General features: G+C 57.3%; 53 protein-coding genes and 1 pseudogene (2 of these 54 cut by a window edge). 24 read left to right on the top strand and 30 right to left on the bottom strand.

From position 1 onward, the window contains the following. Positions 1–96, bottom strand: the beginning of a protein-coding gene (locus GRI35_RS12445; protein ID WP_235900220.1) for a vWA domain-containing protein. Its footprint begins 1,533 nt before the window's first position; only the first 96 of its 1,629 coding nucleotides appear in the window; its start codon is at positions 94–96; its stop codon lies beyond the left edge, outside the window. On the opposite strand from GRI35_RS12445, the gene GRI35_RS13870 reads away from it, so the two are divergent. Beyond that, positions 87–239: a hypothetical protein gene (locus GRI35_RS13870; protein ID WP_235900219.1), complete on the top strand. Its 153-nt coding sequence runs from the start codon at positions 87–89 to the stop codon at positions 237–239. The genes GRI35_RS12445 and GRI35_RS13870 overlap by 10 nt on opposite strands. A gap of 151 nt (positions 240–390) precedes the next feature. On the opposite strand, the gene GRI35_RS12440 is transcribed toward GRI35_RS13870, so the two are convergent. The 3 genes from GRI35_RS12440 to tsaD all read right to left on the bottom strand — a co-directional run bounded on the left by GRI35_RS12440 (position 391) and on the right by tsaD (position 3,910). Then, complete coding sequence (locus tag GRI35_RS12440) at positions 391–1,815, bottom strand: lipopolysaccharide biosynthesis protein (RefSeq protein WP_160614908.1); 1,425 nt, start codon at positions 1,813–1,815, stop codon at positions 391–393. A 71-nt stretch (positions 1,816–1,886) separates the two neighbouring features. Further along, positions 1,887–2,879 carry an NAD(P)H-dependent glycerol-3-phosphate dehydrogenase gene (locus tag GRI35_RS12435; RefSeq protein ID WP_160614451.1) on the bottom strand — a complete coding sequence of 331 codons (993 nt, stop codon included), beginning with the start codon at positions 2,877–2,879 and terminating at the stop codon, positions 1,887–1,889. Continuing rightward, positions 2,876–3,910 (bottom strand): tRNA (adenosine(37)-N6)-threonylcarbamoyltransferase complex transferase subunit TsaD, encoded by a 1,035-nt coding sequence (gene tsaD / locus GRI35_RS12430; protein ID WP_160614450.1) that lies wholly within the window; start codon positions 3,908–3,910, stop codon positions 2,876–2,878. The genes GRI35_RS12435 and tsaD overlap by 4 nt, the downstream gene beginning before the upstream one ends. A 43-nt stretch (positions 3,911–3,953) precedes the next feature. Here tsaD and hemC point away from each other — a divergent pair, with 43 nt between their 5' ends. From hemC to GRI35_RS12415, 3 genes are read left to right on the top strand one after another with little or no spacing between them, the layout of a single operon-like run. Then, complete coding sequence (gene hemC, locus GRI35_RS12425; protein WP_160614449.1) at positions 3,954–4,880, top strand: hydroxymethylbilane synthase; 927 nt, start codon at positions 3,954–3,956, stop codon at positions 4,878–4,880. Continuing rightward, positions 4,880–5,560: a uroporphyrinogen-III synthase gene (locus GRI35_RS12420; RefSeq protein ID WP_160614448.1), complete on the top strand. Its 681-nt coding sequence runs from the start codon at positions 4,880–4,882 to the stop codon at positions 5,558–5,560. Before hemC ends, GRI35_RS12420 begins: the two co-directional genes overlap by 1 nt. 50 nt (positions 5,561–5,610) lie before the next feature. Beyond that, on the top strand, positions 5,611–6,519 hold the full coding sequence (locus GRI35_RS12415) for an MICOS complex subunit MIC60 (RefSeq protein ID WP_160614447.1): 909 nt from the start codon (positions 5,611–5,613) through the stop codon (positions 6,517–6,519). Here the strand turns inward: GRI35_RS12415 and GRI35_RS12410 are convergent. Continuing rightward, a complete protein-coding gene (locus GRI35_RS12410; RefSeq protein ID WP_160614446.1) occupies positions 6,516–7,730 on the bottom strand; it encodes an FAD-dependent monooxygenase in 1,215 nt (404 codons plus the stop codon). The two genes, GRI35_RS12415 and GRI35_RS12410, sit on opposite strands and share 4 nt — an antisense overlap. Before the next feature lie 167 nt (positions 7,731–7,897). On the opposite strand from GRI35_RS12410, the gene GRI35_RS12405 reads away from it, so the two are divergent. After that, positions 7,898–11,113 (top strand): FG-GAP-like repeat-containing protein, encoded by a 3,216-nt coding sequence (locus tag GRI35_RS12405; RefSeq protein ID WP_160614445.1) that lies wholly within the window; start codon positions 7,898–7,900, stop codon positions 11,111–11,113. Between the two features lie 10 nt (positions 11,114–11,123). On the opposite strand, the gene GRI35_RS12400 is transcribed toward GRI35_RS12405, so the two are convergent. The 10 genes and pseudogenes from GRI35_RS12400 to GRI35_RS12365 all read right to left on the bottom strand — a co-directional run bounded on the left by GRI35_RS12400 (position 11,124) and on the right by GRI35_RS12365 (position 19,342). Further along, on the bottom strand, positions 11,124–11,999 hold the full coding sequence (locus GRI35_RS12400) for a glycosyltransferase family 8 protein (protein WP_160614444.1): 876 nt from the start codon (positions 11,997–11,999) through the stop codon (positions 11,124–11,126). Between the two features lies 1 nt (position 12,000). Next, positions 12,001–13,137: an asparagine synthase-related protein gene (locus GRI35_RS12395; protein WP_235900218.1), complete on the bottom strand. Its 1,137-nt coding sequence runs from the start codon at positions 13,135–13,137 to the stop codon at positions 12,001–12,003. A 252-nt stretch (positions 13,138–13,389) separates the two neighbouring features. After that, a pseudogene (locus GRI35_RS14025) lies at positions 13,390–13,656 on the bottom strand (hypothetical protein); the annotation flags it as partial. A 122-nt stretch (positions 13,657–13,778) separates the two neighbouring features. Continuing rightward, entirely contained in the window at positions 13,779–13,910 is a 132-nt protein-coding gene (locus GRI35_RS13955) for a hypothetical protein (RefSeq protein ID WP_268894027.1), read from the bottom strand. A 130-nt stretch (positions 13,911–14,040) separates the two neighbouring features. Next, entirely contained in the window at positions 14,041–14,337 is a 297-nt protein-coding gene (locus GRI35_RS12390) for a PqqD family protein (RefSeq protein WP_160614442.1), read from the bottom strand. Between the two features lie 24 nt (positions 14,338–14,361). Continuing rightward, a complete protein-coding gene (locus tag GRI35_RS12385) occupies positions 14,362–15,237 on the bottom strand; it encodes a sulfotransferase domain-containing protein (RefSeq protein ID WP_160614441.1) in 876 nt (291 codons plus the stop codon). Further along, positions 15,234–16,139, bottom strand: coding sequence for a phosphoenolpyruvate carboxykinase (ATP) (locus tag GRI35_RS12380; protein ID WP_160614440.1), 906 nt, complete (start codon positions 16,137–16,139; stop codon positions 15,234–15,236). The genes GRI35_RS12385 and GRI35_RS12380 overlap by 4 nt, the downstream gene beginning before the upstream one ends. After that, entirely contained in the window at positions 16,132–16,638 is a 507-nt protein-coding gene (locus GRI35_RS13860) for an aspartyl/asparaginyl beta-hydroxylase domain-containing protein (protein WP_160614439.1), read from the bottom strand. The genes GRI35_RS12380 and GRI35_RS13860 overlap by 8 nt, the downstream gene beginning before the upstream one ends. A 143-nt stretch (positions 16,639–16,781) precedes the next feature. Next, entirely contained in the window at positions 16,782–17,594 is an 813-nt protein-coding gene (locus GRI35_RS12370) for a sulfotransferase (protein ID WP_160614438.1), read from the bottom strand. Next, positions 17,591–19,342, bottom strand: coding sequence for an ABC transporter ATP-binding protein (locus GRI35_RS12365; RefSeq protein WP_160614437.1), 1,752 nt, complete (start codon positions 19,340–19,342; stop codon positions 17,591–17,593). The genes GRI35_RS12370 and GRI35_RS12365 overlap by 4 nt, the downstream gene beginning before the upstream one ends. A 41-nt stretch (positions 19,343–19,383) precedes the next feature. Between GRI35_RS12365 and GRI35_RS12360 the strand changes: the two genes are divergently transcribed. Further along, positions 19,384–20,568, top strand: a complete 1,185-nt coding sequence (locus GRI35_RS12360) for a nucleotidyltransferase domain-containing protein (RefSeq protein ID WP_160614436.1) — start codon at positions 19,384–19,386, stop codon at positions 20,566–20,568. On the opposite strand, the gene GRI35_RS12355 is transcribed toward GRI35_RS12360, so the two are convergent. Beyond that, positions 20,565–21,020, bottom strand: a complete 456-nt coding sequence (locus GRI35_RS12355) for a lasso peptide biosynthesis B2 protein (RefSeq protein ID WP_160614435.1) — start codon at positions 21,018–21,020, stop codon at positions 20,565–20,567. The genes GRI35_RS12360 and GRI35_RS12355 overlap by 4 nt on opposite strands. 94 nt (positions 21,021–21,114) lie before the next feature. Between GRI35_RS12355 and GRI35_RS12350 the strand changes: the two genes are divergently transcribed. Beyond that, a complete protein-coding gene (locus GRI35_RS12350; RefSeq protein ID WP_160614434.1) occupies positions 21,115–23,229 on the top strand; it encodes a protein-disulfide reductase DsbD family protein in 2,115 nt (704 codons plus the stop codon). Here the strand turns inward: GRI35_RS12350 and GRI35_RS12345 are convergent. Genes GRI35_RS12345 through uvrB form a run of 3 tightly spaced genes read right to left on the bottom strand, consistent with a single transcriptional unit; the run spans position 23,153 to position 27,453 of the window. Further along, positions 23,153–23,734: a hypothetical protein gene (locus tag GRI35_RS12345; RefSeq protein WP_160614433.1), complete on the bottom strand. Its 582-nt coding sequence runs from the start codon at positions 23,732–23,734 to the stop codon at positions 23,153–23,155. The two genes, GRI35_RS12350 and GRI35_RS12345, sit on opposite strands and share 77 nt — an antisense overlap. Further along, positions 23,703–25,214, bottom strand: a complete 1,512-nt coding sequence (locus GRI35_RS12340) for a S10 family peptidase (RefSeq protein WP_160614432.1) — start codon at positions 25,212–25,214, stop codon at positions 23,703–23,705. Before GRI35_RS12340 ends, GRI35_RS12345 begins: the two co-directional genes overlap by 32 nt. Before the next feature lie 52 nt (positions 25,215–25,266). Continuing rightward, on the bottom strand, positions 25,267–27,453 hold the full coding sequence (uvrB, locus tag GRI35_RS12335) for an excinuclease ABC subunit UvrB (RefSeq protein ID WP_160614431.1): 2,187 nt from the start codon (positions 27,451–27,453) through the stop codon (positions 25,267–25,269). A gap of 109 nt (positions 27,454–27,562) precedes the next feature. On the opposite strand from uvrB, the gene GRI35_RS12330 reads away from it, so the two are divergent. The 7 genes from GRI35_RS12330 to GRI35_RS12300 all read left to right on the top strand — a co-directional run bounded on the left by GRI35_RS12330 (position 27,563) and on the right by GRI35_RS12300 (position 33,785). Next, entirely contained in the window at positions 27,563–28,093 is a 531-nt protein-coding gene (locus tag GRI35_RS12330) for a DUF3617 domain-containing protein (RefSeq protein WP_160614430.1), read from the top strand. Between the two features lie 14 nt (positions 28,094–28,107). Further along, a complete protein-coding gene (locus tag GRI35_RS12325; RefSeq protein ID WP_235900216.1) occupies positions 28,108–28,881 on the top strand; it encodes an esterase/lipase family protein in 774 nt (257 codons plus the stop codon). An 84-nt stretch (positions 28,882–28,965) separates the two neighbouring features. Further along, positions 28,966–30,393 (top strand): circularly permuted type 2 ATP-grasp protein, encoded by a 1,428-nt coding sequence (locus GRI35_RS12320; RefSeq protein WP_160614429.1) that lies wholly within the window; start codon positions 28,966–28,968, stop codon positions 30,391–30,393. A 31-nt stretch (positions 30,394–30,424) separates the two neighbouring features. Continuing rightward, positions 30,425–31,372 carry an alpha-E domain-containing protein gene (locus GRI35_RS12315; RefSeq protein WP_160614428.1) on the top strand — a complete coding sequence of 316 codons (948 nt, stop codon included), beginning with the start codon at positions 30,425–30,427 and terminating at the stop codon, positions 31,370–31,372. After that, positions 31,369–32,184 carry a transglutaminase family protein gene (locus GRI35_RS12310; RefSeq protein WP_160614427.1) on the top strand — a complete coding sequence of 272 codons (816 nt, stop codon included), beginning with the start codon at positions 31,369–31,371 and terminating at the stop codon, positions 32,182–32,184. The genes GRI35_RS12315 and GRI35_RS12310 overlap by 4 nt, the downstream gene beginning before the upstream one ends. Positions 32,185–32,271: 87 nt before the next feature. Then, complete coding sequence (locus GRI35_RS12305; RefSeq protein ID WP_160614426.1) at positions 32,272–33,015, top strand: proteasome-type protease; 744 nt, start codon at positions 32,272–32,274, stop codon at positions 33,013–33,015. Between the two features lie 146 nt (positions 33,016–33,161). Then, positions 33,162–33,785 (top strand): response regulator transcription factor, encoded by a 624-nt coding sequence (locus GRI35_RS12300; protein WP_160614425.1) that lies wholly within the window; start codon positions 33,162–33,164, stop codon positions 33,783–33,785. A gap of 3 nt (positions 33,786–33,788) precedes the next feature. Here the strand turns inward: GRI35_RS12300 and GRI35_RS12295 are convergent, their stop codons facing one another. Then, a complete protein-coding gene (locus GRI35_RS12295) occupies positions 33,789–34,454 on the bottom strand; it encodes an extensin family protein (RefSeq protein ID WP_235900215.1) in 666 nt (221 codons plus the stop codon). A 71-nt stretch (positions 34,455–34,525) separates the two neighbouring features. Continuing rightward, positions 34,526–34,897 carry a VOC family protein gene (locus GRI35_RS12290; protein ID WP_160614423.1) on the bottom strand — a complete coding sequence of 124 codons (372 nt, stop codon included), beginning with the start codon at positions 34,895–34,897 and terminating at the stop codon, positions 34,526–34,528. A 259-nt stretch (positions 34,898–35,156) separates the two neighbouring features. On the opposite strand from GRI35_RS12290, the gene GRI35_RS12285 reads away from it, so the two are divergent. Then, a complete protein-coding gene (locus GRI35_RS12285; RefSeq protein ID WP_160614422.1) occupies positions 35,157–35,513 on the top strand; it encodes a MerC domain-containing protein in 357 nt (118 codons plus the stop codon). A gap of 112 nt (positions 35,514–35,625) precedes the next feature. Continuing rightward, positions 35,626–39,117, top strand: coding sequence for a type ISP restriction/modification enzyme (locus GRI35_RS12280; RefSeq protein WP_160614421.1), 3,492 nt, complete (start codon positions 35,626–35,628; stop codon positions 39,115–39,117). Positions 39,118–39,256: 139 nt separating this feature from the next. Here the strand turns inward: GRI35_RS12280 and putP are convergent, their stop codons facing one another. Continuing rightward, a complete protein-coding gene (gene putP / locus GRI35_RS12275) occupies positions 39,257–40,732 on the bottom strand; it encodes a sodium/proline symporter PutP (RefSeq protein ID WP_160614420.1) in 1,476 nt (491 codons plus the stop codon). Between the two features lie 104 nt (positions 40,733–40,836). Here putP and GRI35_RS12270 point away from each other — a divergent pair, with 104 nt between their 5' ends. Continuing rightward, a complete protein-coding gene (locus tag GRI35_RS12270; protein ID WP_160614419.1) occupies positions 40,837–41,616 on the top strand; it encodes an SDR family NAD(P)-dependent oxidoreductase in 780 nt (259 codons plus the stop codon). Between the two features lie 236 nt (positions 41,617–41,852). Here GRI35_RS12270 and GRI35_RS12265 read toward each other — a convergent pair whose 3' ends face one another. After that, a complete protein-coding gene (locus GRI35_RS12265; RefSeq protein WP_160614418.1) occupies positions 41,853–42,818 on the bottom strand; it encodes a hypothetical protein in 966 nt (321 codons plus the stop codon). 62 nt (positions 42,819–42,880) lie between these two features. After that, positions 42,881–44,716 (bottom strand): translational GTPase TypA, encoded by a 1,836-nt coding sequence (typA, locus tag GRI35_RS12260; protein WP_160614417.1) that lies wholly within the window; start codon positions 44,714–44,716, stop codon positions 42,881–42,883. Between the two features lie 291 nt (positions 44,717–45,007). Here typA and GRI35_RS12255 point away from each other — a divergent pair, with 291 nt between their 5' ends. Next, positions 45,008–47,581: a TonB-dependent receptor gene (locus tag GRI35_RS12255; RefSeq protein WP_160614416.1), complete on the top strand. Its 2,574-nt coding sequence runs from the start codon at positions 45,008–45,010 to the stop codon at positions 47,579–47,581. Between the two features lie 132 nt (positions 47,582–47,713). After that, positions 47,714–48,166: a DUF805 domain-containing protein gene (locus GRI35_RS12250; protein ID WP_235900214.1), complete on the top strand. Its 453-nt coding sequence runs from the start codon at positions 47,714–47,716 to the stop codon at positions 48,164–48,166. 18 nt (positions 48,167–48,184) lie between these two features. Here GRI35_RS12250 and GRI35_RS12245 read toward each other — a convergent pair whose 3' ends face one another. Then, positions 48,185–50,704, bottom strand: a complete 2,520-nt coding sequence (locus GRI35_RS12245) for an ABC transporter permease (RefSeq protein WP_160614414.1) — start codon at positions 50,702–50,704, stop codon at positions 48,185–48,187. Next, the gene (locus tag GRI35_RS12240; protein WP_290258201.1) at positions 50,701–51,414 is read right to left on the bottom strand and encodes an ABC transporter ATP-binding protein; all 714 of its coding nucleotides are present in this window, start codon (positions 51,412–51,414) and stop codon (positions 50,701–50,703) included. Before GRI35_RS12240 ends, GRI35_RS12245 begins: the two co-directional genes overlap by 4 nt. A 47-nt stretch (positions 51,415–51,461) precedes the next feature. Here GRI35_RS12240 and GRI35_RS12235 point away from each other — a divergent pair, with 47 nt between their 5' ends. Continuing rightward, positions 51,462–52,160 (top strand): arylesterase, encoded by a 699-nt coding sequence (locus tag GRI35_RS12235; protein WP_202390559.1) that lies wholly within the window; start codon positions 51,462–51,464, stop codon positions 52,158–52,160. A gap of 231 nt (positions 52,161–52,391) precedes the next feature. Further along, positions 52,392–53,315, top strand: coding sequence for an OmpA family protein (locus GRI35_RS12230; protein ID WP_160614412.1), 924 nt, complete (start codon positions 52,392–52,394; stop codon positions 53,313–53,315). Between the two features lie 64 nt (positions 53,316–53,379). On the opposite strand, the gene recF is transcribed toward GRI35_RS12230, so the two are convergent. Beyond that, complete coding sequence (gene recF / locus GRI35_RS12225) at positions 53,380–54,465, bottom strand: DNA replication/repair protein RecF (protein WP_160614905.1); 1,086 nt, start codon at positions 54,463–54,465, stop codon at positions 53,380–53,382. 221 nt (positions 54,466–54,686) lie between these two features. Here recF and GRI35_RS13745 point away from each other — a divergent pair, with 221 nt between their 5' ends. From GRI35_RS13745 to GRI35_RS12220, 3 genes are read left to right on the top strand one after another with little or no spacing between them, the layout of a single operon-like run. Next, on the top strand, positions 54,687–54,809 hold the full coding sequence (locus GRI35_RS13745; protein ID WP_235900213.1) for a recombination protein F: 123 nt from the start codon (positions 54,687–54,689) through the stop codon (positions 54,807–54,809). Positions 54,810–54,847: 38 nt separating this feature from the next. After that, entirely contained in the window at positions 54,848–54,979 is a 132-nt protein-coding gene (locus GRI35_RS13950) for a hypothetical protein (RefSeq protein WP_268894026.1), read from the top strand. Further along, positions 54,976–55,203 (top strand): PspC domain-containing protein, encoded by a 228-nt coding sequence (locus tag GRI35_RS12220; RefSeq protein ID WP_160614411.1) that lies wholly within the window; start codon positions 54,976–54,978, stop codon positions 55,201–55,203. Before GRI35_RS13950 ends, GRI35_RS12220 begins: the two co-directional genes overlap by 4 nt. A gap of 110 nt (positions 55,204–55,313) precedes the next feature. Here GRI35_RS12220 and GRI35_RS12215 read toward each other — a convergent pair whose 3' ends face one another. The 3 genes in view from GRI35_RS12215 to GRI35_RS12205 are tightly spaced (at most 9 nt apart) and all read right to left on the bottom strand, a layout consistent with a single transcriptional unit that may run on beyond the window. Further along, complete coding sequence (locus tag GRI35_RS12215; protein WP_160614410.1) at positions 55,314–56,096, bottom strand: SDR family oxidoreductase; 783 nt, start codon at positions 56,094–56,096, stop codon at positions 55,314–55,316. A gap of 3 nt (positions 56,097–56,099) precedes the next feature. Further along, positions 56,100–56,648: an NUDIX hydrolase gene (locus tag GRI35_RS12210; protein ID WP_160614409.1), complete on the bottom strand. Its 549-nt coding sequence runs from the start codon at positions 56,646–56,648 to the stop codon at positions 56,100–56,102. A 9-nt stretch (positions 56,649–56,657) separates the two neighbouring features. Beyond that, a protein-coding gene (locus GRI35_RS12205; RefSeq protein WP_160614408.1) for a TPM domain-containing protein crosses the window boundary here: on the bottom strand, positions 56,658–57,181 show its 3' portion. 160 nt of this gene lie beyond the right edge of the window; only the last 524 of its 684 coding nucleotides appear in the window; its start codon lies beyond the right edge, outside the window — the gene reads right to left on this strand; its stop codon occupies positions 56,658–56,660.

Genomic DNA, 57,181 nt, shown 5'->3' with positions numbered 1-57,181 from the left:
TACTTCCTGTACCAGGCCCTGCACTCTGCTGCCCGTCACCACGATGGAATCGCCACTAGCCGCGCCGGTTCTGGCAGGCGGCGGGGGTGCGGGCATTGGTGGAGGCGGTGGTGGCGGCGGTGGTGGCGGCGCAACGACTGGAGGTGGAGGAGCGGCTGCATCATTGCCCGCTGATTGATAGCCGTCGTTTGGCGCTGTCGCGCAGCCAGCCAAAAGTGCAACAGATGTTGTGGTTATGATGGTTTTCGAAAAACGCATAAGTCCCCTCCGCTTCAGTCCCTAGTGACCATGCAACATCGCCTCGGGCCGTGAACCGCCTCTGAATGGCGCTGCAAGGAAACTGTCATGTTAGATGGTAAAGCCCACGAAACAACGCTTTGCGCGGCGACGCTACTCTTCCGACTTGGTCATGTTCTTGCGGAACAATACGCGGTCGTCTTCGCCAAAGCCTTTGTGCCAGATGATCCAGCCATAGGTTAGCAGGATCGCCGGAATACCGAAGATCAGCTCTGCCCATTCGGGAAGCAGCGTGGCGAGGAACCCGACCACTACAGCAGGGCCTGTGGCCCACACCAGAGCCCAGCGCCAATTGTTGATTGGATGGCCCAGAATGCGCGAGAGGAACCACGCTTTCACCAGCGATGCGGTGCCCAGTGCGATCATCAGGGCTGCTGCGGCTGCTGCGGCTTTGAACGGCTCGCCATAGCCGAAATGCACCACCAATTGGATCAGCGCCACTGTCAGCACTGCCTGCAACGCGATGGTCCCGATTGAGAGCCACAGATTGCGGACCCTCGCGACATATACCAACACGGCCTCCGCGACGACCGCAGTCGCCGCGACGACCTCGGCCGCGAGCAAGAACGCCAGAGCGCCGGTACCGCCGACGAAGTCTGGTCCCGTCAGGCCCATCACGGCCTCACCCGGCACGCCCAGCGCCAGCGCGATGCCCGCTTGTGCCGCGAGTATCCAGAAACCAACTTGGCAGACCTGACGCGCTATTGCTCCGTAATTCTTGGTTTTGAGATTTTTGGTGATGACCGGACCCAAAACCGGCTCGAAACTGGTTTTCAGCTTTTGCGGCAGGCTCGCAATCTGCTGGGCCATCCAATAAATTCCGACAGCCGCAGGCCCTGCAAACCAGCCGAGGATAAAGATGTCGAGCCGCCTTGTTCCCCATTCAACGGCATCAGCAGTGACGAGAGGCAATGCGCGCCAAACAAGCTTGGCGTGGCGTATCGGCGTCGGGCGCCAGCCTCGGGGTAGGCCGTAAGTGCGCAGGAACGCCCATATGCCGACCGCAAGGCCGGTATAGATCGACACCAGATAGGCCATGGTCAGGCCGCTTTCGGGAATGATGTAGAACAATACGCCCGCCATGATCGAGATTGTCCATGGCTCGACTACGGCGCGGGCGCGGACTGTGGTGGCGATGTCATATCGATAGGCTTGCGCTGCCAGGACAATCTCGGTCAGCGCGTATCCGGGGATGGCCCAGACAATCAGCTTGTCCATGTCGGTAAACTGGCCGCTGGGGAACATCGTGATCGGGACGAACCAGAACAACAATGCGGGAATGGCGGACAGTATCACCGCAACCAGCATCGCGTCGAATACCAGATTGGATGGATGTTCTTCACTTTCGGTCAGGCGCTGCGCCAGTCCGCGCTTTTCACCGAGCGAGCACACCAGAGCGGCGAGCTCGATGACGACAAGCGCAAATGCAAACACCCCCAGGGCCTCGGTCCCGTAAAGCCGTCCGGCAATGAACAAGAAGGGTATCCGCGCGGCCAGCCTTAGCAGGAAGCCGAACATATTGGTGCGCCCACCTTTGGCGAGCGCGGCAATATCTCCCGGATCATCCTCTGGCGGCGTAGCGACTGTGGTCACGCAGCGGGTCCGTGTTCGGCGCGTAGGGGACGGGCGAGAAGTCTGGAGACGACCTCTTTCGCAGGTGCGCCGCCGAGCAATGTGTTGACCGCCTCGACGATCGGCATCGCGATATCGCGGTCATGCGCGAGTTGACTCAGCACAGGCGCGGTATGTGCGCCCTCGGCGACCGTATGCCGGTCCGCCATCAGCTCTGCGGGTGATTGTCCTTCGCCTAGCGCTTTGCCGAGCGAAAAATTGCGGCTTGAGGTGGAGGAGCAGGTCAGCACCAGATCGCCGAGGCCGCACAGCCCGGCAAGTGTCTCGCCGCGCGCGCCTAGTTCCTCACCAAACCGCAGCATCTCTGCGTAACCGCGCGCGATCAGGGCAGCGCGGGCATTTTGGCCAAGGCCTAACCCGTCGACCACGCCGCACGCTATCGCGAGAACATTCTTCACGGCGCCGCCAATTTCCGCTCCGACCACATCGTCGGAGTAATAGGGACGGAATTGTGGACGTGCGATGACCGGCTTGATCCGCTGCCATTGTTCCTCGCCTCCACCGCAAGCCAGTGTGACTGCCGTTGGCAGACCATCGGCGACTTCATGTGCGAATGTCGGACCTGAGAGGATAGCGATATCGCTCTCGGGTGCGGCGTCCTGTGCGACATCATTCATCAGGCGGCCGGTAGTGGCCTCAATGCCTTTACTACACAGGATCAAATCGCGCGGTTTCGTCGGCAGGGCGTCCAACACCGAGCCAAGATGCTGGGCAGGTGTAACGGCCAACACAGCTTCACATTCGGCCAAATCGGCAAGTTCGCTCGTCGCGCGGATCGTCGGAGCAAGGCTTGCCGATGGCAAGAACAGGCTGTTGGTATGCTTGGTATTGATCTCTTCGACGAGCTCGGTTTCACGCGCCCATAAGAGGACATTGCGGCGATCCGAAGCGAGCATCTGTGCCAGGGCTGTTCCCCAAGCACCTCCGCCCAAAACACCAACTGCACTCATGCTTTTGCTCCTGCACCGCGAACCGGCTCTGCATCGGGATCGAGCGGCCAACGCGGTTTTGCGACGAAATCGAGCGGATCGGATTGCCCTGACGCCAGTCGCTCTGCACCTGCCCAAGCGATCATCGCTGCATTATCTGTGCAAAGCGCCAGCGGCGGTGCAACGAATCGCATTGAGCGGTCATCAGCAAAGCCTTCCAATGCTGAGCGTATTGCCTGGTTGGCGGCAACACCGCCCGCAACGACCAACGCGGGGACTTTCTCGATATCATCCAACGACACGCGCAGCCTGTCGAGCAAGCAATCGACCGCCGCCTGCTGAAAGCTGGCCGCGATATCGGCGTCCTCATGCTGGCTTGTGTCTTTGGCGCGCAAAACCGCGCTCTTGAGGCCAGCGAAGGAGAAATGCGGCTCGCCGCTACCGACCAAGGGGCGGGGCAGCGGAACGGCCTTTGGATCGCCCTGTTTGGCCAGTTTCTCCACCGCAGGCCCGCCGGGATATCCGAGGCCCAAAATCTTCGCAGTCTTGTCGAATGCTTCGCCCAGCGCATCATCGATTGTAGTTGCCAGACGGCGATACTCTCCAACGCCTTCGACCATCAGGATCTGGCAATGTCCTCCCGATACGAGGAGCAAAGCATATGGAAACTCGAGGCTCTCATCGGCCAGTCGGGGCGACAGCGCGTGCCCTTCCAGATGATTGATGGCGATCAGCGGAACGCCGCTCGCCATGGCCAATGCCTTGGCGCTTACCAGGCCGACCATCACGCCGCCGATCAGGCCCGGCCCTGCCGTCGCGGCAATTGCGTCGAGATCGTCGAGCTCTAACGCGGCCTCGGCCATCACCTCGGCGATCATTGGGGCCAACTTTTCGGCATGGGCGCGGGCGGCAATTTCCGGCACCACGCCGCCATAGGGCGCATGGTCCTCAATCTGCGAGGCGATCCGCTGGGCAATAATGCGCCGGTCCGTCGTGACCAACGCCGCCGCAGTCTCGTCGCAACTGGATTCGATGCCGAGGATGATGCCCATAGGACTTCCCCTGAACCAGATGAATGGCTAGGGCAAGCGACCTATGACTGACCATGCACGACTAAGGCTGGGCACGCGGCAATCCCCTCTGGCGGTTGCGCAGGCCGAGGAAACCCGGCGGCGACTTTGCGAAGCGCATGGCTGGCGCGAAGACCAGGTCGAGTTGGTTAAAGTCCGCGCGAGTGGTGACAAGATTCAGGATCGCCCGCTCGCCGATATTGGCGGCAAGGCGCTGTGGACGCGAGAGCTCGATATCTGGCTGGCCGAAGGTAAGATAGATGCGGCGGTGCATTCAATGAAGGATGTCGAAACGCTAAGGCCCGACAGTCTGACAATTGCCGCGATTCTCCCGCGTGTCGACGTGCGCGATGTTTTGATTGGCGCCTCCTCGATTACGCTTATCCCTCGCGACGCGATCGTCGGCACCAGCGCTCCGCGCCGCGCTGCGCAAATGCTGTACCACCGCCCCGATTGCACAATTGTTTCGTTTCGCGGAAATGTGGCGACGCGCTTGGCAAAGCTGGCTGCCGGTGAAGCAGATGTGACCTTCCTTGCGGCTGCCGGATTGCAAAGGCTGGACCAGACCGGCACCGGCACACCGCTTGACGCCGATGATTGGCTTCCAGCGCCAGCACAGGGGGCAATCGGCATCGAATGTAATACTGGCGATACCAAAACCCTCGAACTGCTCAACGCGATTGACCACCGCGAAAGCCATCTGACAGTCATGGCGGAACGCGCGCTGCTGGAGGCGCTCGGCGGCACTTGCCACAGCCCGATTGCGGTTTTGAGCGCTATCGATGGTGACACGATCACGATGAAAGCGTCACTGTTCAGTTCCGACGGCGCTGAGCGCGTCGATGGATCGCTTGAATGCAGCGCCGATGCTCTGGATGAGGTGCGCGCATTGGGCCGCGATCTGCTCGCGCGCGGAACGCCGGGCATAACCGCTTTGTTCGAGGGCGGGTGATGCATCCGCCGATTGTGGCGATCCGGCCAGAGCCGGGCCTGTCCCAAACTACCGAACGTGCGAGCGAATGCGGCCTGACTGTTTCCGGATATCCGCTGTTTGAAGTGCGGCCGGTGGCGTGGTCGGTTCCCGATGATCGGGCGTTCGACGCGCTGCTGCTCGGCAGTGCCAATGCCATCCGGCACGGAGGGCCGCAGCTCGCTATGTTGCTTGATAATCCCGTCTATGCCGTTGGTGAAACGACCGCGCGGACGGCCCGTAATGCAGGCTTTAAGATCGGCGGGGTGGGTGCTGGCGGGCTCCAAACCTTGTTGGACTCGCTTGCACACAAGGAAATTGGATTCCTGAGGCTTTCCGGGCGCGATCATGTCGATTTGACGCTACCTCGCTCGCATTCCATCGTGGACAGAATTGTCTATGAGGCTCGGCCGGTGTCGATCCCGAAGCCGATGGCCACGATTTTGCGTGATCGGGCAATTGTCTTGCTGCACTCGGCAGTTGCAGCGGAACATTTCGCCATTGAATGCAGCCGTCTGGCGGTACAGAAGTCTAATATTCGCATCGCTGCGCTTGGCCCGCGCATCGCAGAGGCCGCCGGTGAAGGATGGGAGCAAGTGGCGGTCGCGGGCCGACCTAGCGACGCTGCCTTGCTGGCATTGGCCGAGAACTTGTGTAAATGATGCAGCATGATTTGTCCGCCTGACCTAGTGCGGACGACGAACGGAAATCGATGAACAGCACACTCACAAACTCCCGCAAAAGCGGCTCTTGGAGCGCCATTCTCGGCGTTGCGCTGAGCGCATTCTTGCTCGGGGCCATTTTCGTTGGCTACATCTTCTGGGACGGCGATTACGCTTTCATGAGTGATGAAGTGGAGGAGCCGGCGGCGGTCGATGTAGAGCCCCAGGCATTGGCTTCGCCTGGCGCTTCGCCGGTGCCGACGGCAACGGAAACCGAAGCAGTTGAAGAAGCGACCGAAGCAGTTGAGCGCGTGGAAGAGCAGGCTGGCGGTCTGGATCAGCGCCTTGCTGCGGCCGAGCAACGTCTGGACCGGTTGGTACTTCAAGCCGAAGCTGCGTCCGGGAATGCGGGGAGGGCCGAGGGTTTACTGATTGCCTTTGCCGCACGGCGCACTTTGGAAAAGGGCGAGCGGCTTGGCTATTTGAAAGACCAATTGCGACTGCGCTTCGGTGCGGCACAGCCTGAAGCTGTCGCTACAATCATCGAAGTATCGGAAAATCCGATCCGCGTGGATGAGCTAATCGCGCGATTGGAAGGGCTTGGTCCTGACCTAATGAAATCCGAGGAGGGACCATCGCTCGCGAAGTTCCAGCGGGAGCTGAGCCAGCTGTTTGTGATCCGCAGCGAGGATACCGCTTCGCCGCGTCCTGACCGTGCGTTGGAGCGCGCACGCCTCGCGCTCGGGGTTGGCCGCGTAAGAAATGCGATCAAAGAAGTCGAGACGCTGCCCGGGGCCGACAAGGCCGAGAAGTGGATTGCGGATGCGCGCCGCTACGCCGCGGTTCAGAATGCGCTGGACATCCTTGAGACGTCCGCAGTGAAAGAGCGCAGCCAACTGCGCGACCGCGAAGGCCAGACGATCGAGCAAGCCAGTCCTGCGGAAGATAGTGGCACTTAGGCTTTGAGCAGATCGGGCATATCGCCCGTCACACCGCGCGCTTCGTCCATAAAGAAGGTCTTCAGGATCGGGGTGCGCTGAATTCCGGCCATACCCAAACGCCTGACCGCCGAAGCGGTTTTGCCCGGAATGCCGAAAATGCGGGTGAGCCCGTCCGTTGCCAAGGCAACCGAAAACGCATCAAGCCCGCGCCATCTCTCGTATTTGTCGAGCAATTGCGCATCGCCGGGTTCGAGACCCAGCCGCATACCGTCAGCAAGCACATCTACCAGCGCGCCAACGTCACGCAGCCCAAGGTTGAGGCCTTGTCCCGCGATTGGATGAATGCCGTGCGCTGCATCGCCTATCAAAGCGAGCCTATGATCGACGATCTTTGCCGTATGGTGGAAGCCGAGCGGGTAGGAGGAGCGCGGCCCGACCGATGTAACCTCGCCAAATATATTGCCTATGCGCTTCGTGACTTCCGCAAGAAAAGCCCGGTTCGATAATTTGAGCGTCCCCGACGCATCATCCTCTCCAACGGTCCAGACGAGTGCGCTACGATGCGATCCATCGGGAAGGTCGAGCATCGGCAGCAGCGCGAACGGGCCGGCTTCGTAAAAAATCTCCCATGCGACATTGTTATGCGGCTTTTCATGGACCAGTCCGGCAATAATTGCGCGGTGGCTGTAGATCCATTTGGCGATTACAATGCCCGCCTCGTCACGGGTCGGGGAGCCTCGCCCTTCGGCAGCTATCATCAGATTGCCGTGCAGCTTACGCCCGTCACCAAGGGTAGCCGATACGCCATGTTCATCGCGCCGACGCTCGGTGATTTCGCTTTTTGAATGCCAAGCGATGAGCGGCTCTTCGCTCGCGGCTTCGAACAGTGCGAGACGCAAGTCCCGATTGGCGAACATCCGCCCAAGTGTTCCTTCATGTGGTTCTGGAGTAAAATCGAGGAAGCCCGGCTTCATTTGATCGGTCACGGCGATAGAGGCGATGTCACAGCCAAGCGGCTCCAGCCGGTCGGCCAGCCCGATATTCGTGAACAGGTTCCAGCTCGCCGTCGAGATCGCCGATGCGCGCCCGTCAAAGCCTTCAGCGGTCAGGTCTGCCGGATCGGCGCGATCGACAATATGGCTGGAGACACCTCTGCGCGCGGCAGTGAGGGCCAAGGTCATGCCAACCAGACCGCCGCCCAAAATCAGCAGATCGCGCTTATCGTCCATATCCATGCTTTCAATACAATCGGCGGAGCAATTTGTGCCGCGCTGTCTGATTTGTCCTAGAAGCACACAATCGCGATAGGCAAGGCTTTCGGGACTTGCCGGAACGAATTTAACGGCTAGGGATCAAGCGTGGGGATGTGGCAATATGATTGATATGATGGGGCACAATGAACACGCTTGAGGTGCCGTCCGAGCAGAACATTGTCGTGCGGCTGTTAAGCGATCGAAGACTGGTGCTGGCCGCGCTACTTACAGCCTTTATCGCGCTCTATTTCTGGACCCAATCGCGTTATCCCGCTCTCGATGAAAAGGCGATGATGGGCGGCGACGCCGATATGAGCGGGATCGCATTCGACCAAGTTCTGGAAATGCTACCTAACAGCGGTCTGTTATGGGAGATTTTCGTCAACTCGATCAATTGGATGTATACCAATTGGAAGGGCATGACCTTCGGTGTGCTGTTTGCCGCCTGCGCACTAACCCTGTTCGGATTGATTGAACGGCGCGGGTTTGAAAACCCCTTCGCCAATGCTGCATTGGGCGCTGCTATCGGAACACCGTTGGGCGTGTGCGTAAACTGTGCCGCTCCCATTGCGCGCGGTTTGCACAGCGCGGGCATGCGGTTGGAAACAACGCTCAGCGCATTGGTCGCATCTCCTACGCTCAACGTGATTGTCGTCAGCATGTCGTTTGCCTTGCTGCCGACGCATATGGCGGCGATCAAACTGCTTGGGGCACTGGCGTTTGTAATCGTCGGAGTTCCGATCCTGACGCGTATTCTGGGAAGTTCCGGTTTCCGGGAGGAAGCGCTTGATCGGGCGCACAATGAACTCGACGATAAGCGCGGCTGGATCGCGCGAAAGTTGGAGGCTCTACGCCCGTTGCCTGTTCCCGCATCGGACGTCGACAGCTGGCCCAAAGCAGCAGCGTGGCTCGCAAAAACATTCGGCCGCAATCTGATGTTTATCATTGCGGTCACGGTGCCCCTGATGATCCTGGCTGGCGTGTTGGGTGCGATTATGGTGACGGTGTTCGACTGGAATGATTTCCGGCGTGCAATCGGAGCACCACGGTCCGAAATCATGGTTCTGATTACCATGATCGGCATAGCGATTTTGGGAATCGTTCTGCCGGTTCCAATCGCATTTGATGTTATTCTGGCAGTCATTCTGATCAACGCCGGTTGGCCGGTCAAATATGCGATGACGTTGATGTTCGCGCTCGGCTGCTTCAGTATCTATTCCTACATGATCGTGGGGAGGGCCGTGTCGTGGAAGATTGCCAGTGGCATGATGGGGTCATTGGCGGGCTTGGCGGTCGTGTGCGGCGTGGCTGCGAGCTATGCCGACAAATATGTCGTGCTGGAAACCCACCGCGCGAATATCGGCTATCTCGACGGTTTCGAGCTGGAGCGACCAGACGCACCGCTGATGGCTGCCGATGCCGTGGTCGATGCGCCAGCTGCCGCACCAGTCGCTTACAGTTCGGCCAATCCCGAAATCGAGCATTCCGGTTCGGGCACAGTTTCCGCGTTGGTATCTCCCGTCATGGAGCAAACTGACGCGCCCGCAGTCGAAGCTGGTTTTAATCGCTTGCTCGGCCCCGAAGTGGGTATCGATGTCGAACCACACGCTATCGGGATGGACGTGCTTGAACCTTACCTGATGTATTGGGCAATGGCAGGCGGCGATATCGAGCAGGATGGCTGGGTCGATGTTGCGATAGCGCGCAATCCGTCTGTCGGTGGTTTGCAATTGTTCTCCAATCGCGGTGGCCGCTTCGTCGAAGTTCCTATCGATCTTGGTCCCACTGCCGATCAGTTCGTTGGTACGATGGCATTCACGGATTTGAATGGCGACAGTCTGCCTGATCTGCTGATGTCCAATTTCATGCATGACACGAACATCTTATGGAATGTGGATGGCAAGTTTTCTTACGCGAACCGCACACTTTTGCCCAACGGCAATGCCGGCATGATGGGCGCGCCTGCGTTCGCCGATCTCGACGATGATGGCGATCTGGATATTGTCGCTGCAAACTGGTCGCTTGGGACGGTGGGCAACAATAACGATCCCTATCTGATGGCTTCTCAAGACCGGATTTTCTGGAACGAAGGCGATGGCAAGTTCGAAGCTCAAGAGCTCGAAGGAATACCGGGCGAGTCGCTGACCTCTTTAGTGGCCGATATCGATCTGGATGGCCGACCCGATATCGCGATCGGTGATGATGTTTCGACGGCTGACAAGATTTACCTCAATCGCGGCGAGCGGACATTTGAACTCGCCAAAAAATCATCCGGTCTGATCCCGTATCTTACCCGCACCACAATGAGTTTCGATATGGGTGATATCGATAATGATCTAAGCCAAGAGCTTTACTCAGCACAAATCGCCATGCCGACGGCCCGCATTCAGGACACCCCGTCGTTCAAATATTGTGAGGATGAGCAGCTTAACACCGGATCGGTTGGCGAGTGCTTCTTGGCCACGCGATACCGATCAGAGCCGATGGAATTCGCCCATTCGCTCTATTCCAAATGTGACCGCATCGGCGACCCGACTTACCGTGCAATGTGCGCCGGGATCAGCGCGATCCAGCGGGCTGGCTACGTTCTTGATACCAACGACTGCGACAATGTTGCGGGTCTAGGTGAGGTATTCGTTCGGCATTGCATCCGCGCCGCGTCGGAGCGCTTCCCCAACGCCAGAAAGGCGATCGAGGAAATGGATTATGTCGGCGGGATCGGCCGGCGCAATGTATTCCTGCAGCTGGATACCGAGGGCAAATACCAGGATCGAACCGAAGATATGGGTCTGGATCGTCCGGGTTGGAGCTGGAACTCTCGGTTCGTCGATCTGGATCAGGATGGCTGGCAGGATGTGTTCGTCGGATCGGGCATGACCTATCATCGGACGACAGTGCCCAACGCGTTTTACCGAAATCTGCAAGGTAAGAAATTTGTACGCGACGAAGCGCGGTTTGGCCTAGCCGACGGAATGGCGACCAGTAGCTACGTCTTGGCCGATTATGACCGCGACGGCGATATGGATATCATTCGCGCATCAGTGCTCACTCAGCCGATAGTCCATCGCAATGACGCGCCATCAGGTGGCGCTTTCTGGGTGCGCCTGGAGGATAGTGTCGGCAACCGTGCGGGTGTCGGAGCGCAGATTGTGATTGATACAGAGTCGGGCGGGAAACAGCTGCGCGAAATCCGTCAGAGCGGGGGCTTTGCCACAGGCATCTATCCGCAGGCGCATTTCGGACTGGGCGATGAGGTCAAGATACAGTCGGTGCAAGTCACATGGCGCGATGGCACTACAACTACTTTGCGCGGACCATTTGATGCTAATACGGAGCTGGTAATCCGCCGTGCCCGCTGATTTATGCGTGCTAACTCAACGTGAAATGGTAGGCTGATAGATATTCGGCGTAGGCATCGAACCACTGCTGGACCGCTTTCACAAAACTGGCATCATACGCCGTCGCGGCGAGATGCGCGCCGAAATTCCACGGTTTAGAAGGCCCATTGAAATGCAGCACTTTTGCGTTGCCCATCGGGCTATCGATGGCTGAACGTAGTTTCCCCGCGTGACCTACGAGATAGTTGTAAGACGGGTCGGCCATCGTAACCTGATCGCCGAACTGACGATTGAAGACAGCCTGATCGGTGTGGTCCGATGTGATTGATTTCCAAACCTGCGGATTGAGCTGCCCGAGCAATTGGTCCCAAATGGCCTGCGTTCTGAGTGATCCATCAATCACCATCAGCCCTGCATTGAAACTGGTAAATTTCGCTGCTGCGCTGGTCGAGTCCCCTTCCGCCATCGATGCCGGATCGCGGCCCGTGCCCACTAACTGCGCGCGATCTCCGCAGGCGATAAGCGGCATGTCACTGTCAAACATAGCCGATATATCGCTGCGGAACAGCAGATCGCTGTCACAAAAGAGCGCGCTGCCGCCGCGGTCAGGGTGAAACGCCTCAAGCGAGAGGAAGCGCCGCAGGCGGTTCTTAAGTTCGGGATAGTCTGCTGCCAAGGTGCCGATCGCTGCCGTTAGCGCCGCAGAAGGACCGGTAAAAATCGCTGATGGGAAGCTGGCAGCGAGCGCTGCGATATCGCCCGACAAAAGGTCGTCATGCAAGATCGTGATCTGACCATCGAACCACGCATTGTTGCGCAGGAAAGAATGCAGCATGACCTGCGTGCCGGGAAGATAATCGCGCGATGTGACCGTCACCAACTCTGAAATTTTGTGAGGGGTTGGCATGTCAAAATCTCAGAAATTGCAGCGCGCGGCGTTTGTACGAGAAATTGTCCAATAGGGTGTCCTCCGGACCGCGCAAATCAGCGATGAGCCGGCTCACATCAACAAACTGATCTGTACCGGCAAAATCGCTGCAATCCTCAAGCAGATCGGCGCATTGCCGAAAGGCTTCTGCCATCAGGATTCCAAGCTGCGCGACACGCGCGCGTTCCAATTTGCTGCTGTTCCAGCGGATTAAATCGGGCAGTTTGGGATCCAGCACTTTGCGCATGATCCACCGGCGCGCCTCGGGCCGGTAAAACAAGTGTCCTGGCAGGGACAACGCAAATTCCATGACCCGCCGGTCCAACAGCGGATAGGAATAGGTTATACCGTAGCGGCGGCCCGCAATCGCCCAATCTTCCAATCTTGCAGTTTGTGCGCCGGTTGCGAGTAAGCTCGTCATCGCTTGCCTAGTGTTGCGCAACGATATCGGAGGGGGCGTGATGAGCTCCACATCCTTTACAATGTCGCGCCTCAGATAGCTTTTGGCTAACTTTTGTTTTGTTTGTGGGCCGCTGTTTGATTGCCTAAGTTCCGTAAAGCCTTGCTTTACGCCCCTTGCCAATGCCATCGGGAATGACCCGTCGCATACTGCCGCGAGCTGGCGCCAATGGAGGCTGGTAAGCAACTGCGCGCGGTGGCCACGGCCATTGAAGGAAAGCCCTTCGTCTCCGCCCCAGCCAGACAGGATGCCATCTACGCCCTGACCCCGGGCATGGCCAAGTATTGCATCTTCGCCGAGAAGATTGGAAGCATCCGGCCCTTGCGACCAGTCCGATCGCAACAATGCAGTGATATTTTCAGCAGACGTTGCCGGCGCATGCATAGTCAGATCGAGCGCTGAACGTGCGGCTTCGGCCCAGCGTGTTTCGTCATCAGATGGATTGTCCGGATCACCCAAATACCATGCATAAGAGGGCGGATCGGGGAGATTGGCGCCACGCTGCCGGTTCGTAACGAGCGCTGCCACTGCCGATGAATCCAAACCGCCGCTGAGGTGCACCGCCGGCCGCTTGATGTCACGCAATCGGTCGGACACCGCTTGTTTCAGTAACTCTCTGCCCGCTTCGATGTAATTTTCATCGCTTGCCAGATTCAATTGCGGAGAAGCCTGCGGCCGCCAAAATCGCTCCAAACTATGGCTTTCGCGGCGAACCGTAAGTGTGTGCCCTGGCGGCAGCCTTTTCACGTTCCGAAGAAGCGTACGCTCGGCTGGGCAAAAGGTATTAAATGTAAGGACCGATGCGACGACTGCCTGATCAAATTTGTTGGCAGTATTTCCGGCCACACTTTCGATATCGCCAGCGACGCGCAGTTGACTGCTATCAAGCGTGTAAAAGAGCGGCCGCGCCCCGATGTGATCTCTTGCGCAGAAAATCTGATCGCGCTGGGGATCGACAATCAAAAATGCGAAGTCGCCGATCAGATGGTCGATGCATTTTTCGCCCCACCGGGCATAGGCTTCGAGAACGAGCTCGTGGTCTTCGACAGGCCGGGTAATGCCCAATTTTGAGAGAAGAGCTGCGCGGTCATCAATGCGTATATCGGCCAGGATCGTGGCTCCATCACGCGAACTTGGCGCCGATAGAGATTGCCTGTCAAATTCCGCGAACAGCATGCTTACCCGTCTTCACTTTGCTGTCGCAAAAGGCCACCAAAAACAGCAAAACGGGCGCGAACCTTGCGGCTGCGCCCGTTTTCATTTCTGCGTCGCCGACAGGCGAGCACAGATCGTTTTGACTACGACGTTGCGTAGAAAGCGTTTTCTACCGGACGAATGTTACCGGGCCCGCCGCGCGTCCGGCGAACAGGCGTAATCGCTGTAACCTGTGGCTTCTTCCACGCCGTACGGCTGTCTTTTGCGTTATTCATAATCGAACTCCCCGTAAAATTTGTACACATCACCCATCCACGAGCCTTAAAGATGAGAATCGGCACGCTGACAAGGATTTTATGGTTCTTGTCTATAGTTTACAGCGATATCGGAATTGTACGAACCCGACTATCCGCCGGTTTTGACAAGATCCATATTCGCAAGCTCCTGCAGGAATTCAAGCGTATCAGTGCGGCAGGTTTCGGTGTCGACCTCGAACTGTTTTTCTAGCTTCTCGCACAATTCGCTGACGGGCATCGCACCGTCCATCTGCTTCCAGATGCGTGCGCCGGTCTCGTCAAAATGGAAATACTTGCCGCTTTCGATATCCATGAGCGACATGCCGTCGGCTACTTCGCTAAAAAGCACATCCTCATTGTGCGCGACTACGCTGTCCATCGATAATGTTGCATTAGACTGAGTCATACATCTCTCAAAATAATTGGTTTTCTACAAAATGGATGAATTGGCCGGATATCCGACCATTTCCATTACCCGGCCATGATCGTTCAATATCATGCTGATCTGATCTTTCGAGAGGTTTTTGGCACCATCGCCAATTTTGCCGGAGCGGAAGAACGACCGCTGTGTCGATGGTCGCTCGTTAAACCCTTTCTTCGCCTCATCTATCCTTAACCGGTCGATGCTGCACCGGCTAACGGCTTTGGTTACCAAGCCCGGCTCGATTTCAATTGCACAAAAGCGCAGCGCCTTGGTCAAACTCGCTTCTGTATCACGATGCATATCTTCGTAACGCAGCAACAGAATCGGGACTTCGGACTGGCTCAGCCAGCTTTCGACATTGATCGACCAACTCGACATTGTTTGCGGTAACATTGTCGTACTCCGGTGCCGCCAACTGTCCGTCCCAGCGTGTTCGTTACCCAAATGCGCGATGACCCAGGCATTGTCCTTGCCTTCGTGATGCGCATAGGATGGTACGATGTCGAGCGGGTTGCGGACGATCACAATTACACCTGCACTGGCATCGGCCGGAAACAGCGGTTCGCGGTTATCTGCTTTGACGTAAGCACTATGGGTTTTGATCAGGCGCCAATTCTCGCTTTCCTGAGCCATGTCGCGATGCAACTGAGCCTGGTAAGGGATCAATTCATGCGGCAGAAAATCTGCCGAGCTGATGCCAGCGTGGTCATCCAGTTGCTGGCGGTCGAAGGGATCCTGCTCGCCCAGCATGGCATTTAAATCGAACTCATCGTGGGGGAGCAGATAAGCGGTCAATAAGCTGCGTAGCCAAGTATTGCCCGATTTCGGGTAAGACGCCAGCCAGATCAATTTCCGATCATTATCGAATTGCGCTGAGGTCATAGCACGCTAACCGCCTCGGCTGTCGCGATATGATCGAGCATTTGCTGCGCGAGCCGTTTGGGCTCGACTGCTACCGCTGGCCGTGTGACCCGCAAAAGCGGCACCTGATTGACGGTTTTTGCGACCTGTTCGAATGCAAAGCGGCGCATACCCATACCGTCGATGAATTTCTTACGGAAGATAAAGCGCGATAGGCATTCGACCCTCTCGGCGTCGCCCAACGGTTCGATCCGGACATTGGTCTCGTTACTGACCGTCAGATGGACGATCGCCCGGATTCGAGCCCGCGTTGTATGGAAGTTTTCGACCGGTACATAATATTTGCGAATGTCACTGCGAACCTGCGGAAGACCATCCGTGCTGTGTCCGAGTTTGGTCAGCGAGTCCTCCCACAGGCGCATTGCCGGGAAGCCGGGTATAGCAACTGGCTGCCCATTGTTGTCAAAGTCCAGGCCGGTCACATCATCTGCAAGCATCGGCAGATCAAGTGCCAGAAGCCCGCCCAGCATCGTCGACTTCCCAGCGCCAGAACGCCCCATCACCAGGACCGCTCCTTGGTCGGTCATCACGCTGCAGGAATGGATTGGCAAAATCCTGCGTTGCATCATCGCGGCAGCAAGCGCGGTCCCCAAGATAATCGAAATGATTTGCGTGTCGTCAGCACCTGCATCGCGGTCGTAATGAATGGTGTCGCCACCGGTTATCAGGAACCGTCCAATACCGAAGAAACTACTGAGAAATCGCTCGGGCTCGGCCTCCCAGTTGCGGAACTTGGTTTTGCCGCCGGCATCGGCCGGGATGGTGGCGGCAGCAATTGTTATATCAGGCTCAGTGGGTTCGATATGAGCGAGGGCGGGCAGCTCGATATCTGACTTTATGGCCAATCCATAAGCACTATACATCGGCGGTCGCGCTTTCCCGGATCGCGCTTTCGTAGTCGCTTTCGAACACCTCGAAAATAAAATGTATGCGGTCTTCTGATCCGCTATTTGCCGCTCCATGGGACACTATGTTGTTCACTTCATACGCATTGCCCGCTTCCAAGTGGAAGCTCTCACCATCGACCAGAAAGATCGCATCCGGATTTGTCACTAAGGGGACATGGATCTTATGGACCCGCTGGTTAGAACCTGCCCCGTCATAATGCGGGTCGATAGCGTGTCCAGCAGACAGTTTCGCCAGCATGGCTTTGGGGAATCTCGGCTTGCGAAACGCGTAGGGTAAAATCGCCGCCTGCATAACGGGCATCAAGACCGGCTCCCAGATATCCCACGCGGGATTGGCATAGCTGTCTTCCGGATCACGATTGCCCCGAATGAAACGAAAAACCACATGTTGGGTGTGGTCAAATACTTCAAAATCATTCTCTTTGCGCGCATCTTCCTCGCCCCATGTTGTCACTGAGACGCGCTGCGCAAGTGCCGTGAGTTGCTGGGCGTCAACTTGACCCAAAAGCCTGACATTGGACGGTTTTTGAACTTTAGGCGGCACTCTGGTTGTTCCTTATCGTTTCAGTCCGAAGTCCAAACATCGTCGCGCTATGCCTATGTTTCGATCAACGGATAGTCAAAATGCGACAGCAGGTCCGCATTGGGGCGAAAAACTTCGTTCGCCATTGCGATTTGCGCATCTGTGAGCCGCGCGATCTGATCGTCGTTCATATTGCGCAAGGGCTCATCATACGTGCCTTTCACTGCAAGTTTTTGCGATAAGTCAAGGTCATCCAATTCCGGAACAAGTGTGCTGATGCCAGTAGCGATTGCGGCAGGGTCCTCGCATAATTCTTCGTAGGAAAAGCTAAAGGATCGGTCGGCATAGCGTTCGATATTTTCACGCTGATATCTGAAACATGTCACCAGATGCTGCGCGGCGATTTTGGGCATTTCTAGCGCCCGCGCTTCGCCGTCAACCGGCTTTCGCCGTCGCAGTATTCCTTCCAGCACCGCATAAGGATTGCGGACCATAAACAAGAACGATGCATTCTCGAAATTGGTAGCCAACTGGTCGGCGATCAGCAGGAATGGCGGTGACTTGGTATGAAAAACCGGTGCGTTATTGTGCACTGCATCAGCATGAAAATACCAAGCTTTCTTCGTCCGTTCCCAATCATAATCTGGGGAATCGCGGAAATAAGCCAGTGTGCGTGTTTCTCCTCCCCAAATTAGCGGCCAAGGAGTTTCGATACTGGACGGTCCTGCAAATCCAAGTATGTGTTGGCCTTCGCGCTTGAGGCTCCAGACCGATTGCGATTTGGCCAACGCACGCGATAAATAGGTTGAACCGCTATTGTTGGGGCAAAGCAGAAACAAGTGCTTCTTGATGGCGGCGCGGCGTTGCTCGATCAGTTCGCGGCTCATGTGCTGGCGATCTTGCCGCCCGACAGCGTCACCAAGCGGTCTGCTAGTTGCTGCGTGTCGCGGCGGTGCGTGACCAAAATGATCGAGAACTGATCGCGCATGGCGATGAGCCTTTCCAATATATCTTTTTCCAGTTGCGCATCGAGAGCATTGGTTGCTTCGTCCAAAATCAGCAAGCGCGGTTTTCTCAGCAGCGCGCGGGCGATGCAGATCCGTTGACGCTGGCCGCCGGACATGTTTTGCCCGCGTTCTCCCGCGCGGCTATCCAGCCCGTCAGACATTTTCCGAACGAACCCGTCTGCTCCGGCGATTTCCAGAGCAGTCCATAGAGCTTCATCGGCAACTGCTTCTGCGGACCAAGTCAGGTTTTCACGCAAGCTGCTGTCGAACAAAAAAGGGTCTTGCGGGAGATAAGCCAGTTGGGACCGCCAATTGCGGAATGCCGAAGGAGTATCGAGGTGTTCGCCATCCACCGTGATTGCCCCGTCCACTGCGTGATGGAGCCCGGCAATAATGTCGAGCAAGGTAGTTTTCCCGTCTCCGGATACACCAGACAGGGCGACAATTTCACCGGCGGCGATAGTCAAATCGACGTCCGTCAATACTGGCGGACTGCTCTCGGAATATGCGAATGAGATATCTGACAACACCAGTGATGCCGGGCCCATTTTATGGTCAGTCCGATCGAGTTCGGTTAAAGGCTCTGCAGCGTCTTGGAGTTCGGCTAATGTGGCTTCGAGCGAGGTGTAGGCCGGCAGCGTATTGGCAATCGCTTGCCCTGTTTGCGCGACCATCTGGACCGGGCCGACCAGTCGCGCGAGAACCAAAAGCGTGACAGCCAGCACCGATAAAGGTGTCAGTAAGACGAAAAACCCGACTAGCAGAGCCGCTACGACCACGCAGCCCGCGGCAAACTGGAAACAAATGCGCGCTGCAGTCTGCGATTTGAAAAAGTCCAACTGATGAGAGCGAACATCGCGCACCGAGCTATCGAAACGGTCAAGAAATTGGTTTTGGGCATTGTTGAGCCGCGCCAGCTTTTGACTGATCAGAAAATCGCCCAGCACGCTGTGTATTTGGCGCCCCGAATTGGTTAGACGTTGGCCGAGCCGATTGGCCTTGCGCAGCAATGGGCCCGTCACCGCTGCGGCGACCAGGACCAGACTCAAAACCATCAGCAACAATGTCGGTGCGAGCAAGGCAATAATTGCCAACTGAACCAAGGCGAGCGCAATCGCAGCGCCACCTTTCAGCATCCGGTCCGTGCCGGAGGACAGCCGCATCACATCATTGGTAATCGAGTGTTCGATATCGGTGCGGCGTAGATTGCTCACGACGCTCCACTGCGCATCGGCAATGGCGCGGAACAGTTTGCTGCGCCAGCGGTCAACATACCCAAGGCCCATGTAGAACAGTTTTGTATCGCGCTTCCACACGACGAGACCGCGTAGCGCGAGCAGGAGCAGGAACCCGCATGACAGTACCAGCGCACGGCCGACTTCGGTAGAGATGCCAAGACTGCCCATAAATTCGAGGATGGAACGCGCTGTCTGCGTGTCTGCATTTCCGGTAATCAGCGCGGCAAACGGCAGAATGGCAACGATGCCGATGCCCTCCAGAAGCGCACCTGCGCCTACTAGCAGTGCAGCAAGCGGAAGATCACGGCCTGCATCGCGCCTGACATCGGCAAAATATGATCGGAAGGCCCCCATTGCGAAACGGGTCTTGCCAGATGGTGTCAAAGGCAACAAGCACACATGACACGAGGGGGGCAAAGTTGCACAAGCGGATGAATATCGAGCAGAAGCTGCTGGCGCTGCTGATTGCGGAATCGCCCGACGCTTCGCCGTTTCTGCCTGAAATAATGAGTTCGACGGAAGACTTCGACTGGGAACGGTTTGAAGCACTCGTCGATCGGCACCGTGTCGGCGCTTTGGTGCACGCCGGATTTCAACAGTTTCCCGCAATCACCCCGCCGGTTGCACTGCTGAAGAGCTTGACCCGGAAAACCAATGAGAACGCCGAATATTATATGCGAGCCGTGAGGCTAACGGGCGAATTGGCGGACGCGTTCGCCGCGCGAGGCATTGCCTGCGCGTGTTTAAAAGGCATCGGAGTAGCAAACCAATATTACTCGGCGCCTTCGCAGCGCGAAATGATCGATGTCGATTTGATTGTTACGCCCGAGCGGTATGCCGATGCCGAGGAAATCGTCAGTGCGCATGGTTTCGAGCTGTTCTACCCTGATTTCGATCTAAACGAGCGGAGCCGCGAGGCATTTATGGCGTTGCACAATGCCTTTACTTACATTCGCAAGAGCGATGGAATGCAGCTTGATCTTCACTGGCGGATGATACCGAACCCGGCGATGCAGCCAGCGATCGATCAGTCTTGGACCCAAGCAATCCCACGGACGAAAATCGGCGCAAAAAACATCCCGATGCTCAGTCCCAGTATGCATTTCGTCTATATCTGCACACATGGCGCAAAATCGGGCTGGGTGCGGTTGAAATGGCTAGCCGATGTTGATCGGGCAGTGCGGGGCCTGTCGCACGACGAGGCTGCTGCGGCAGCCAAGATATTTGTGGCCGACGATCTCCAGCGGATTGGAGCGGTTAGTCTGGCGTTATCGCAGCGTATCCTAGGTACAGCTATCCCGACTGCGTTTGCGGGCTTGTTGAAGCAGGATGTCAGACGCCTCATTGATCTCGAACTCGGAATGATGTTCGCAGATATGCCGTCGCGGCCGCATAGATTGCAAGATTGGGCACATTATCGCGACCGGTTCCATCATTCGGTTTTGCTCAAAAGTGGCGGTGGCTATCGCCGCCATGCTTTGCTGCGCGAACTCGCCCGCCCGCGCGATCTTGCGACAGTTCCGGTTAAATCCGGCGAACTGTGGTCGCTCGGGGCCTTGTCTCCCATGCTTGGTATCGGCCGTGCTCTGAAGCGCTTGCTTGGATCGAAGAGCTAGGCGCGCCGCTGGGATCCGAACACGGCATATGCCTCTTCGTCACAGTGACCGGTAATCATGATGTCGCCCGCTTTGAGCCAAGCGTGAAATTCGCGATCTTCTTCTGCAGCCAGTTGGGTGCCGAGAAATAGCTCTGTCGGAATTCCTCGCCGTGTTAGCATCCATCGGGCCGCGAAAGCTTGTGGGAGGCATACGAACTTCACCGGCAAATTACGCCCAGCGCGGTTGATGGTCCGCATGACCATCCGCGACTTTTGGCGCTGCTCTTTGGTGAGCAGGGCCATGTCGGCGGTGTCGTGCTTCGATACTTGGACCTGCTTTCTCCAATAGGACAGTGGCACCAGATTGACGATAATCCTTGCATAGGTCAGCAGCACGGTCGCTTCGAAAAACGCCCAGACCTCATCGCCGGGCAGGCCGCTAAAAGTGCGGATTTTTCGCAGGATCGGCATGGTCGTGTTATTGGGCCTTTGATGGGGCGCATTGCGGGAAGTGCAAAATCTCCCTAAATGTGCAGGTGGGGAGTACGCAAGGAGTTTGCCCGCAATGCCTGCCATCTGCCAATGGCCGCACCGGTTTGCGGTTTGCTGGGCATTGCTCGTCGCTTTTGCGATCAGCGGCCCCAGCTTTGCCCAGAATATTTCCGGTATTGAACCGAATATCAAAGCGACGTTAGTGGCGGATGGACCGGCCGTTCCCGGCGAAAACGTGACACTCGCTATCCATTTCGAACCGGTATCTGACGAATGGCACGGCTATTGGGCAAACCCCGGTGATGCTGGCTACGGCATGCAGCTCGAATGGGATTTACCCGCGGGTTGGACGGCGGGCGAGCCGCAATATCCTGTACCGCAGAAGCTACTCATCAGCAATCTGATGAACCATATCTACGAAGGTTCCTATGCGGTGCTGGTCTCCGTTTCGGTGCCATCAGAGGCGCAAGCGATGGGCGCAGCGCGAATTGGGCTTAAAGCGCAGTGGCTCGCTTGCACCGACAAAATTTGTGTACCGGAAGAAGGGGAGATGGAGCTCACCCTGCCGTTGGGCGATCGCGCATTCGGGGACGGTCGCTTTGCCGAGTGGCAGGCTGCGATCCCGCCCATGATCGATAGCGCAGCCACGTTCGAAATGAGCGGCAATACACTGCGCATTGCGATCCCATTGCCATCTGTCGTGAACCTTGCCGACCCACATATTTACATCGCGAACACCGACCTGGTCCAATATGCTGCGTTGCAAACCTATATGCGCAGCGATGATTTGCTGGTCGCCGAAATCGCTCTTTCCGATCCCGATACAAAACCTGAGCAGATCACTGGGATTCTGGCGTTTGACGGAAAAAATGGCGTGCGTTTCGCTGCGAAAGCAGGAGATATCGCGCCGATAGATGGTGCTTTCACCAGGCTGTCCTCTGACACTCCTGCTGTTGGTTTATTGCTGCTCGCGGCGCTGGCCGGTGGATTGATCCTCAACATCATGCCCTGCGTGTTTCCCATCCTCAGCCTGAAAGCTCTTAGCCTCGCCCGCGCAGGTGGCAGCGAGAGCAAAGCGCGCAAAGAGGGTATTGCCTATACTGTCGGCGTCATCCTCGCATGTGTGGCGCTGGGCGCGATCATGCTGGCCCTGCGTGCTGCGGGCGAGCAAATCGGCTGGGCGTTCCAACTTCAGGAACCGGGCGTGGTTGTGGCTCTGCTGGTGCTGGCGGTGGCGATTACAGCCAATCTGGCCGGTGTATTCGAACTACCTTCGGTGTCACTCACTCGCAGCGGCGAACCAGCCAGCGCCTTTGCAACAGGCCTACTGGCTGCTGTCGCTGCCACGCCGTGTACCGGGCCATTTATGGCAGCGGCGATGGGTGCAGCGCTATTGCTGCCTGCCTATCAGGCGCTGTTATTGTTCGCGGTTCTGGGCCTTGGTTTGGCGCTGCCGTTTCTGTTGATCGGCCTTGTTCCGGCTCTGCGCAATAGGCTGCCCAAACCCGGCACCTGGATGGAACGTTTTCGCAGGTTGATGGCGATTCCGATGGGTCTGACTGCGCTGGCGCTGGTGTGGCTGGTATCGCGTCTTGGTGGGCAGGGATTTGCGTTGATGGCGATGGTGCTCATTATCGGCCTGTTTATCGCGCTGGCGGTTGTCGGACGTCTGCAAAGCGCGGGCAAAATGGCATGGCCTGCCTTTGGTTTGATTATTGCGCCTTTCGCGATTTTCGCCGCCTTCGCGCTTCCGGCAAGTTACTCAGAGAGCGTGACGAACCGTTCGGATTCGTTGCTCAATCCGGTGGAGTACAGTGCAGTTGCGATGGTAGAAGCGCGTGCGTCCGGACGTCCCGTTTTCGCGTGGTTCACAGCCGATTGGTGCGTCACATGCAAAGTCAACGAAAGCGTCGCGATCGAGCGCGAGGCGACCCGGGCTGCGTTCGCGAAAGCGGGCGTAGTGGCCATTCGCGGCGATTGGACGCGGCGCGATGCGGCGATCACAGAATATCTGACCGAGCACGGCGCAGCGGGTGTTCCGCTCTATGTCTGGTATCCTGCGGGCGGCGAAGCGCAAATCCTGCCGCAAGTGCTAACGCCCGATAGTCTGGTCACGCTGGCGAAGGGGTCTCTGGAACCTGACGCCGACAGGCCTCTACCAACTGCGCAGGGCGCGGGCTCGGATTGAGAATAACGCTGCCCGCGCCGGGAACGGTCGCTTCGATCCGGCGCGGACCTGTGAATACATTCAGATCAAGGCTGCTGGCAGGATAGTTGCCTTCCCACAGCCACACCCGTCCATTCCATGCTGCATCTATTGGCAGGCGCGCCGTGTGACCATTGCCGATCAGTGCAATCAACGCCTGCGCGTCAGGATCGGCTTTGGCAAAGCGCGTGATGTGGACAAAGCGCTTTCCGGCTTCTTCTGTGCAAGCGAGAGCCATCAGCGGCGTCCCGCCCGGTTCTCCATACAATATTCGACCGGCACGATCGCTCTCGACCCAAACGGCGTCTTCGGTATCAGGCGAATCGATGGGCATGCTTGCCAGACCGTCCGCCTCGCTTAACGTTACCCGTTCGACATAGTCGTCGGTGGCCGGCGGCTTGCAGGCCGTTATCGCGAGGAGGAGCCCAGTTACGAAAACACATTTCACTGCGCGATCACCGAGCGCGAATGAAGGCGCGGACATCATCGGATAGCTTTCGGCGGTCTTCGTCGCGAATATACATCATGTGCCCGGCATCGTAATAAGCCAGCGTCACCCGGTCCTGCGGAATGCCCACGCGGTTCAGCGAGTATTCTGCACCGAAAAACGGCGTGGCGAAATCATACCAGCCTTGGGCATTGAAAAGCCGCAGCTGTGAGTTCTGGCGCATCGCTTGACCAATGAATGGTGCAACGTTGAGATAGGCATTGCGGTTCCATCCGCTGCCAAGCGACCAATTCCAATATTGTCCGACGCTGCCAATAGATTGATATTCGCGCTTCGTTTCAAAGCCGAGGCTCTCGCGTGACCATGCATTTATAGCCGCGGTGTAACCCGCATCGATCCCGTAAAAGCTAGGGTCTGCATCGGGTGTTTCGCCGGCATTGTCATAATCCTTTCCGGTATAGCGAGCGTCTAACCTGCCAATGGTCAGTCCGCGATCACGCAGCAGTTCCTTATAGAAACGCTGCGAAGTGACGCGCAGTTCTGCTTGGTCGAGATAGCGCTCAGACAGGCCAGTAAGCCGTGCCAATTCTCTGCGTACTGTGGCGCGTTCCTCGGCAGGCAGGTCCTGACCTTTCAGCAGGGCGCTGGCATAGGGTCCAATAGCAAACTGCCGCGCTTCTTCGGCTATTGCTTCGACCGAAGGCGCCTCAACCTTACCGTGATAATACGCCGCCGCCGCCATGTTCGGCAGCGTCATAATATAAGCCATCTCATTGCCTGGTGTAGGTTCGCGCGCGGCGAAGTCGAGAATTGTGGAGACCAGAATCAATCCATTGAGCGCAACGTCGTTGTAGGTCCCGCCTTCCAGCTCGCGCACGACCATAGCGGTTCGCGTTGTGCCGTAACTTTCCCCGCCGAGATATTTGGGGCTGTTCCAGCGGCCATTGTCATTGATCCAGCGCCGTATGACTTGCGCAACGGCGCGTGCATCTTCCTGTAGGCCGAAATATTTTTTCTTGTCGGTGCCTTCGGTCAGATAGCTGAAGCCGGTACCGGGCGGGTCAATGAAGATCAGATCAGCAACGTCTAGCAAACTCTCAGGATTGTCGAGGATCGGATAGGGCGGCGCACCATCGTCGCGCGCGTCAGAGGGGATCGCGACGCGTTTCGGACCCCATGCCCCCATCTGCAACCAGACCGAGCCTGACCCTGGTCCTCCATTATAAATAAAGAATACGGGCCGCGAGGTATCACGCGGGTTCTTCACATAGCTGGTGGTGACAATGACGGCTTCGGGCTTGCCATCGTCCGAAGTGAGCACAGTTTCGCCGATGGTGGCGGTGTAGGGCACGCGAACACCGCCGAATGTCCCCGTGAAGTCGCGGGTGCGAACCTGCGGCTCGACAGAGGGCATCTCTGCCTTCTTCTCGGCTTTGTCTTGAGCAAAGACGGGGGCGATAGCAGCTGGTGAAAGCAATGTGGCTGCGGCGATTGCTGCGAAAGCGTATTTTTTGATCATGTCCGAATATCTAGCTTGTGCTCAGCTATTCGCAAGTTTGCTCCGCCTTCAGTTACTTTCCAAACTTCCGCTGCGTTTTTCCATAGCGCATCTTCCGCGTGCCCGGTTTGCCTTCTTGCGCGCGGCCTACAATCGGCGCTTTCTTGTCTTTGTCGGGAATACCCAATTCGTCGGCTTCGAGTTTGCGGATTTCGTCGCGCAGTCTGCCGGCTTCTTCGAACTCCAGATCGGCGGCGGCGTCGCGCATGCGTTTCTCCAAGTCTTCAATATAGGCGCGGAGATTGTGGCCAACGAGGTTGTTGACCGCATCATCGCCTGTACCGACGACCACGCCGTCCTTGCTGGCGGTGTGCGCCACAATGTCGGCGATATCGCGTTTGATGGTGGTGGGGGTGATGCCGTGTTCATCATTATAGGCGCGCTGTTTCTCGCGGCGGCGGTCGGTTTCGGCCATCGCGCGTTCCATGCTACCTGTGATCCGGTCGGCATAGAGGATGACTTTGCCATCGACGTTGCGCGCCGCGCGGCCGATGGTTTGGACGAGTGAGGTTTCGCTACGCAAAAAACCTTCTTTGTCGGCGTCAAGAATACACACCAACCCGCATTCGGGGATGTCGAGCCCTTCTCGCAGCAGGTTGATGCCGACCAGCACGTCATACACGCCCAAACGCAAATCGCGGATGAGTTCGATCCGTTCGAGTGTCTCGACATCACTGTGCATATAGCGAACGCGCAAGCCCGCCTCGTGCATGAATTCGGTGAGGTCTTCCGCCATTCGCTTGGTTAGCGTGGTGACGAGCGTGCGATAGCCTTTCTCGGCAGTCTGGCGGCACTGGTCGATGCAGTCCTGAACCTGATCTTCGACCGGGCGGATTTCTACCGGTGGGTCGATCAGGCCAGTGGGGCGAATGACTTGCTCGGCAAAGACGCCGCCGGTTTGCTCCATTTCCCACGAACCGGGTGTGGCGGAGACGGCAACAGTCTGCGGGCGCATCGCGTCCCACTCGTTGAAACGCAGCGGGCGGTTGTCGATACAGCTCGGCAAGCGGAACCCATATTGCGCAAGTGTGAGTTTCCGGCGGTGGTCACCTTTCGACATTGCGCCGATTTGCGGCACCGTCTGGTGGCTCTCATCGACAAAGAGCAAAGCGTTTTCGGGTAGATATTCGAACAGGGTCGGCGGCGGCTCGCCGGGCAGGCGGCCGGTCAGAAAGCGGGAGTAGTTCTCGATCCCCGCGCATGATCCTGTGGCTGCAATCATCTCAAGGTCGAAATTGGTGCGCTGCTCCAGCCGCTGCGCCTCCAGCAGTAAGCCTTCCTCGTTCAGTTCTTTAAGGCGTTCCTGCAGTTCGAATTTGATCGCATCGGCGGCCTGTTTCATCGTTGGGCCAGGGGTCACGTAGTGAGAGTTTGCATAAACGCGCACAGTGTCCAGGCTCGCGCCTTTGGTGCCAGTCAGCGGATCGAATTCGTTGATCTCTTCAATATCGTCGCCAAAGAAACTGATCCGCCACGCCATGTCTTCATAGTGGCTTGGATACAGTTCCAGATTGTCGCCCCGCACACGGAAGGTGCCGCGGGTGAAGGCCGCATCATTTCGTTTGTATTGCAACGCGACGAGCTTTCGGATCAGCTCGCGCTGATCGACGCTTTCGCCTCTCTTGATGTCGAAAATCATCGCCGAGTAAGTCTCGACCGAACCGATACCGTAGAGGCAGGACACCGAGGCGACGATGATGACATCGTCCCGCTCAAGCAAAGACCGCGTGGCTGAGTGGCGCATCCGGTCGATAGCCTCGTTTACCGAGCTCTCTTTCTCGATATAGGTATCGCTCCGCGCAACGTAGGCTTCGGGCTGGTAATAGTCGTAATAGGATACGAAATACTCGACCGCATTGTTCGGGAAAAAGCTCTTGAACTCCCCGTAAAGCTGTGCGGCGAGGATCTTGTTGGGCGCCAGGATCAGGGCAGGGCGCTGCGTTTTCTCGATCACTTTGGCCATGGTGAAGGTCTTGCCCGAGCCGGTTACGCCGAGCAGTGTCTGCGTTGCTTCACCATCACCGATGCCGCCAACCAGCTCTTTGATCGCGGTAGGTTGGTCACCCGCAGGCGCATAATCCGAAACCAGCTCGAACTTTTTGCCCGGCATGGATTTTTCGGGCCGGTTGGGCTTATGCGGGATGAACTCTTCGGAGGTGTCGGGTTCTTCAAGACCGCGGCGGATAACGAGCTGGGACATGGCGGAACATATGGGGGGTAAACCCGCTTCGGGCAAGGTATCAATGCGGCGCTTGGCAGGTGGCTGTACGACTGATAGCGTACTGCTTCAGTCTTAGGAGGATTTATCGATGCCTATCCGTTTTTGTTTGCCGCTTCTCGCGCTTGGCCTCACCGCTTGTGGAACCGAGGCGGAAGAACCCAAATCGGCAGAACAAGTCGCAGCGGCAATCGGCGAACTGCAAAAGCCTGAGCCCGGCTTATACCGCACTGTGACCGAGGTGGTCGATGTGAGTATCTCCGGCATACCGGAAGCGCAGCAGGCGTTGGCCGAACAGCAAGCCAAGCGGACCGACACGTCGGAGCGCTGTCTGACGCAGGAAGAGGCGGATAGCGGTTTTCAGGACATGGTGCGTGGCTTGGGGCAAGCGGATGAATCGTCGCAATGCGAGTTTAGCAAGTTCGACGTGTCTGGTTCTGATCTCGACGCCAATATGAAATGCAGCGGGCCACTTGGCTCGGGTGCGGAAGTGGCGATGAACGGAACCGTGCAATCGGACAAGACCGATATCGCAATGGATATGAAGATCAGCGGCGGACCGATGGGGGAGATGAGCATGAAAATGAACATCAAGTCCGAGCGGGTCGGTGATTGCCCGTAAAGAGATGAACTGAGTTGGCCGCCAAACAGCCTCCATCACCGCTCGGCGGATTGCAACTTGGCAAAGGCGAATTGTCGCGCAGGGTGGCTTTGGCGCGAGAAGCCAATCCCGAGCCAGCGCCGCGCCCAAAAATACGGCACACTCTCGCCGAGGCGCGAGCGGTCGTGGAGCCAGCGCTACGTCTGTTCCGCACAATGGAGATTGCTGAAACGCAGTCACCTCAGACGGTGATGCTTTTGCCAGGCTTTGGCACCCATCCGGTGCGCATGAAATATATGGCGCAGCAGATCGAGAGGGCAGGGCATACGGTCAAGCGCTGGGGTATGGGTTTTAACTTTGGCCCGACGCCGGAGAATGTTGCCTTTCTGGAAGAGCGACTGGTCGATATTCATGAGCGTTATGGTCGGGACGTGGTTTTAGTCGGCTGGAGCCTTGGGGGGCTGTTCGCGCGCGAACTGGCGAAACGGCATCCGGGCAAGGTGGCGAAAGTCATTACGATGGGCTCGCCCTTCAGCGGCAATCCGCGTGCCAACAATGCGTGGCGTATTTATCAGTTCATCGCAGGCCACAAAGTCGACCAGCCGCCCATTGAAGGTGATGTCAGCGAGAAACCGCCGGTAGAAACGATCGCCTTCTGGAGCGCCCGCGATGGCATTGTCAGTCCGCGATGCACTTGCGGTAAAGAGGGCGAGCGTGATCGCGCGGTCGCTTTGCGGTGCAATCACATCGGCTTTTCCTACTCACCCGAATGTATTCGCGCGATTTTGCGGGAACTAGGAGACAACTGAGGCTTTGGTTCTATAAGGTTGCAACTGGGTAGCCGGTTGGGCGCGCTATTATCGTGTCTACGACACAAGCATTTTCGGGGATCCATGAGCGAGGCGCCAGCCAATTTTGATGAGATGTATGCGGAGGGCGGATCAGTTCGCCCTGCCTATGGCGGCTATTGCGAATGGTACGACCAGCAGGATCCTTCTTGGCTGAAGCGCAAGCACCGCGAAGCCGAAAGCAATTTCCGCAAAACCGGCATTACATTCAATGTCTACGGCGAGGATGAAGCCGAAGAGCGCCTGATCCCGTTTGATATGGTGCCGCGTGTTATTGGCGCAGGCGAGTGGCGGCGACTGGTTCGCGGTATCGAGCAGCGCGTCAGTGCGCTGAATGCCTTTATGTACGATCTGTACCACAGGCAGGAAATTATCCGCGCCGGACGCGTTCCGCAGCGGCTGTTCCAAAACAATGCCGCATGGCTCCAGCAGATGGTTGGCTTCACACCGCCGGGCGGTGTCTATTCGCATATCGTCGGAATCGATCTGGTGCGGACCGGACCGGATGAGTGGTATGTGCTGGAAGATAATGCGCGAACGCCATCGGGTGTGAGTTACATGCTCGAGAACCGGGAAACGATGATGGCGATGTTCCCAGAGCTTTTCTCGCAAGTCGATGTTGAACCCGTTGCGACCTATCCGCGCCAGCTGGCGAATAGCCTTGCGGCTTGCGCGCCGCCAGCGACCAAGGGCAAACCCACAGTTGCCGTGCTGACGCCAGGCATATTCAACAGTGCCTATTTTGAACACGCTTTCCTTGCCGATCAAATGGGCGCGGAGCTGGTAGAAGGCAGCGATCTGCGGGTTATGGATGGCCGTGTGCAAATGCGTACCACGCGCGGTTTCCAGCCACTCGATGTGATTTATCGCCGGATCGATGATGAATATCTTGACCCGTTGACTTTCAATCCGGATTCGATGCTCGGTGTACCCGGTATCATGGATGTGTATCGTGCAGGCGGCGTGACGATCGCGAATGCGCCTGGCACAGGTGTCTGTGACGATAAGGCAGTTTACAGCTTTATGCCGGAAATCGTCGAATTCTATACCGGCGAGAAGCCGCTGCTACCCAATGTACAGACATGGCGCTGCGCGGATGAAGACAGCCTAGCTTATGTGCTCGACAATCTGGAAGAGCTAGTCATCAAAGAAGTTCACGGTTCGGGCGGCTATGGAATGCTCATTGGACCGACGGCTTCGAAAAAAGAGATCGCGACTTTCCGCAAGAAACTGCAAGCGACACCGGAAAACTACATCGCACAGCCCACACTTGCGCTGTCGACCACGCCGATCTTTACCAATAGCGGGCTCGCCCCGCGCCACGTTGATTTGCGGCCCTATGTTCTGGTCTCGCCCAAGGGCGTTGACATAACGCCGGGTGGTCTGACGCGGGTGGCTCTCAAAAAGGGATCGTTGGTGGTGAATTCCAGTCAAGGTGGCGGTACCAAAGATACGTGGGTGCTCAAAGACTGATGGCTGTTCCGGATATTCTTGCGAGGCGTGCATGTTAGGTCGCACAGCCAACGGATTGTTCTGGATGTTCCGTTATCTGGAGCGGGCGGAGAACACTGCGCGCTTGGTTGATGCCGGACTGCGGATGGCGCTCACGCGCGATCATACCAAGGCGAAGGAAGAATGGCGTTCGGTCATTGTTACGTCAGGGAAAAAATCCGCTTTCGAGGCTAAGTACGAAGACGATTATTCTGGCCCCAATGTCTGGAATTTTATCCTTCGCGACAAAGAGAATAGTGCCAACATCCTGAGCACATTCGAGCAAGTGCGCACCAATGCACGGCTGGTACGCAACGTTATCAGCAGCGAGGTCTGGGAGGCGGTCAATATCAGCTGGATGCAACTGCAAGATGATCTCAAGCGCCCCGTTGCGCAGGGCAATCTCGGTAAAGTTGTCGGCGATGTCCGCCGCGCTGGGATGCAAGTGCACGGCGCGATGGCGGGTTCGATGCTACGTGATGCGGGCTTCCATTTCGCGCGGGCAGGAACATTCGTGGAGCGCGGTGACAGCATCGCGCGTATTCTTGACATCAAATACTATTTGCTGCTGCCGTCGCTATCCTATGTCGGGTCTAGCCTCGACACTGGGCAATGGGACAACGTGTTGCGTTCGGTTTCGGGCGACCGGGCCTATCGCTGGCTTAACGCGGGCGAGATTGACGCACGCGGCATTGTCGAGTTTCTTGTATTGGATGATCGCTTCCCTCGCAGCTTGGCTTTCTGCCACTCCGCTCTGCGTGACAATTTGGCGGCGCTTGCCAGGCTTCACCACAGTGAAGGTCTGTGCAACGAATTGATGCGCGATGCCGATACGGAAATGAGCGCAACCACTATTGACGATATTTTCGATACTGGCCTGCACCAGTTTCTCATCGACTTTAGCAATCGCAACAGCGCCATCGCCACAGCGATCGCGGAAGATTACAGGTTCATCGCGTGAGATTATCCATACGCCATAACACTCGCTATCGTTTCAGAGAGCCGGTCGTACATGCCCTTCAAAGGCTGCGCCTGACGCCGAAGGAAACGCAAGGTCAGAAAATTCTCGACTGGAAGATGTCATACGAGAACGCCGAAGCCGAGATCGAGTATGATGACCAGAATTTCAATACCGTTACATTGGTTGCTGTCGAACCCGGCGCTCGCGAAGTTCTGATCAGCTGCGAAGGGTTGGTGGATACGGAAGACAATGCCGGGGTGATCGGCCGTCATTCAGGCCATTTGCCGCTATGGAGTTTCCTTGGCCAAACCGCGCTCACCAAGCCAGGCCCAGCCGTCAACAAGATGCTCAGCGATATTGGGCCTCAAGAGGGAACAAAGCTCGATGGGTTGCACGCCCTTTCTGAAAGGATTCGTTCTGACGTTGCCTATATGACGGGCCAGACCGGCGTTAAGACCACAGCAGAGGAAGCGGCCTCCCAAGGCAGCGGTGTGTGCCAGGACCATGCGCATATTTTCATCGGTGCGGCGCGGGCAATGGATATCCCCGCGCGCTATGTCAGTGGCTATCTGATGATGAATGACCGGGTGGAACAAGATGCTACCCATGCCTGGGCAGAAGCGCATGTCGACGGGCTGGGGTGGGTCGGGTTCGATATATCCAATGGTATAAGTCCTGATCCGCGCTACGTACGTGTCGCGACAGGGCGGGATTATCGCGATGCATCGCCGATAACAGGGATCACCTTCGGATCGTCTAGCGAAGATCTTCAAGTCGATGTCGAAGTCGAACAGCACCAAGTCCAGCAATGATGTAATCTAGCGAATTCGGATGGACCGTTCGGTTTCCTCAGTGTAATTGCGTGTGATACCGGCAACTGACCGGATGAAGGATTTCTCATGACATATTGCGTTGGAATGGTGCTCGATAAGGGCCTGGTAATGATGAGCGACACCCGCACGAATTCGGGTGTCGACAATATCTCTGTATTCAAAAAGATGTTTCATTGGGCGGTGCCGGGCGATCGCATTCTGTCGATTATGACGGCAGGTAATCTTGCGACTACGCAAGCAGTGATCAGCCAGCTAGAGGAGCGCACTAAAGCGCCCGGTGATCGCGACAATTCGCTGTTGAAAGCGCCGACGATGTTTCAGGTTGCGTCTGAGATTGGGAAATTGCTCCGCGAAACGATCACCAAAACCCAAGAAGACAACGGTGCGCGCGGTAAAGGACGCTTCACCGCATCGATCATTCTTGGCGGGCAGATCGAGGGCATGGAGCCGCGCCTGTTCCATATTTACCCCGAAGGCAACTTTATCGAAGCGAGTTTTGACACACCTTTCTTCCAGATTGGTGAAACCAAATATGGCCGACCGATCCTGATCCGGGGGTACGATAAGGATATGAGCTTTGAAGACGCGGTGAAACTGGTGATGGTATCATTCGATTCGACGCTCAAAGCCAATTTATCTGTTGGTCTTCCGCTCGATCTGATGGTAATCGAGCGCGATACTTTCCAGGCAGGGCATGTCCGGCGGATATCGTCAGATGATCCGTATTTTCAATCTATATCATCGAGTTGGGGCGATGCTCTGAAAACGGCGTTCCATTCCTTACCCAACTATTCTATTCCCGATAAATAGGGACTTTCACGAAGTATCATAATCCAATTTGGATGTATTGAAAATCCGCAATTAACGCCCTTGGTGAAAAATATACCTACTTAGTAAATCGAATTCGGTTTTACTGTGAAGTGCGTGTTGATCCGTAGTGCGGCACCTTGCTGTGCATGGATAAACATTGCACACTTCATTTCGTCAGCCCGTCAACCCGGCAACGTGCTGAACAGGCTTCGATCGCATTCGATCTCGGATATCATGCCGAAGTCTATTCGGACATTGCCGAGCTTATTGCACATGCACCGAAAGACGGGATCGTCATTGCCCTCGATGATTCAGCGACTGGAGGGATTGCCGGACTGATTGAAGATTTGGCGGCCGCGGGCCTATGGTTGCCTGTTATCGGGACTGCTGAACATCCAGAGCCGGCCCGGGTTGTGGACGGAATGAAAGCGGGGGCGATCCATTTTTTGGCGCTCCCGCTCGATATGGACATGTTCGACACCACGCTGTCACGGTTGGGCGGAGAGGCGGCGGAATTTGGCAAAGCGCGCCGCAAAATGATTGATGCCCGTAGCTTGATTGCGAACCTTTCTAAGCGCGAGCGAGAAGTGCTCGACTGGTTGACGAAGGGACAGAGCAACAAGGCGATTGCCCGCGAGTTGGATATCAGCCCGCGCACCGTTGAAATCCACCGCGCCAATATGATGCACAAGCTGGGCGCGCATCATGCGGCAGAAGCGGTCAGGGTGCGGCTGGAAGCACAGATCGATAGCACTCCAAACGCGGCATAGACTTCAGCGGCAAAACGCACCGTTACCCACTTCCAGATGGAAATGGTCGCGGTGATCGGCGTTGTAATCGGGACTCAGAACCGTTCCGAACCTCTTGCACGCGCTCCCCCGGACCACTCGTAGGAACTCACGCTCTTCCGCTGTTCCGGCATTCCAGTCATCCAGCACGCTCACCGTCCTCCCATCGGCCAACACAAACGCCGCGACATCGATTGCCTCTGCCCGCGAGTGGGCGGAGCGGCGATCCGACCGTGCGACATTGCGGCAGGCATAGCTGCCCATGGTTTCGATCCTCAGCAGCGGGCTGCCCAAGATCTGCCGCGCTGCCCGGTCCACGCCGTATCGCGCCCACCCCGCAAAAGCGTTGGCGGTGGGGCACGTGACCGGGCCCAGATTGGCGAGAGCAAAGCTCGCCCTGTCACCCCGCAATTCCGACAAGCGCACCGTGTTGAAATTGGTGCAGCCCTGGCCCAGCGTCCGGTCGGGCAGCGGGATGTAGCGCGATCCGGTCCGGTCCAATTGCGCCAGACATTGGCGCGCTGTTCCCGATACCGGCATGCTCGCCGATTGCGTACTGCGCGGCGCGCCGGAGCGATCCGAACCGGCGGGCAGCAGGCTACACCCGCCCAGCACAGCAGACGCAGCAATCAGGAGAGCAATACGTACCATCACCGCCATATTTGCGGCAGACGGTTAATACCCGCCTAACAGCGCGCCTGCACGTCCTTCTGCTCGGGCCTCTACCCGGGCGCTTCGACCTGTTCCCACAATTCGATCTTCACACCATCGGGATCGAGCAGCCACGCGAACTTGCCGTATCCCTCGTCAACGCTATCGAGGATTTCGACATCGCGGCTTTTCAGCACTTCGACAAATCCGTCCAGATCATCGACCCGCAGATTGATCATAAACCCGCCTTTGCCCGGCTTGATATAGGCATCATCCTTGAAATGGCTGATCAGCGAATAGGGCGTGTCACCGGTCTCTTCCGACCAGTTCAATTGCGGCCCGTATTCGCAATCGATGCCCAGCTTCTCGCGGTACCATTCGCGCGTCGCCGCAGGGTCCTGCGCAACATAAAACACGCCGCCCAATCCAGTGATCTTGGCCATAGTGCTGTCTCCGGTTTGGCCCCGAGTCGGAGCGTGACGATGGCGCGAACTTTGCGAATTTTGCCCGTGTGAGCATCACTCATAATAAGTTCGCGCCGCCCGCGCCTCTCGTCAGGGCGTAATACAACATGGCGAAGCTAGCAGGGAAGCGGCGTGTAGGAAAACATGCAGGGAAATGCCCCCGACGAAACGCAGGCGATTGACGCAGGTCCGCGCACGCCTTAACTGCCAATGATATATTGTAACATTCGAGTCTCTCATGCAAAATACCGTCACTTACGATCGCGCCGCCGTTGCGCTCAGCCTGTTCTGCATCGCGCACTGCATCGCCTTGCCGGTGCTGGCGATCACGCTGCCATTTTTGGCCGTGTTTGCAGAGGCGGAGTGGGTCCATCGGGTGCTGGCAGTATTGGCCGTGCTCGCCTCGCTGTCGGTGATCGCATCCGCACACACATCGCGCACACCGCTTTTTCTGGTGCCGGCACTGACGGGGCTGGGCCTGATTATTGGCGGACTGTTTGCCGAGAATTTCGGCATGGACGAGACACTACCGACAGTTGCCGGCGGCATGCTGCTGGCGGCGGCGCATATTTACCGGATTTTCAAGCACAGCTGATCGCCGCACTTGGCCAGCGAGCAGGTTGAGGCGGGGGTAACACTTTCAGCACCTTGGCAGGAATGTCAGGGGCGCTAGAACGGGGGCGGACACCACGGCAGGGGAATGCTCAATGGACATCGCTGGTTATCTTGCCGAAATCACAGAGATTTATGACGGCGGCGAGGCGACCGAGCACAGTTACCGCGCACCATTACAACGCCTGTTCGAAAGTATCGACGATAGCGCGCGGGTGATCAATGAACCCAAGCGCAGCGAAGGCGGGATGCCCGACTTCCTGTTCCACCGCGATGGCGTTGCATTCGGCTGGGCAGAGGCGAAAGATCTGCCCAAGGATGTCGTCAAGCTGAAAGGCTACAGCGTAGAGCAGCGCAAACGCTACGAAGCGGCCTATCCCAATCTTCTCTATACCAACGGCGTCGATTTCGAATTTATCCGCGAAGGCGATGTGGTCCACCACACCTCGATTGCGGATTTCATGGGCGCGCTTGGCAGTTTGCAACCGCTGCCCGACAAGTTTGACGAGCTAGAGCGCCAGCTGAAGAGCTTCACCGCGCAAAAACCGATCAGCATTCGCAGCGCGCAGAAACTGGCGGAGATGATGGCGGGCAAGGCGGCGATCATTAAGGACGAAGTCGGCATTGCGCTGACCGATGATCCCGATTTCCGCAGCGGGCTGGGCCGTCAGTTCAACACGTTCAAAGACAATTTGCTGCCCAATCTGACCCCGGGCGAATTTGCCGATATCTACGCGGAAACGATTACTTACGGTATGTTTGCCGCGCGGCTGCATGACGATACGCTGGACACGTTCAGCCGTCAGGAGGCACTGGAAAAGCTGCCCAAGTCCAACCCGTTCCTGCGCGGTCTGTTCCAGTTTATCGCGGGATACGACATTCCCGACCGGCTGAAATATGTGGTCGATGATCTGGCAGAGGTGCTGCGCGCCAGCGATCCGCACGCTCTGTTCGAGGAATTCGGCAAATTCACCGCGCGCAACGATCCGTTTATCCATTTTTACGAGACGTTTCTGGCGGCTTACAACCCGAAGAAACGCAAGGCGCGCGGCGTCTGGTACACGCCGGAACCGGTGGTCGATTTCATCGTGCGCGCGGTCGACGATGTACTGAAAAGCGAATTCGGCATTGCCGACGGTCTGGCGGATACCGGCAAAGTGTCGGTGGATTGGGACACCGGCCAAACGGACAAAAAAGGCAAAGCAGTCACGATCAAGAAGGATGTGCACCGCGTGCAAATCCTCGATCCGGCGACCGGTACGGGCACGTTTCTGGCCAAAACCGTACAGACCATCGCCGACCGGGTGAAGGCGCGCGCGCCGGGCAAATGGTCATCCTATGTCGAGGAAGAATTGCTGCCGCGCCTGCACGGGTTCGAGCTGCTGATGGCCAGCTATGCCATGTGCCATATGAAGCTGGATATGCAGCTGACCGAAAGCGGCTATGTGCCGGGTTCGGGCACCAAACCGGCAGACTGGCCCGCCGATAAGCAATGGCCGCCACGCCTGTCGGTGTGGCTGACCAACGCGCTGGAACCGGCAGAGCGCGAAGTGAAAGATTTGTTCTTCCAACAACTGGCCGATGAAGCGCGTGGAGCGAGCGAGGTAAAGCGGCAGACGCCGATTATGTGCGTGATCGGGAACCCGCCTTATTCGGGTGAAAGCGCCAATAAGGGCGATCACATTATGGGGCTGATGGAAGCCTACAAGATGGAGCCGGGCGGCAAGGAGAAGCTCAAAGAGCGCAACCCCAAATGGATCAATGACGATTACGTCAAATTCATCCGCATGAGTGAGGATTTGATCGCCAAGAACCCGTCAGGCGGCGTGCTCGGCTTCATCACCAATCACGGTTATCTCGACAACCCGACCTTTCGCGGAATGCGCTGGCATCTGCTCAAGACTTTTGACAAGATTTGGGTGCTGGACCTGCATGGAAACTCCAAGAAGAAGGAAGTCTCACCTGACGGTTCGCCCGACAAAAATGTGTTTGATATTCAGCAGGGCGTAGCGCTGATTGTCGCTGTGCGGAAAGGTGCCGGTAGCGATGAGTTGGCCGAGGTATGGCACGGTGACTTGTGGGGAAGTCGGAACGCGAAGAGTGTAGCATTGGGATCTGGTCGAACCAAGACCATGTCAGATTCAAAACTAGAGCATCGTTTTCCGAACCTCCCTTTCGAACTCCGGGATTATGATCGTCTCGAGAAATATGAAGACGGCTTTTCACTCATCAAATTACTTCCGATCAACTCGACTGGGGTTCTGACGGCAAGAGACGCACTAGCCATTGATATCGACAAGAGACGACTAGCCAGACGAGTAGACGATTTTCGGGAATTACCTGAGACGGAGTTGCGCGACAAATATGCCCTTGGAAAAGACTCTCGTGACTGGAAAATTTCCTTTGCGAAAAAAGACGTGATTCAAAACTCATCTGAAGAAAACTTCAGGCAGATTTCGTATCGACCGCTCGATCCTCGTTGGACCTACTACACAGGCAACAACCGCGGGTTTCATACAAATCCACGTTATGATGTGATGCGTCACTTCTTGCTAGGTGCGAACTTGGCTTTCGCGATTTGCCGACAGTCCGTCGTGAATGACTGGTGTCATGCCCTAGTGGTGGAGCAACTGGGAGACGACAGCTTCGTCTCTAATCGGTCTAAAGAGCGAGCATATTATCAACCCATCTACATCTACCCCGATGAAAATGCAGACCAAGCCGACGCGCTGGCCCCGACCGAACGCACACTCAACCTCGACCCCAAACTCTACGCTACAATCTGCAAAGCCGCCGGAATTGATCCTGATGATACCGATATGGCGCGCACCAAATCCCTCTCTCTGGAGGGAGACGGAGGAGCACCGGAAGGTACGGAGGGTGTGGGTGGTCGGCGGTCCAGTGGCGCGGAACCCCCACCCCCGACCCCTCCCCATGGGGAGGGGGGCACCGCCAATTTTCGCGCGCCCACCGGCGATGCGCGCCCGTCCGAGGTCAAAGTCTTCGACTACATCTATGGCGTGTTGCACTCGCCGGATTACCGCGAAACCTTTGCTGAATTTCTCAAGATCGACTTCCCGCGCATTCCCTATCCGGCCAATGCGGAAGTGTTCAAACATGTCAGCGAAAAGGGCGAAGCGCTGCGCCGTCTGCACCTGATGGAACCCGCCGCCATCGGCGAGGCGCTTTATCCCTTTATGGGTGACGTCGAGGAGAGCGAAGATGATAGCGTCGTCGCCCCGGGCTATCCGAAGTTCGAGGCACACACCAAATCCGTTCGTGCTGAGCCTGTCGAAGCACCGTCCCTCACTTCGAGTGCCGCGCAACAAGAAAAGAACAGCCCTTCGACAGGCTCAGGGCGAACGGGAAGAGTGCTGATCAACAAGCACCAATATTTCAGTGACGTGCCCGAAGCTGCGTGGAATTTCTATATTGGCGGGTATCAGCCCGCGCAGAAATGGCTGAAAGACCGCAAGGGCCGGGCGCTGTCATGGGACGACATCACGCATTACCAGAACATCGTCAAAATCCTGCTCGAAACCGGCCGGATCATGGGCGAGATCGAGCTGCCGCTGGAGGGGGATTGAGTCTTTTTTGTTGTGGTCCCTCAAGCGCCGGGCGCAGCACGTCCGTGCTGCTTGGCTGCCTCGCATAAGCTCGGGCGGGCGGTCGCCCTTGCGGTTCGCTAGGCGCAAACCGGGCTAGCGCGTTGCATTAATGTTAAGCCTAGGCGGATGCCACAGTCTTCCCCGTCACCCCGCTCACCACCCAAATCGCGATCCACGCCGCCACGAAGCCCGGGATGATCTCGTAAAGCCCTGCGCCGCCCATAAATTCGGCGTTCCAGCCGAGCGCGATCCAGCCTGCGACGACGGCTGCTCCGGTTACCAGACCCGCCACTGCGCCTGCGCCGGTCATCTTGTCCCATGTCAGCGACAGGATAATCAGCGGGCCGAAGGCGGCGCCGAAGCCGGCCCATGCGTTGGAGACGAGGCCCAGAACCTGCGCGTCGGGATCGCGCGCGATGGCTATCGCCAGCAGCGCGACGAGCAGGACGCAGAAGCGGCCGACATTGACCGTCTCGCGCTCGCTGGCGTCCTTGCGCAGGAACAGGCGGTAGAAATCCTCGGTCAGGCTGCTGGAGGCGACCAATAGCTGCGAGCTGATTGTGCTCATGATCGCGGCAAGCAATGCGGCGAGCAGGAAGCCGGTGATCAGCGGGTGGAACAAAGTGCCCGCGAGGATGATAAAGATCGTCTCCGGATCCTCCACCACGATGCCGTTCTGCTCGGCAAAAGCGCGTCCGGCGATGGCGACGCCGACTGCGCCGATCAGCGCCAAACCCATCCAACTCATGCCGATGCGGCGCGCGGTTGTGACTGCCTCGACCGAGCGGACCGCCATGAAGCGCACGATGATATGCGGCTGCCCGAAATAGCCGAGGCCCCATGCGACGGTGCTGAGGAAGCCGACCAGCGTCAGCCCGCCAAACAGGCTGAGATAATTGGCATTGCCCGCCGCCTCTGCCGCGCGCGCCGCTGCGTTCAGATCGGTGCCGCCCATCAGGATAACCACCGGCATCAGCACCAGCGCGACCACCATGATGCAGCCTTGGACAAAGTCGGTCAGGCTGACCGCCAGAAACCCGCCGACCATCGTATAGGCCAGCACCACGCCTGCGGTAATCCAGATGCCGATCATGTAGTCCGACAAACCCAATCCGCCGAATAGTCCGGCAAAGCTCGTCTCGAACAGCTTGCCGCCGCCGACCAGTCCGGCCGCTGTATAAACCGCGAAGAAGGCCACGATGATGATGGCGGCTGTCACACGCAGCGCCACGGCCTTGTCGGGGAAGCGGTTGGCGAGGAATTGCGGGATGGTCAGCGCATTGCCCAGATCCTCAGTCTGCTTGCGCAGGCGGGGCGCGACGACGATCCAGTTGATCCACGCGCCGATAAACAGTCCGATCCCGATCCACGCCTCGACCAGTCCAGCGGCATAGAGCGCTCCCGGCAGGCCGAGCAGCAACCACCCCGACATGTCCGATGCGCCCGCGGAGAGCGCCGCCACCGCCGGATGCAGATTGCGTCCGCCCAGCAAATAGCCCTCGCTGTCGGATGTCGATTTGCGCCATGCATAGAGCCCGATGGCGAGCATCAGGACGAAATAGGCCGCGAGCGAGATGTAAGTTCCGGTTTCCATGCGCGGCTCCGTAACAAAGGTGGGCGGGGCTGGCCATGGGTCAGGACCGAAATGGCTTCCCATGCATTGATAGCGCAGCCCACTCTTTCAAAGGACTCATTCACATGAACTCTGGCCTCGCTCGCTTTACTGGCAAAACTGTCATCGTCACCGGCTCCTCCAGCGGGATTGGCGAGGGGATTGCGCGGCGCTTTGCCGAGGAAGGCGCGAATATTGTGCTCAATTCGCGCAACCGTGCAGATTGCGAGAAAGTGGCGGAGACGCTGGATGCTGATCGCACGCTGATTGTCGAGGGCGATGTCAGCTCGCCCGAATTTGCCGCGCGGATCGTGCGCAAGACGGTCGAGCAGTTTGGCGCGCTCGATGTGCTGGTCAACAATGCCGGGATTGCGCGGATGGGGCAGCTTGCCGATGCGCGCGACAAGGACATCGATGCGGTGATCGATATCAATGTGAAAGGCGTGCTGTATCTCAGCCGTTCGGCCATTCCGGAACTGCTCAAGACCAAGGGCAATATCATCAATATCGCCAGCGTTTCCGGCCTTGGCGGCGACTGGATGATGCCGATCTACAATGCGTCGAAAGGCGCGGTGGTCAATCTGACCCGCGCGATGGCGCTGCAATTGGGCGCGCAGGGCGTGCGGGTGAACTGCGTGTGCCCCTCGCTCACCAGATCGGACATGACCGATGGCGTAACCGACAATGACGGCGCAATGAAAGCGATCAAGAACCGCATGCCGCTGGGCCGCGCGGCAGAGCCGGAGGAAATCGCCGGTCCGGTGGCGTTTCTGGCGTCGGAGGATGCGGTGTTTGTGACCGGTGTGAATATGGCCGTCGATGGCGGTGTCAGCGCCTCCAACGGACAGCCGAATTTCTTCGGGTAGGTTTCTTCGATAATCTTTGCAGCGCGGTGTAACCAGACATGGCGCGCGCGCGAATGACCCTCGGATAGCTTATATATCCAAGGGACTGATTGTGGCTGATCCAGTTTACCACGCGATTTTGAGTTCGGACTGAAAAGTGGATGTCGGCTCGCGTAAAAACTTAGCACGCAGCTAGACCGTAACGTTGCCAGTCCCGGCAAGTGTCGCCTTCGCGGTCGTTATGGTGGCCTGCTCATTTAGTCCGTTGGCTTTAGAGGTTCGATGCGTTCAAATCCCTTGGTCTTTCTAAAGTTCATCTCGTGATTGAAATTCGCCAAAGAGTCTGACGGATCAAGGCCGCTCAGGTTTAAGCGTTCAAAAGTATCCCTAACGAAAAGCACTGATAATATTGGCGCGTCTTCCAAATGCCCAGTTTTAGTGTTTAGCATCGTTGCAGAACACGTCACATGACACTCATCCAGCGGGAGATTACCAAAGATATCCCCAGCAAGTCTCAGTGCAACGCTGCAGACATAGTCTTGGTAAAGCTCGTTGAATTCGCCTTTCGGCATTTTTGTTTTCGATAGCTTGCCGCTTTGTAATTGCTTCAGTCGAAAAGTTGGAACAATATCATCAGCTTCGGAAACAAGTGGCATGGCATGGACTGAGTTATCGTCGATCTTAAATTGAATCGACTGTCCGAGGTACAATTCTTCTCCGTCATAAAGCACCGAAATCACTTCGCTGTATGCAGACTTTTCTCCGTCAAGTACGCGAGTTGCTAGGTGCGCATCTTCTTCGCGCTCCTGCTCAGCTATGAGATACTCGCTGCGTTTGCGCGCAAACTCATCGCTGTCAGCAGCGATAGCGTCTGCAAGAGCCGCATCCAATCGTTCGCGTCTCCGCGAAGTGCCGCCAAAAACAAAGTCAAATATTCTTGGTTGGAAGTTCTCGATGTTGGCGAGCGCTTCCGCTTGGTGCCTTTTCTCGGGCTTCGGCTCGACTAAAGGTGGAGCATTAGCAATGCTCTGCCAATTGATATCGTCGGCTTTGTCCGTGTGCACGCTTATGATGTCGTCGAGATACTGTTTCCAATCATCGACTGCTTGCCCTGCTTCTTCAATTTGTTGGGCCTTAAATTCTGCTTTTCTTCTGCGCTCGGCTTCACGTTCTGCAGCGCGCATTGCTGCAGATACCGAACGAACCGTACCTTTCCACCCCATTACTCAACCCTCCAAAATAGAAAGGAAGTGTTGCACGAGTTGTTGTGTAATTGAAAGGAGCTCTAATCCTCCGCGCGTTTCTTTTCTTTCTTGCGCTCGTTCGGGTCGAGCGTTGCTTTGCGCAGGCGGATGTTTTCGGGGGTTACTTCGACCATTTCATCATTGTCGATGTAAGCGATAGCCTGTTCCAGCGTCATCACTTTGGGCGGGGTCAGGCGGATGGCGTCATCCTTGCCGCTTGAGCGGAAGTTGGTCAGCTGCTTCGATTTCATGGGGTTGACTTCCATGTCCTCGGGCTTGGCGTTTTCGCCGATGATCATGCCTTCATACAGCTTCTCTTTCGGCTTCACGAACAGGATGCCGCGCTCCTCAAGCATGTTGAGAGCATAGGTGATGGCTTCACCGTTTTCGCGGCTGATCAAAACGCCGTTCTGGCGGCCGCCGATTTTGCCTTTATACGGACCGTATTTCTCGAACAGGCGGTTCATGATGCCGGTGCCGCGCGTGTCGGTCAGGAATTCGCCGTGATAGCCGATCAGGCCGCGCGAGGGGGCGCTGAACGTGATGCGGGTCTTGCCGCCGCCGCTTGGGCGCATATCGGTCATTTCGCCTTTGCGCAGGGCCAGCTTTTCGACGACGGTGCCCGAATATTCATCATCGACGTCGATCACGACGGTTTCGTATGGTTCGGTGCGTTTGCCGTTCTCGTCTTCGCGGAACAGGACGCGCGGACGGCTGATGCCGAGTTCGAAACCTTCGCGGCGCATTGTTTCGATCAGAACGCCCAGCTGCAATTCGCCGCGGCCAGCGACTTCAAAGCTGTCTTTGTCGCTGGATTCGGTGACTTTGATTGCGACGTTGCTTTCGGCCTCGCGGGCCAGGCGGTCGCGGATCATGCGCGATGTAACCTTGGTGCCTTCGCGGCCCGCCAGCGGGCTGTCATTGACGGCAAAACGCATCGACAATGTTGGCGGATCGATCGGCTGTGCTTGCAGAGGCTCGGTCACGTCGGGATCGCAGATCGTGTTCGACACAGTTGCAACGGTGAGGCCGGCCAGCGAGATGATGTCGCCTGCTTTCGCTTCCTCAACCGGCACACGGTCGAGACCTTCGAAGGACATTAGCTTCGATGCGCGGCCCGTTTCGATAACTTTGCCATCCCCATCAAGCGCATGGATCGGCGAGTTCACCTTGATGGTTCCGGACTCGACTTTGCCGGTCAGGACGCGGCCGAGGAAATTATCGCGGTCGAGCAATGTCACGAGGAATTTGAACGGCGCATCGACGTCGGCCTGCGGGGCAGGGACGTGGCTGACGATGGTTTCGAAAAGCGGGGTCAGATCGCCGCTGCGCGCGTTGATGTCGTCGCTGGCGTAGCCGTCACGGCCCGAGGCGTAGAGCACCGGAAAATCGAGCTGCTCGTCATTGGCGTCGAGCGAAACGAACAGGTCGAACACTTCGTCGAGCACTTCTTCGGCGCGGCCATCGGGACGGTCGATCTTGTTGACGACCACGATAGGCTTGAGGCCAAGCGCAAGCGCTTTGCCGGTTACGAATTTGGTTTGCGGCATCGCGCCTTCGCTGCTGTCGACCAGCAGGATGACGCCGTCGACCATCGACAAAATCCGTTCCACTTCGCCGCCGAAATCTGCGTGTCCGGGTGTATCGACAATGTTGATCCGGCGGGCATTTTCGCCTTCACCATATTCGACCGACGTACATTTCGCGAGAATGGTGATTCCGCGCTCTTTTTCCAGATCGTTGGAATCCATGGCCCGCTCTTCCACGCGCTGGTTCTCGCGGAAAGTGCCGGACTGGCGGAAAAGCTGGTCGACAAGTGTGGTTTTGCCGTGGTCGACGTGGGCGATAATCGCCACGTTGCGCTGGTTAGCGGACATTGATTTGTGCTTTCGGTTTATGTGCTGGCTTTTGTGCGGCGCAGCATAATCTGTGTAATATGGCGCGCGCCCTAGCGGAGAGCCTGTGAAACAGCAAGCGTTGCGGGGTAAAATCGGCTGTGGCTTATGTGCAACAAATGGATAGCGCACGGGAGTTACCGCGAAAGGTTACGTAACGTAAGGCTTTCACTCCGGCGATTTTAAGGGCATACCTATGCATACAGTTAAGACTGGGATCGGGGAGCGTTCACCATAAGGGCGGCTCGATCACAACATAGGATGGGAGAATCCATGAAAATTACTACACGTAATTCTGGCGTAGCCACGCGTGCTACGCTGTTCGCTGGTGTTGCTGCTCTCGGGCTTGCAATGCCTTCCGTCGCATTTGCTCAAGACGCTGATGACGGCGCTGAGGAAGAGGGCGCCGTTGATGACAATGTGATCATCGTTACTGCGTCCAAGCGGGAGCAGACATTGCAGGAAACGCCGATTTCGGTTTCCGTTACTACCGGCCAAACCCTGGAAGACGCGCAAATTCGCGACGTTCTCGACCTGCAAACAGTAGCGCCTTCGCTGCGCGTCAGCCAGTTGCAGACATCGTCGGCATCGACATTCATTATTCGCGGTTTTGGTAACGGCGATAACAACTTCGGCATCGAGCCATCGGTTGGCGTGTTCATCGACGGTGTATTCCGTTCACGCTCGGCCGCATCTTTGTCCGATTTGCCCAATGTTCAGCGCATCGAAGTTCTGAACGGCCCCCAGTCAACCCTGTTCGGTAAGAACGCATCAGCCGGTGTCATTTCGGTTGTCACGCGTGAGCCACAATTCGAATTCGGTGGTGCGGTCGAAGCTGTTTACGGTAATTTCAACAACGTCGTCATCAAAGGCGATGTGACCGGCCCGATCACTGACACAATCGCGTTCTCTCTCGACGGTAGCTACAACCGCCGTGACGGTTACGCGACTATCGTCAATCTGAATGAAGAGCAGAACAATCGCAATCGCTGGTCCACACGCGGCCAGTTGCTGATTGAACCAACTCCGGAATTCAAGATCCGCGCGATTGCCGATTATTCGAAGATTGATGAGGTCTGCTGCCAGGTCAGCACGCTTGTCGCTGGTCCGGTTACCGGTGCGATCAATGCGGTTGGCGGCCAATTGAGCACCGACTTCTTCAGCTACGACGCGTTTCTGAACTTTGTCCCTACGAACGAAGTCGAGAATTACGGCGGCTCGATCCAGATGGATTACGAAACCGATACGCTGCAATTCACGTCGATCACGTCCTATCGTGAGCTGAAAAACTTCTTCCTGTCGGACATTGATTACACCAGCGCATCGATTGCTACGGAAACCCGTGACCAGTCGGTTGAAACGTTCACACAGGAATTCCGCGTAGCTTCGGATTTCGACGGACCGATCAACTTCTTGCTTGGTGGTTATTACTTCGACGAAAGCATCACGCAGGATAGTGCGATCCAGAACGGCAGCGATATCCGGACCGTGTTCGAACTGTTGACCCCAACGGGCCCAGGCACATTCCTCGTTGTTGAAACAGGACTTGGGCTTCAACTGAACACTATTTTCAACACACCGCTTCTGTCCGAAGAAACCTTCGCGATGGACAATACGTCCTACTCGATCTTCGGTACTGTTGATTTCGAGCCTTTCGACGGTCTCGTGATCACGGGTGGCTTCAACTACACCGATGACAAGAAAGACTTTGCACTTTCGCAGAACAGTCCCGATCCACTTGGTCAAGTCAACCTTGTGGACGCGTTTATCACTCTCGCATCAGGCGGTACTGTCACCACCCGCGACCAGTTCCAAGCCCTCCCGCAAGCGAACCAAGATGCATTGCTGGCAGCAGCAACCGGACCGGGTAACCCGTTCCTTGGATTGCAAGCATTCCAGTTCCAGCCGCCATTCCTGACTATTCCGAATGCGGTTGAAGATGGCAAAACGCGTGATGACAAATTCACTTATCTGGGCCGCGTAGCGTATCAGGTGTCGGACTCGATCAACATCTACGCCAGCTACGCCACGGGCTTCAAAGCCAGCTCGGTCAATTTGTCTCGTGACAGCCGTCCATCATCGGCAGATTTTGTGGCGGGGCCGAGCGGATCGTTCTTCGCTGCTCCTGACTCGCCGATCACCAATGCGGGCTTGGCTGTTGCTAACCTGCGCAGCGGTTCACGTTTTGCTGGTCCCGAGAATGCCGAAGTGTACGAGCTCGGCTTTAAAGGTCAATGGCCGGGTCTAAGCGTTAACATGGCCGTTTTCGATCAGACGATCAAAGGCTTCCAAAGCTTGGCATTCACCGGAACCGGTTTTGCTCTGCAAAATGCCGGTCAGCAATCTGTGAAGGGTTTCGAGCTCGACAGCACAATCAATCCCGCTGACGGTCTGGTCCTGACATTTGCGATGACTTACCTTGATCCGCTGTTCGATGATTTCCCGGGCAGTGTTCTGGGCGATCTGACAGGTGTAACGCCTGCTGGTATCCCTGAAATCGCGATCTCTACTTCGGCGACATACTCGCATGAATTCGGGGCGAGCGGTAACATGCTGGTTACGCGTGTTGACTACAATCACGAAAGCAACACGCCGATCAATAACGGCCTGCCGACGTTCAACGCGCAACTGGGCAACACCCAGATATTTAGCCGTGAAGTGAACCTGGTAAACGCGTCGACGACGCTGAAGCTGGAGAACGGCATCGAAGTTGGTGCCTTCGTGCGTAACCTGCTCAACAACCAATATATCACTACGGTGTTTGACGGTGTGGCGCAGGCCGGTACGGTTTCGGGTTACCCGAGCGCACCGCGCACTTACGGTGGCGTTGTTCGCTTCAAGTTCTAAGCCGAACTTTAGCCAATCAAGCAAAAGGGGCCGCCGCGAGGCGGCCCCTTTTTCATTGCGCGCAATACGGAAATATGGTGCTTTAAGTCCCAGGACTAACGGGGGAAGGGACTAATCATGGAATATATGTTGATGCCGTACAGAAAACTGTACCGGCTGATTGAAGGGCGTTCGGGACGCAGAGAGTTCTGGATGTTTGTATTGCTCAACGCGATTATTATCATTGCCCTGATCGCGCTGATGTTTCTGTTCGCGGGTGGTATGTCTTCATTGGACCCGACCAGCGCGATGATGGGTCCGCTAATGGGGGCCGGTTTTGGCTTCGCGATGTTGATTTTCATTCCGGCCTATATCTGGCTGATATTGACCGGCGTTGCCTCTGTCGCAGTATCGATCCGACGCTTGCACGATATGAACCTGACGGGGTGGATTTACGTCGGCTATATTGTCCTGTCGTTCGTACCGATCCTGAACTTTCTGGTATTCATCGCCTATCTCGTGGTGATGGCTTTGCCGGGAACCAAAGGACCCAACAAATATGGCGAAGATCCGCTTGATCCTGTAAGCGCATCTACCTTTGAGTAATAGGCATCCGGGCGCAGCTTAAAGCGCCCGCAGCGCCTGCGCCGGTTTCGCTTTCAGCAATGGCAGCGAGCCGGCCAGCGCGAAGACCAGCACAAATACCAAACCGCCGCCCAGAACGGCGAGCACTTCGAGCCAGTCGGGCAGCCAGTCGAACTCGAACAGCTGGGTGATCACCAGCCATGCCAGCCCGCTGCCCAGACCAAGCGCGACAACGGCGAGAATGATCGCCAATATCCCGTATTCGGCGAGCTGCATGACCAGCACTTGCCGCCTGCTCGCACCGAGCACGCGCATGACGACCGTGTCATAGGTGCGCGCGGCGCGTGCCGCGGCGATGGCGCCGATCAGCACGGCCAGACCGGCAAGAACGGCAACGGACGCTGCCGCAAATGTCGCCAGGCCGACTTGGCTGAGGATTACCCGCGCCTCGGCCAAGACCTGCCCGATTTCGATGACCGAGCTGGACGGAAATTCCTTGACCAATTGCCGCAGTAAAGGCCCGGTTGGCGCGCCTTCGGGCAATTCGATGGTGGCGGCGATATTATGCGGCGCATCGGCCAGCGCATTGGAGGAGAATACAAGGACGTAGTTGAAGCCCATATTCTCCCAGTCGATCTGGCGGAAATTGGCCACGCGGGCGGTCTTTTCGACACCCAAGACGCCGACGGTCAAAAGGTCACCGATCTGCAAATCGATGGCGGCCGCAAATTCCTGATCGACCGAGACCAGCGGTTCTCCAGCGTAGTCCGCCGACCACCAGTCGCCTTCGGTCAGCGAATTGCCGATGGGCAGCTCGTCTGAATAGGTCAGCCCGCGCTCTCCGCGCAGGGGCCATGCGCCATCGGGAATTTCTTCCAGATCCGACACGCGGATCATGTTGCCGGGTGCGCCATAGGCAAGGATGGCGCCGCGCAGGGCAGGGACCGTGCGGATGGCCGCATCCGGTTGATCGGCCTGAACCAGAGTCTCGAACTCACCTACGCGGTCGCGCGGAATATCGAGCACGAAGTAGTCAGGCGCCTGTTCGGGCACGCGCCGGTCGATATTGCCGTCGATGCTGCTTTGGATCGCCGCGAGCAGAACAAAGGCGCTGAGACCGAAACCCAGCGCCGTTACCAGCGCGCTGGTCGATGATCCGGGGCGGTGGAGATTGGCCATCGCATTGCGGATCAGCGGATTGGCGGGGCGGGGCAGTTTCTCCGACAGCTTGCGGATGCCGATGCCGAGTAAGGCCAGCAAGCCCAGCACAATTATGGCACCGAGCAGGAAGCCGCCTGACAGAAGCGGTTGTCGCGCGGTCAACAGCGCCAACGCAATGATCCCGGCCATGCCGCCAATGACCCATGTTAGTGCGCGTCCATCTCGCGAGAGCGGCACCACGCGGGCACGCATCAGGGCCATGGCGGGGAAGCGCCGGGCGCGCAGGATCGGTGTCGCGGCGAATACGAGTGCGACCAGCAGGCCATATGCGGCGGCGATGAGAAGCGCAGCTGGTTCGAACACAAAGCCGGTATCGACCGGAAGCAAGCCGTCTAGCGCAGCCGCGAGAAGCGGTGTCACCAGAACACCCGCGATCAGCCCGAGCAAGCTGCCGATCAGCGCAGCAGCGCCAATCTGCAGCGCGTATATGCGCGCAATATCCCGGCTTGATGCGCCGAGCACTTTGAGCGTGGCTATGCTCGCACGGCGGGCTTCCAGATAGGACGATACACCGCCGCCGATACCGATGCCGGCAATGACGAGTGCAGCCAATCCGACCAGTGTCAAAAATTCGCCCATACGCGATACAAAGCGGTCTGCCCCGGGGGATGCACGGTCGCGTGTGCGAAAGTCGAAGCCTGCGTTAGGGAATTGCTCTTCAAGCTCTTCCTGAACATCTTCAGGAGAGCGGTTACTTTCAAACGCCACACGGTATTTGCTTTGATACATCGCACCGGGCGCGAGCAATCCTGCCGCGGCGGGCGTATCTTCGGAGACAAGAATTGTCGGGCCAAGCTGGAACCCTTCGCTCAGCCGGTCGGGTTCATTGCCGATAATGCCCTTGGCGGTCAGTTCGACCTGGCCAACGCGGAATGTGTCGCCGACCGAAATGCCCAGTCGGTCAATCGCGCCTTGCCCAAGCCAAGCTTCGCCCGGTGTCGGTGCAGATGCTTCGCTGCCATCGGCCAGAGTCAGCGTGCCGTAGAGCGGCCATTTCGTATCGACAGCCTTGAGCTCGATCGGCGCTGCATTCTCACCCGCAGAAGCCATGGCCTGCAGGCGCGTTCCGCCCGAAATTTCGCCCAATTCTTCCAGTGCGGCTTTCTCTTCATCCAGCAGATCACGCTGCCAAACCTCGACTTCCAGATCACCGCCCAGCAATTCCTGCCCGCGGCCTTCCAGTTCGCTTTCGATTGCGCCGGTTAGTGTGCCGATAGCTGCCAGAGCGCCGGTGCCCAGAAACAGGCATACCAAAAGCAGCCGCAGTCCTTTGAAGCGCGCATTCAGATCGCGCTTGGCAATACGCCATGCGGTGCCCCAGGAAATCGTATCGCTCACGCGGCTTTGGTGCCCGGCTTGGTTTTGGGCTTACTGTCCTTGGCGATCAAACCGTCGCCGATCGTCACAATGCGGTCGCAGCGTTCGGCGAGTTCAACATCGTGCGTAATAACGACCAGCGTCGCGCCGGTCTCTTCGCGGCGTTGGAACAGCAATTCGATAATGTCATGGCCAGTTGCGATGTCGAGGTTGCCGGTCGGCTCGTCGGCAAAGATCAGTTCCGGTCCCGGGGCAATCGCACGGGCGATAGCCACACGTTGTTGTTCCCCGCCCGAAAGCTGTGTTGGGTAATGGTCGAGCCGGTGGCCTAGGCCAACCGCTTCCAGTTCCGCCTTGGCTTTGCTTGCGGCATCCGGATCGCCCGCCAATTCCATCGGTGTCGCGACGTTCTCCAGCGCGGTCATGGTGGGCAGCAGGTGGAATGCCTGCAACACGATACCGATATGGCCGCGCCGTGCTTTCGCTAGCCCGTCCTCATCCATCGTGGTGAAATCCTGCCCGGCAACGGTGAGATCGCCGCCAGAGGCACGTTCAAGGCCGGACAGCACAGCCATAAGCGAGCTTTTGCCCGAACCGGAGGGGCCGAGCAGCGCCAGCACCTCGCCAGTTGCCACATCGAGATCGATCCCGCGTAGGACTTCGACCGGATTTTTGTCCGGATCATAAGTCAGCGTGAGATTTCGGGCGGAAATAGAGTTTTGACTTGCCACTGAAGTCCAATCGCATAGGAAAAGGGTACGAGCAAGGAGGCTCACCGATGCAACTACGCCGTTTGTCGATTGTTCCAGTATTATTGTCCGCGCTGCTTCTGGCTGCCTGTGGCAGCGAGGCACCTGCGCCCAAGAGCGAGACAGAGGCTTCACGTGATACCGCGACCGAGCAGCCTGTAATGGGGCCGGAGCGGCGCATTCTGGCGTTCGGTAACAGCCTGTTCGCGGGCTATAATGTCGCGTCGGAAGACAGTTACCCCGCCAAGCTCGAAGCATCCCTGCGTGCGAAGGGGATCAATGCCCGCGTGACCAATGCCGGCGTATCGGGCGACACCACTGCCGCGGGTCTGCAGCGCCTGACTTTTACGCTGGACGGGCAGCAGGACAAGCCCGACCTGTTTATCCTTGAGCTGGGCGGCAATGATCTACTGCGCGGTCTTCCGGTTACCGAAACCCGCAAAAATATCGAAGCGATGCTGCAAGAGCTGCAGAAGCGCGAGATCCCCGTCCTGCTGATGGGCATGCGCGCACCGCCCAATTTTGCCGAGTTTCAGAATGAATTCGACAGTATTTATCCGCAACTGGCGCAGCAATATGGTGCTGAACTGGTCCCGTTCTTCCTCGAATCCATCTATCAAAAGCCGGAAATGATCCAGAGTGATAGGGTGCACCCCACCGAGGAAGGGATCGAAACGCTGGTCGGTGCAACCGTGGAAGCGGTGGTGCGGGCGTTGCCTGAGGAATAATTCCGGCAGTTAAGGGGTGCTGGGCGGGTCCTATTCTACAGTTTGCCGCATGGTTCGCTCGGATCGTCCGGATATTGCGTATTCCGTTCATAAGGCAGCAAGGCTGGCGGGAACACGCAGCGCCTTTGCCGCATTTTGTGTGAAGCGAGGTGAAGGGGGTTCTGACAGCCGCTTACGCCAAAAATCGTACGGTCCGATGATCAAGCCCGCTGCATATGCGTTCGGCTCTGAATGAATATTAGGAGAAAAAGTGTGAAACCCCTAACCAGTATTTCCAGAATTCCTGTTAGTTTTGCTGTGCTTGCAGCGGCTCTACCTGTGGGCGTATCGGCTCAGCAGCTTGAGCCCGCTGCCTATGACCAAGACATTGTTGTATTGGGTGAGCGCATGTTGCCCGACGAGACTGCGCCCCAGGGGCCCGAAGTCAAAGGCATCATTTCGGCGCGCAATGGCGACAGGGTGCAAGTCACCAGCGCCGATGGCGCGCAGACGATGCTGACCATAACTGAAAACACGGTTATCGAGGCAAGCGGCGGATTTCTGGGTCTCGACCGCGATACATTGAGCGCGAATTCGCTACTCAATGGCCTGCCCGTCACGGTTGAGACCGTTGAATGGAACGGCGGCCTTTTTGCCAGCGAGATCAAGGCAAAGAACAAGGATCTCAGAACTGCGAACATGATCCGCAACGGTACTGACCAGCGCTTCGGCGAGCAAGGTGCCGCAATTACGAAAAATGCCGCCGCGACCGAGGCCCTGCGCGGCCGGTTCGGCGATATCGATCAGTATAACCTCAAAGGCACGACCAACGTCTATTTCGATACAGGCAAATACAATCTGTCGGCTCAAGCCAGAAACGAGCTGTGCAGTGCAGCATCGCAAGCGGGTGCGATGGACAATGCTCTGCTGCTGGTCGTCGGCTACACCGACTCCACCGGCAGCTACGAGACCAATCAGGAACTGAGCGAGAAGCGCGCGGGCCGGGTTGTGAACTATCTACAGCAGCAATGCGGCTGGAAACCGTACCGGATGCTGACCCCCACCGGGATGGCGGAAGCCGATCCGGCAGCCAGCAACGATACAGCGGCCGGTAAAGCGCAGAACCGCCGCGTGGCAGTGAACATTCTCGTCAGCAAAAGCGTTGACGGCATCTAAGCCCAACAACGGTTGAATAAGAGTGAGGGGCGGGCAGCGATGTCCGCCCCATTTTTGCGCGGGCCTAGACCCGTTGCAGCTTACCATTTTCAACCCGCCACACCGCAGCTTCCTCGCGAATTGCCTCAAACGGCGCTAGTTCTGTTCCGGTAAGCCACACTTGCGCGCCGCTATCGCGCAGGCGTTCGAACAGGGCCCCGCGGCGGATCGGGTCTAAGTGAGCCGCGACTTCATCGAGCAGCAGCAAATTGGGGCGTCCCCGTGCCGCGAGATTTGCGTGGGCGAGGATTATCGCAATCAACATCGCCTTCTGTTCGCCGGTAGAGCAGCTGGCTGCGGAAACATTCTTGCCTTCCATCGCGACTTCCAACTCGTCGCGGTGGGGGCCGATGAGTGTACGCGAGGCAGCGCGGTCCTTGCGGCGGTTATCGCGCAGTGCCGCCGCCAGATCGCTTTGCATGATGGGACCACCAGCGGCGTAAGACAGCGCGGGGCGCGCGAAGGGTTCCGAGGGGAGCGTAGCCAGCTCCTCCATAATGCGCGAAATCAGGCCCGCGCGGCCCGATGCCAGCGCACAGCCATGCTCCGCCAATTGTGCTTCCACGCCGTCGAGCCATGCGGCCTCTGGCTGGCGATCGTCGCTCAGCAGCCGGTTGCGTTCGCGCAGGGCGGCTTCATACCGTGTCGCGTGGCGCGCGTGGAGTGGATCGACCGCAAGCGCCATCCGGTCCACAAAGCGCCGCCTTGCGCCAGCGCTATCGGTGAACAGCCGGTCCATCGCCGGGGTCAGCCAGCCTATCGCGAGCCATTCGCCCAGACTTACCGCGCTGGTCTCGCTGCCATTGACGCGAACCAGTCTGCGGCCCGGTTGCGCAGCCTTGGTATAGCTACCGAGCCGAACCGGCTCCTGATCTGGATCTGCGGTTAGCGATGCGCCAATGGCCAATCCGCCATCACCGTCACTGCCTGCCATCTCGGCCAGCGCAGCGCGCCGAAGCCCGCGCCCGGGCGCAAACAGCGAAATTGCTTCCAGTACATTGGTCTTGCCCGCGCCATTGTCGCCCACCAGCAGGTTGAACCGCCGCGTGTCATCAAGCCGTGTCTCGGCATGATTCCGGAAGTGGGAGAGAGTGATCTGGTCGAGAGCCATGCGTGAATTCGCACTAGCCAGAGACATGATCACGCGCCACTCCAAACCGCAAATCTAACAGTTGGTGAAAAATCCCAATATTCAGCAAGTGTTAATATTCAAGAACTGGGCAAGATGCTTAAGAATGGCTGTATTCTGCGGTTTTTCAAAACTGGCACGGTCTCTGCAGAGTGGTTGGCATCGGCGGAATGATCCTCCGGAACAATTTTAGAGGGAACATAATGATGACTACTTTTGACCAAATTTCGAACCGCGTTTTCGCAAGCTTCACTGCAGTCGCTATCTCGGCTCTGTTTATGGCTACTGCCATTATCCCGGCAACGCCAACTGGCCTGATCGCTTAACCAAGCAGACAGCAAATCATCAACAAGAGGGAATTCACATGTTAAATCTTAGCGAACTCGGTAGCCGCGTAGTCGCCGCCGTATCATCCGTCACTCTGTCGGTCTGCGTATTCGCTTACGCAATCGTCCCGGCAGAACAAGCTGTCATCTTTTCTGGAGCAATCGCATGAGCAATTTGGAACGTAAACCTGCTGGCGGCTCGCCCCAAAGCGGCGGAAGCAACGGCTTTAGCCTGGACAAGCGCAATGCCAAATTGTGGGGCGTATGCTCTGGCATCGCAAACTACTTCAATTGGGACCCAATGTTGGTCCGCATCGGCTTTGTCGCTGGCACATTGATCGGTTTCGGCTCGCTGCTTCTCGTTTACGCAGCAATCGCCCTTATCGCAGACTGACGGTCTCCCGAAAGGGAGCCGTCATCCCAGCGAAAGCTGGGTTCTATTTCAAAAAACGTCCGGCTGGGATGCCTGAGATCCCAGCCTCCACCGGGATGACGACAATGTCGTCACATGGCGGAAATGCCGCCATCCAGTTTCAGCTCGGCCCCGGTCATAAAGCGGCTCTCGTCACTGGCGAGATAGAGCACCGCGTTGGCAATATCGTTCGGCTCACCGACCATTTTCAGCGGCACCTGACGCGCCAGCTTCTCCAACAACAGCCCTTTTTCGATTCCGGCATGTTTGGCCGTTCCATCCAGAATCGGGGTATCGACAAATGTCGGATGGATCGAATTGCACCGGATCCCCATATTCTTTTTCGCGCAGTGCAAAGCAATAGACTTGCTGAGCATCCAGACCGACGCTTTTGAGGCGTTATAGGCAGGCATTGTGTCGCTCGCGATCAGGCCCGCGATTGAACTGATATTGATAATCGACCCGGGTGCATGTTCGCGCATCAGTGGTAATGCCGCCTGACACCCGTGGAAGATTGAATCGACATTGACCGCGAAGCACCGTTTCCAGTCTTCGAACGTGCAATCTTCGATATTTCCGGCGACACCAATACCCGCATTGTTCACCAGCACATTGAGCCCGCCCAGATTGTCGCGCGCCATTTCTACCGCAGCATTCCAGTGCGACACGTTGGTCACGTCATGCTCGATCGAATAGGCTGTTCCCGCGCCGAATTGCTCGTTGATAATCTGCGCAGTGTTGGCAGCGCCGTTGCTGTTGATATCGGTGCACAGCACGCGCGCGCCTTCTTTGGCGAGCAGCAGCGAATGCGCTGCGCCAAGGCCCTGCGCCGCGCCTGTCACCAATGCCAATTTGCCCTTTACGCGGTCTACCATGGGTCAGTCTTCCTTCAGAAAATCCTCAGCCAGCAATATTGCGAGCCGCACGTCGACTGCATGCCCGCCCTTGCGCCAATCCGCAACGAATTGTCTCAGCTCGGTCAGTTTGACGCGGTGGACGATGATGTCTTCGCTGTCGGTGCCGCCGCCTTCGCCGACTTTGGTCAGACCGTGCGCGCGCAGCAGCGTGAAACTCTCGCTGACCATGCCGGGGCTGGAGTAATACTCGCCGAGATTTTCAAAGCTTTCGGCAACATAGCCGGTCTCTTCTTCCAGTTCGCGCGCGGCGGCGACTTCGGGTGCTTCGCCTTCTGCGCCGTCATCATCACCGATTAGGCCGGCGGGGATTTCAAGACTGCGCTTGCCCAGCGGGATCCGGTATTGCTCGACCAGCAGCACATGGCCGTCCGCAATGGCAAGGATAGCGGCGGCGCGGATATTGCGCGCCCGGCCAACATATTCCCAGCGGCCGCGGACCTTGGCAGTGATGAATTTGCCCTGCCAGACAATCTCTTCAGGCAGGTTTGCGTCGGGGTCTGAAACACTCATGCAGAGTGCTTAGACTTCAATCAGCCGGTCCGGCAATTCGTTTTGATCATCTTCAGCGCGGGGGAAGTGCTCGGACAGAACTTTGCCGACATCGCGCACCCCGGCGGCCATGCCTTCGGCGATCCTGCCTTGTTTGATCTCGACGAGCATATCGGCCATCGCCTCGCCCCAGACTTCTGCATCGACCAGTTCGGCGATCGGTTCATCCGCGACGATTTCAGCGCGATGTTCGCGCATCGACAGGTAGATCATAATGCCCGTACGACCATGCGTGCGGCGCTCGGCACCGACTTTGAAGTGCGCCACTGCGCGGTCGTGAACCCGCAAGGTCTTGACCTTTCCTGGGATAAGCGCAAATTTGACGGTATCGGATAGCTGGATCAACCATAGGATCAGGAACCAGAATATCGCTGCGCCCGCGGCCATCGCAAAGACTTCACGCGCAGACCAGTCGGTGTTCCAGCCATTGTGGAAGCCAGCATAGGTATCGAGCAGCAAATCGGGGAACGTCACGCAGAACGTCAGCGCCAGGA

The organism is Pontixanthobacter aestiaquae (assembly GCF_009827455.1).
Lineage (GTDB): Bacteria > Pseudomonadota > Alphaproteobacteria > Sphingomonadales > Sphingomonadaceae > Pontixanthobacter > Pontixanthobacter aestiaquae.
Note: the sequence above shows the minus strand (reverse complement) of the source record. Positions and strands in the feature narration are given on the sequence as shown.

Excerpts from the sequence above, each read along its gene's own strand:
- uvrB (WP_160614431.1), bottom strand. The coding sequence starts at position 27,453 with ATGTCCCAGCTCGTTATCCGCCGCGGTCTTGAAGAACCCGACACCTCC.
- GRI35_RS12420 (WP_160614448.1), top strand. The coding sequence starts at position 4,880 with ATGCATCCGCCGATTGTGGCGATCCGGCCAGAGCCGGGCCTGTCCCAA.
- typA (WP_160614417.1), bottom strand. The coding sequence starts at position 44,716 with ATGTCCGCTAACCAGCGCAACGTGGCGATTATCGCCCACGTCGACCAC.
- GRI35_RS12405 (WP_160614445.1), top strand. The coding sequence starts at position 7,898 with ATGAACACGCTTGAGGTGCCGTCCGAGCAGAACATTGTCGTGCGGCTG.
- GRI35_RS12210 (WP_160614409.1), bottom strand. The coding sequence starts at position 56,648 with ATGAGTGTTTCAGACCCCGACGCAAACCTGCCTGAAGAGATTGTCTGG.
- hemC (WP_160614449.1), top strand. The coding sequence starts at position 3,954 with ATGACTGACCATGCACGACTAAGGCTGGGCACGCGGCAATCCCCTCTG.
- GRI35_RS12290 (WP_160614423.1), bottom strand. The coding sequence starts at position 34,897 with ATGGCCAAGATCACTGGATTGGGCGGCGTGTTTTATGTTGCGCAGGAC.
- GRI35_RS12285 (WP_160614422.1), top strand. The coding sequence starts at position 35,157 with ATGCAAAATACCGTCACTTACGATCGCGCCGCCGTTGCGCTCAGCCTG.
- recF (WP_160614905.1), bottom strand. The coding sequence starts at position 54,465 with ATGGCTCTCGACCAGATCACTCTCTCCCACTTCCGGAATCATGCCGAG.
- GRI35_RS12385 (WP_160614441.1), bottom strand. The coding sequence starts at position 15,237 with ATGACCTCAGCGCAATTCGATAATGATCGGAAATTGATCTGGCTGGCG.
- GRI35_RS12230 (WP_160614412.1), top strand. The coding sequence starts at position 52,392 with ATGAATATTAGGAGAAAAAGTGTGAAACCCCTAACCAGTATTTCCAGA.
- GRI35_RS13955 (WP_268894027.1), bottom strand. The coding sequence starts at position 13,910 with ATGAATAACGCAAAAGACAGCCGTACGGCGTGGAAGAAGCCACAGGTT.
- GRI35_RS12415 (WP_160614447.1), top strand. The coding sequence starts at position 5,611 with ATGAACAGCACACTCACAAACTCCCGCAAAAGCGGCTCTTGGAGCGCC.
- GRI35_RS12400 (WP_160614444.1), bottom strand. The coding sequence starts at position 11,999 with ATGCCAACCCCTCACAAAATTTCAGAGTTGGTGACGGTCACATCGCGC.
- GRI35_RS12320 (WP_160614429.1), top strand. The coding sequence starts at position 28,966 with ATGAGCGAGGCGCCAGCCAATTTTGATGAGATGTATGCGGAGGGCGGA.
- GRI35_RS12280 (WP_160614421.1), top strand. The coding sequence starts at position 35,626 with ATGGACATCGCTGGTTATCTTGCCGAAATCACAGAGATTTATGACGGC.
- GRI35_RS12315 (WP_160614428.1), top strand. The coding sequence starts at position 30,425 with ATGTTAGGTCGCACAGCCAACGGATTGTTCTGGATGTTCCGTTATCTG.
- GRI35_RS12235 (WP_202390559.1), top strand. The coding sequence starts at position 51,462 with ATGCAACTACGCCGTTTGTCGATTGTTCCAGTATTATTGTCCGCGCTG.
- GRI35_RS12355 (WP_160614435.1), bottom strand. The coding sequence starts at position 21,020 with ATGCCGATCCTGCGAAAAATCCGCACTTTTAGCGGCCTGCCCGGCGAT.
- GRI35_RS12250 (WP_235900214.1), top strand. The coding sequence starts at position 47,714 with ATGCCGTACAGAAAACTGTACCGGCTGATTGAAGGGCGTTCGGGACGC.
- GRI35_RS12305 (WP_160614426.1), top strand. The coding sequence starts at position 32,272 with ATGACATATTGCGTTGGAATGGTGCTCGATAAGGGCCTGGTAATGATG.
- GRI35_RS13950 (WP_268894026.1), top strand. The coding sequence starts at position 54,848 with ATGTTAAATCTTAGCGAACTCGGTAGCCGCGTAGTCGCCGCCGTATCA.
- GRI35_RS13745 (WP_235900213.1), top strand. The coding sequence starts at position 54,687 with ATGATGACTACTTTTGACCAAATTTCGAACCGCGTTTTCGCAAGCTTC.
- GRI35_RS12265 (WP_160614418.1), bottom strand. The coding sequence starts at position 42,818 with ATGGGGTGGAAAGGTACGGTTCGTTCGGTATCTGCAGCAATGCGCGCT.
- GRI35_RS12380 (WP_160614440.1), bottom strand. The coding sequence starts at position 16,139 with ATGTATAGTGCTTATGGATTGGCCATAAAGTCAGATATCGAGCTGCCC.
- GRI35_RS12255 (WP_160614416.1), top strand. The coding sequence starts at position 45,008 with ATGAAAATTACTACACGTAATTCTGGCGTAGCCACGCGTGCTACGCTG.
- GRI35_RS12340 (WP_160614432.1), bottom strand. The coding sequence starts at position 25,214 with ATGATCAAAAAATACGCTTTCGCAGCAATCGCCGCAGCCACATTGCTT.
- putP (WP_160614420.1), bottom strand. The coding sequence starts at position 40,732 with ATGGAAACCGGAACTTACATCTCGCTCGCGGCCTATTTCGTCCTGATG.
- tsaD (WP_160614450.1), bottom strand. The coding sequence starts at position 3,910 with ATGGGCATCATCCTCGGCATCGAATCCAGTTGCGACGAGACTGCGGCG.
- GRI35_RS12215 (WP_160614410.1), bottom strand. The coding sequence starts at position 56,096 with ATGGTAGACCGCGTAAAGGGCAAATTGGCATTGGTGACAGGCGCGGCG.
- GRI35_RS12270 (WP_160614419.1), top strand. The coding sequence starts at position 40,837 with ATGAACTCTGGCCTCGCTCGCTTTACTGGCAAAACTGTCATCGTCACC.
- GRI35_RS12435 (WP_160614451.1), bottom strand. The coding sequence starts at position 2,879 with ATGAGTGCAGTTGGTGTTTTGGGCGGAGGTGCTTGGGGAACAGCCCTG.
- GRI35_RS12330 (WP_160614430.1), top strand. The coding sequence starts at position 27,563 with ATGCCTATCCGTTTTTGTTTGCCGCTTCTCGCGCTTGGCCTCACCGCT.
- GRI35_RS12345 (WP_160614433.1), bottom strand. The coding sequence starts at position 23,734 with ATGATGTCCGCGCCTTCATTCGCGCTCGGTGATCGCGCAGTGAAATGT.
- GRI35_RS12300 (WP_160614425.1), top strand. The coding sequence starts at position 33,162 with ATGGATAAACATTGCACACTTCATTTCGTCAGCCCGTCAACCCGGCAA.
- GRI35_RS12410 (WP_160614446.1), bottom strand. The coding sequence starts at position 7,730 with ATGGACGATAAGCGCGATCTGCTGATTTTGGGCGGCGGTCTGGTTGGC.
- GRI35_RS12390 (WP_160614442.1), bottom strand. The coding sequence starts at position 14,337 with ATGACTCAGTCTAATGCAACATTATCGATGGACAGCGTAGTCGCGCAC.
- GRI35_RS12295 (WP_235900215.1), bottom strand. The coding sequence starts at position 34,454 with ATGGTACGTATTGCTCTCCTGATTGCTGCGTCTGCTGTGCTGGGCGGG.
- GRI35_RS12220 (WP_160614411.1), top strand. The coding sequence starts at position 54,976 with ATGAGCAATTTGGAACGTAAACCTGCTGGCGGCTCGCCCCAAAGCGGC.
- GRI35_RS12440 (WP_160614908.1), bottom strand. The coding sequence starts at position 1,815 with ATGTTCGGCTTCCTGCTAAGGCTGGCCGCGCGGATACCCTTCTTGTTC.
- GRI35_RS12360 (WP_160614436.1), top strand. The coding sequence starts at position 19,384 with ATGAATATCGAGCAGAAGCTGCTGGCGCTGCTGATTGCGGAATCGCCC.
- GRI35_RS12350 (WP_160614434.1), top strand. The coding sequence starts at position 21,115 with ATGCCTGCCATCTGCCAATGGCCGCACCGGTTTGCGGTTTGCTGGGCA.
- GRI35_RS12370 (WP_160614438.1), bottom strand. The coding sequence starts at position 17,594 with ATGAGCCGCGAACTGATCGAGCAACGCCGCGCCGCCATCAAGAAGCAC.